The following is a 57,671-nucleotide window of genomic DNA, read 5'->3' on the forward strand; positions in this document are numbered from 1 at the left end:
ACTGCATCGCGCAAATCCACATCTTCAGGCAGGTGCCCTAAATTTCCATCGGCATGGTTGATATGGACTTGTTGGGCAAACACGCCATCCTTGAAATTAGAGAATTTCCAACCCGTGAGCGCGCCGCTCTCATGCATCGCATAACCTCTTTGCGCGCCCAAAGAGCTCCAATCAGGTGTGATGGCTGGGATAATCACCCTATCGCCCTCTTTGAAATCTTTGACCAAATGCCCTACCTGCAAGACCTCCCCTACCCCTTCATGCCCTAGAAACATATTAGAACGCTCTCCAATCCCGCCCTCATAGCAGGTGTGCAAATCAGAAGTACAAGGCGCAACAGCTATGGGCCGTACCAACGCGTCTAGAGGGCCGCATTCTAGCTTTTTGCGCTCTGGCACCACCATTTCTAAAGATTCCTTTTCAATAATGCCTACCTTCCCAATCCCTAGCATCGCAAAACCCTTAACCATTTAACACTCCTTTATTGAGATAAAATTTCACGCCGGTGAAAGCACTTAGGGACTTTCTTGCTCGCACACTTCGCAAGCATATAACCCCAAAAGTAAGAGTAACCAAGATATATAAATGTAAGACATCAAAAACCATAAAATAGAGATCGAACCATAGAGTTCGTGGTAGGTGCGGTTGTAGAGAACATAGTACACAAAACCCCATTTCATCACAGACCAACACACACTAGTGATCAAGCTCCATAACAAGGGATGGCGTTTGCGCTTGAAGACTTTATTCGTGGGTAAGAGAAATAAGATCAGAAAAAAGAGATAGGCACTTAACCAGCGTAATAAAACCAGTGCCCACGTGTTTTCTACCACAAGGCGCATTTTGACATTGATAAAAAGGATGATGGGCAATGCCACCAAAAACACTACTCCCGTCCCAAAACCCCAAAAGACAAAAATTTTTTTCCCTTTGAAGTTAAGATAGTCCCTAGGAGCGGCGTTGAGAATTTGCGAAGCGATGTAGCGGTAGTTCTCACAAAATAAGAAGAAGGCCAGCGCGATAAAGCTAATTTCTACAACCCCCAATGTGCGATCGTTACGCGCAAAAGATTTTAAGAAAAATTGGGTTACCTGAATAAAATCTGGACTATTAGGGAAGAAAAAAGTTCCAAATTCAAAGGCCTTAGAAAAGGGGCTTACAAAGATCAGCGCGATGAAGAGTAAGATGGGCGATAGGGATAGAATGGTGTAAAAACTCAACGAAGACGCGTAGTAGAAAATCCGCGCCATTTCATCCAAGCGTCTCTTGAGCTTAGGAGTGAGCAAATACGTACAGACATAGAAGAACCCTAGCAATGTTGCCCCAACGCGCGCCAATACCGCGCGCCACCTCTTCCACATCAATGGCAGGTTGTGGCGATGCCTAGTCCGTAACTTTTTAACATGTCTAAATCTTTGCTCGGAGTGTGCCCTTTTGTCGTTAGATAATCTCCTAGCACGATCGCATCTACCCCACAATCAAAGATTTCTTTCTGGCAGTCTTTAAACACGACCTCCCTGCCCCCCGCGATCATCAGGCGTGTCTTAGGCAAGAACTCTTTGGCTAAAACCAAACACTCTAGGGCTTCTTGCGGGTCTAAGACCTCTTGCTTGATGGGCAAGGCGGGATTGGGGATGAAGAAATTAATGGGTGTGGTGGCTGGAGTCAACGTTTGCAAGGCGCGCAACATCTCGATGCGCTCCGCATAAGTTTCGCCCAAGCCAAAGATTCCCCCACTGCACAACCCTAAACCTACCTCCAAGACATGTTCGCATGTTTCAAAGCGCTCTTGCCATGGGTGGGTGGAACAGATTTTAGGGAAAAAACTCTGCGCGCTCTCTAAATTATGGTTGTAGCTGTCAATACCATTATCTTTCAGAAACTGCAAAGATTCTTTATCTGCCCTGCCACAACATGCGATCAAATGTAACTCTGGCTCAGCGGCTTTGATGGCGCGCGCAAGCGTGGCAATATAATCGCATTTTTTACTATCTAAGCCCCGCCCAGAAGTAACTAAACAAAAGCCCAACGCTCCAAAGGAACGCCAGTGCCTGGCTTCTAGCACCACTTCTTGTGTTTTCTTGTATTTATAACGTTTGATCTTGCCTTGATGGTGTGCACTTTGCGTGCAATAGGCGCAATCCTCGCTGCAATCTCCACTGCTCACATTAGAAATAGAACACAGAAAAATCTCTTGCATACTGACCTTTCACAAGTGGCAAGAGAGCCAAAGAATCGAACTTTGCGGCACCTAGGACACCTAAGCACCCATTGGGTTTGAAGCCCAAGGCACGCACCAGCCATGCTCGCTCTCCGTCTAAGAGTATAGCAAACTCTTTACAATTTAAACTTTCAAATGCCTTTGACACACCGCCCACAATTTAGTGCTCAACGCGCTAGTGGGTAGGTCATTTAAAGCATGGACATCTACTAGCTCTAACCCCTGGGGTTGCAAATCCTCTAAATTGGCTTGATAGAGCATGGCATGTACGCGGTATTTGGTGTAGCTATGGCGTACACTCCCCAACAAGGGCAGGGTGATTAATTCTTGATTCTTCAAGAGTGGGAATTGGTATAGATGGGCGTATAACCCTTGCGTGGCGTAGCAAAGATAGAGTTTTCTTTTTTGTACACACAAACCGCAATGCAGATCCAAGGCGATGCTCACGCTTTTTTTGTATTGGGTGAATTTTTCTAGCGCGTCTTTACCCTGACAGGCAAAACTCAAGGGGCAGATAGCGCATTGGGGTTGCTTGGTACAGACAAGCGCGCCCAAATCAATGAGGGCTTGGTTGTGATCAAAGGGGTTTAGGGGGTTGACAAACGCATCGGCGCGCTCTTGCAAAATAGAGGCCAATTTAGCCCTTTGGGGCGTGATGGCAAACAAGCGCAACAACACCCTAGCCACATTGGCATCCACCACGCCCACTGCCTGCCTAAATCCAAAACACAGAATCGCCCGCGCGCTATATGCGCCTATGCCCGGTAGCGCGCGCAAGGCCGTGTAATCTTGGGGTAATTGCCCTCCATAGCGTTGGCAACAAATCTGTGCGCTCTGGTGTAGGTGCTTGGCGCGCGCGTAATAGCCAAGCCCCCTCCACAGGCATAGCACGCGCTCCAAAGGCGCGCAGGCTAGGGCGTGCAAAGTGGGAAAGGCCTTCAAAAATGGGGTAAAATACCTCTCCAACACCACGCTAATTTGGGTTTGTTGGGACATGATCTCAGAAATATAGATTTGATAGGGGGCGTTAGGGCCGCTAAGATGGCGGATGGGCATGTCTTTACGCCCATGTTGTGTATACCACTTTAGCAACGCCTCTTGGAGCCTTGCAAGGCTATGTGTGGTTGTGCAATCTGACATAGAGACGGTTCAATTCTCTAAAACACGCTAGGGAGCGCGCGCAATGGCCTTCTTCTCTAGCGATATTGCCCTGCGCGCTCAAAACTTGATCTTCTGCAATGAGAAAGGGCTCGATCACAAGATTAGCCACGCCGTGCAAATAGGGATTCTCCATGACCCAGTCTACGGGCATGACCCATTTGTGCTGGCTTATTTTTAAGAAAATAGCAGCCACTTTAGGGGTGATGCAATAGCCCTGTGTGCCACTCCCGCATGTGTTTTGCTTGATTTGTTGCACTTGAGAGAACGCCGTAGGGGTTTTTGTATAGGTGAACAAATGCATCAAACGCACCCACCCTAATGCCTCTATATGCTCCTGCAAATACGCCAGCCCCTCAAAAAAATGGGGTTGCAAATGGATGTCATCTTCTAGCACACAAATGGGCTCTTGCAAGGCCACGCAGTGTTGCCATAGGGTGTAGTGGCTCGCATAGCAACCCAACTCCCCCAAGCTCATCATCTTCCCCCTGAACTTGATCGCATAATAACATGCTTGCAACCATGTTTGATAGGTTTTAGGAAGCCCTATGAGCGGATTGGTGAAATAACTTTGCGCATGGGCGCGCACTAGGGAGTGTAACCCCTCCTTGCTCTTGGCATAGACCGCCTCAAAAATCTCTATATGGTGTTGATTTGTAGCGCGTAAAGCCTCTAGAAGTGGGGTAATATCGCGCTCGCGCAGGCCATGTTGGCTACAAGTGCTTTGGCATAGATGGATGATGAAAATGCGCACTAGAGCAACTCCTCTACAAGCTTGTCTAAAGTGGCCAAAATACTCAGGGCATAAATGCAAAGCAATAAGATTTTATGGACTCTCTCATTGGCTAACAAGATGAGTTTAATCCCTATGCCCACCCCCATTAGCGCGCCCAATCCCGTGATAGAACCCGCTTGGAGCGCGCGATCATCTAGCACACCGGAGTGATACAGAGCAATGACCCCTGAGAGAGAAGAGAAGATCACAAAGAAAAGCCCCAAGGGGACGATCTTTTGGGTGTCGTATTTTAAAAAGTAGCCCAAGAAGGGCACCATTAAAATCCCCCCGCCCATGCCAAGAGGGATGGAAAAAATGCCCGTGATCAAGCCCGCTAGGGCTAAAATGGCATGGGTCTTGTTCAAATGCCAGCGCATAATGGGGATTTTCAAGGGGGCTCTTTGGGCATGCATCTGAAAGTGGGCGTTCTGATAATGCGCGCTCTTGGGTCCAAAGGCGTATTTGACAAAGGTGTAGCACACCACGATGACAAAAAGCCCCATCAAGAGGCGATCGTCTATGAATTTGAGCAAAAAGCTCCCCAAGATCGCGCCCACCAGCCCCCCGCCCGCTGCAAAAACCCCCTCTTTGAGGTCTAACAAGCCCTTTTTGTAATTGATGAGCGAGCCTATTAGCGAAGAAAAGAGCATTTGGGCAAGCGAAATCCCTACGGCATGGCTATAGCTAAAGCCCGCAAAAATGGCCGCAGGCACCACGATCTCGCCCCCACCAATGCCAAAAAACCCCGCGGTGATCCCGGTGATAAACCCCACCGCGCCTAAAACGAGCGTTTCCGTGTTTTCAAGCATCATAACCACATATTAATACATAACACAATTTTCACAGTACTGGTAACCCCCCCTATCGTATTAACCCCCAAGACAAAGCCCCCCAAAAGAGGGGGATCTAGCTACCTGCGGATTTCCCTGCGATCGCGTCCTTTGGGTTCAACACCCGCTGGAATATCTCTGTATTCTAGACCTTCGCGTGCGTGTGTGCGCCCATCATGTGCAAAACCTTCCACGGAGGGAACACCCATCATAGGAGGCATAAACCCTTGTGGTACACACACCATGCCCGGTTGCCCCCACATCATTGTAGGACAACCTCCCATGAACATGGGTTGTGCCATGTTAGGGTACATATGCCCCATTTGGGGGATGCACATGCCCATCATCATGCTCGGATGCATGCCTCCCATTGGATAACTACCCATCATGGGAAATACAGCCTGCATGCCTGGCATCGCCCCTCTAGCAAACCCATCCATTTCAAAGCGGCGATCGCGCGCTTGTGGGTATTCCCTTTCCCTAGGGCTAATAGAAGTACACAAAGCGATGATAGCACCCCTAATACCCTCTGTGCTCTCCACGCTAATGGGAAAAGCAATGCGCAAAACTTCCTCTCTCCCGTCTAAAATATAGGCGATCTCAATGCCCTCTAAAGTCGCGTTCCTCAAAGAAACATTGCGCGCCCCTTCAATACGCCCATACCTAGCCAGCAGAGCTTCCATATCCCTGACATGGTGTCTATTCATGTGATCTAAAATGACTTGTGTTTCCACTTCTCGTCCTTATGTTAAAGATTTCTGTAACACCGGCGTTACACCCTCTATTATAGCAATAGAAAGACAATAGCAGATTATTCGGGCGCAAAACTTGCCAATATGAGTGCCTTAAAACGCTCCCCAAACCCGTTAGGGTCTACAAGCGCGCGCGCTTTAAAAGCTTCCCTTTGATAAGTTGTAAAGGGCATGTGTTTTTCAAAGAGTTCTAGAAGTTTGGGCAAACCCATGTAAATGAGAGCTTTAGTCTGAGTGCCATAAAAGAGGGATCGCGCCCCTTGTTGGGCAAATAAACTCTCTAGGGATTTAAAATCCACATCATAAGTCAGATCCGTACGTTGGTAGAGGGCGGCTAAATTCTCTACAATATCCGTAAAATCCAAGACTCTATGTTGCCAGTAAGCCCTCAGATCAACGCCATCGCGTTTGCCATATTGCCCATAATCAAAACTTATAACAACCCATTTAGGCGCGCGCGCTAAAACCTGCGCTAAACCTTTGACATAGTCTTGCCATAGGGGCATACAACCTTGTTCTAAGGGGGTATCGCGCCACAGAGGGGTGAAATCCGTATCTACATAGAGCATTTTGCCCCCTTGGACGACCTCGCATGGAAAACTATCCCAAAGCTCATTACAATAAATAAATAAACTCGCGTCTGTGGGGAGTTCTAGAGGGGAAGAAACGCACTGGAGTTTGACCCCCCTTTGGGCTAAGTAGGCTTGTTGCAAGGTACGCAAAGGCACTAAGGGTTCTAGGCTAAAACACTGCACATGTTCTAACACCCCATTAGAGAGGGCGCGTAAAAAAGAAAAGACATCGCCCAAGAGTTGCCCCCCATGCGCGCCGATTTCCACAATATTTAAGGGGAGGGTGAGTTGCCCCTTTTCTAACAAATCCAATAGATAAAAGGCCAAGCTCCCCCCAAAAAATGTACTCGCGCTCACGGCTGTATAAAAATCCCCACCCTTCCCAATGCGCGCGCGCGTGTAATAACCTCCATGCCCATAGAGCCAGCCAAACATCAACGCGCTAAAAGGTTTTGAATTGTCAAAAGATGAGGATTGTTTCATGAATCGATTTGGTTGCGGGAGATGGATTTGAACCACCGACCTTTGGGTTATGAGCCCAACGAGCTACCGGACTGCTCTATCCCGCGTCATGGCTGGGGCACAAGGATTCGAACCTCGGAATGGCAGGACCAAAACCTGCTGCCTTACCACTTGGCTATACCCCAACAAAAGCTTAATTATACTCTAATCTTGAGTCAATGTCAAGGCAGTAGCGATAATAGGCCGCACACGCGCCCTCAGAGCTGACCATGCACGCGCCTATGGGGTGGGTGGGGGTACAAGTTTTATTGAAGAGCGCACAATCCAAAGGTTTGGCCACCCCTCTTAGAATGTCCCCACACAGGCAAGCATGGGCATCTTGATGCGCGCGTTGTGGTAAGTATTTGGCAAAGACCACCTCCGCGTCTAAATCTTGGTATTGCGGGCGTACTTGCATTCCTGAATGCGCGATTTCCCCCAACCCGCGCCACTCAAAGCTAGGGCGCACCTGCATTGTTTCTTCTACCAACGCTTGAGCCTTGACATTGCCCTGCATATCCACCGCGCGGGTGTATTGAATTTCTAAGCGCGCTTCTTGTTGGTACACCTGCTGGAGGATGCGCAAAATACTCTCCAGCATGTCCACTGGTTCGAACCCGGCAACCACAATGGGGATTTTAAAATCGCGCACTAGGGGTTGATAAATGCGCGCCCCGGTGATCACACTCACATGCGCGGGCGCAATGAGGGCGTGGATTGAAGAATCGCGCAACACGGCGCGCACACTGGGAGGCACGAGAACATGGTTAACATGTATAAAAAGATTGTTCAGCTTCTTTTCCCTAGCTTTTAAGATCAGACTCGCGCTCATGGGTGTGGTGGTTTCAAAGCCGATGGCAAAGTAAATCACCTGTTTGTTAGGATTTGCCCCAGCGATTTCAAGGGCTTGTAGGGGGCTGTAGACAAAGCGCACGGCCTTTCCTTGCGCGCGCAAATCTTGTAAACTCCCACTGCTCCCTGGAACACGCAACAGATCCGCTAGAGTGAGCAGGATGGTATCAGGCATGCCAGCTAAAGCTAGGGCGTGATCAATGCGCAATTTAGGCATCACGCACACGGGGCAACCAGGGCCATGCACAAAGCGTAAACGCGCGTCCAGTAAAGAGAGCAAGCCATAACGCATAAGCACATGGGTGTGCCCCCCACACACTTCCATGATGGATAGAGGAAGTCTTGAAGCAGGCAGTTGAGAAATTAGGGTGTTGATCTGCTTGGCAAACCCAAGGATTATTTCTTTTTGTCTAAAGATTTCAAACATCCACGCCTTCAATCATCTGGGCATAGAGTTTCAAGGATTCTAGAGCGTCCTGTTTGTCAATCTTGCCCATCACAAAACCCACATGCAAGAGCACGAAATCCCCGACATGCACCTCTTCGTGCATCAGATCCAAACTCGCCTCTCTTTGTACGCCCATTGTCTCTAGCACCGCCATATTGCCCTTAATTGCGATCACTTTAGAAGGGATGGCTAAACACAAAAGACACCTCTAAAACACATGGGCAGATTGGTAGTTGCGCGCCCTATTTTCTGCCAAGAAATCCTTAAAGGCACGCAGACTATGCGTATCTTTATGGCTAAGGGTAAAAATAGGCGTGTCGGGTTTGAGCCTATCCATGTCCTCTTGCACCTGAGAGAGGCGGAAGTTGAAGACTTCCATCAAATCTGCCTTGCTCACCACCACCGCGTCCGCGCACAAAAACATAGTGGGGTATTTAAGCACCTTATCATCGCCCTCCGGGGTGGAGAGCATGACAATATTCATCGCCGCTCCCAAGTTATAGCTAGAAGGGCAAACCAAATTGCCCACATTTTCAATCACAAGATAATCGCTCTCTTGCAACGCGCCCTTGCTTTGCAAAATGTCATAAGCTCCCTCAATCATGGCCGCTTCTAAGTGGCAGGCTTCACCTGTGGTGATCTGCTGGGCCTGCACCCCTTTTTTGAGCAGTCTATCTGCATCGCGATTAGTTTGCAAGTCCCCCTCAATGACGCAAAACTTAAAATCTTCAAAACCGGCCAGATTTTCCAAGAGCGTGGTTTTACCACTGCCTGGAGAACTCATGAAATTGAGCACATATAGCCCATCGGCTTGGTAGCGTTTTTTCATCTCCAAGGCTTTTAAGTCGTTCTTGCTCAAAATCCTTTCCACGACTCGCACATCCTTTTGACTCAAGTTAGGATTGTTCTGTAGAGATTGGGTTCGTGTAGATACTTTTTCTTGCATGCACTCTCCTTAAGCGTAATATTAAAGGGCTATGCTAACATAAAAGGTTTAACACCATTACATCCACTCTAAGATTTTAGACACTTCTGTAACCGCGTAGCAGATGATGGGCGTGGAGAGGGCGGGCTTTTTAGGCACAATGGCTTTTAAAAAGCCGTAATTTTCCATTTCTTTAATGCGCATGTTGATGTCTGGCACTTCTTGTACAGAACCAGTTAAGCTCACCTCTCCGATGAAGGCGGTTTTATTGCTAATGGGGCGCTCTCGCAAACTAGAGAGAATGCTCGCCACGACCGCCAAGTCCGCACTCGTCTCGCTAATTTTAATCCCTCCTGAAACATTGATAAAGACATCGTAGCGATTCAAAGGGATTTCTAATTTCTTTTCTAATAGAGCTAAAAGCATGTGTAGACGATTGGTATCAAAGCTGGTGGCTAGACGTTTGGGATTGTGCAAATTGCTTTCGCACACCAAAGCTTGAATCTCTAAGATCAAGGCTCTAGACCCCTCCAAGACTACACTTAACGCGCTTCCTGCCAAACTTTCTTTTTGGGAGAAAAAGAGTTTTGAAGCCTCCTTAGCGCTCACCAAACCCTCATGACGCATTTCAAAAATCCCCACCTCGCTAGTGGCCCCAAAGCGATTTTTAAAACTGCGTAAAATGCGCAATTCTTTACTAGGATCGCCCTCAAAGTACAGCACACTATCTACCATGTGCTCTAACACTCTAGGGCCTGCAATAGACCCCTCTTTGGTGATGTGTCCGATGATAAAAATGGCGAGCTGTTTGGCTTTGGCCAAACGCATGAGCTCAAAAGTGCTTTCGCGCACCTGTGAGATAGACCCCGGAGCCGCCCCGATATGATTAGAATAGAGGGTTTGAATCGAGTCAATCACGCATAAACTATAGCTTTGATCGCCCAAATGGGCTTTGATTTGTTCTAAATCGATGCTATTGAGTACAAACAAATGATCTTGCAAACAACCCAAGCGCGCGGCACGCAAATAAATTTGCCCCGCGCTCTCTTCCCCACTCACATACAACACTCGCTTACCCTCTTTAGCCAATCCTCCTGCGACTTTTAAAAGCAAAGTGGACTTTCCCACTCCCGGACTGCCCCCCACTAAATACAAGCCCCCGGGCACAACCCCCCCTCCCAAGACAATATCTAATTCTCTTTGTGTGGAACTAAAATAGTAGATATTTTCATGGGCAACTTGGGTGATGGGCACTAAGGCACTTTGGGACGCGCTAGGAATTTCTTTGGTTTGTACCATCGAGCGCACTTCTATAAAACTTTCCCAACTCTGGCAATTGCTACACCTGCCCAGCCATTTAGGGCTGCTAAACCCGCAATGTTGGCACTCAAAGACGCGCGCGCGTTTAGCCATAGATGGCATCTAGTAAATTTTTCACGTAAGCCTGTTCGTCAAAGGGCACTAAATCTGCAGCCTTCTCCCCCAAACCCAAGTGAATGATGGGCAATTGCAATTCATAGAGAATACTCAGAATACACCCCCCTTTACTTGTACCATCTAATTTAGTTACGATCACACCATCCAATTGCAAGCTCTCATGAAACACTCTGGCTTGCTCTAGGGCTGCGCTGCCCTGCGTGCCATCCAAGATTAAGAACTTATAGTAGGGCGCACCATCGAGGGCCTTACTACAAACCTTGCTGATTTTTATCAATTCGTTTTTGAGATTGGTTTGGTTGTGTAACCGCCCGGCTGTGTCAATGAGGATACGATCCACCCCGCGCGCAAGCCCCGCTTGAATCGTGTTATAGGCCAGCGCGCTAGGGTCGCTACCAGGGGCTGCGCTAATCACTTCTAAGCCTAATTTTTCCCCCCATAATTGCAATTGTTTGGTGGCTGCCGCTCTAAAGGTGTCCCCCGCGCCTAAGATCACACTTTGCTTTTGCTCCAGGTACTGCTGGGCAAGTTTGGCAATGGTGGTGGTTTTGCCTGCGCCATTGACACCCACGATCAACTCCACAAGGGGTTTGCTTTCTATGCTTTTCAAGCTTACTTGATCGTAATAGCTCTCTTTACGTAAAAAACGCACTAAGGCGACTTCTAAATGGTTGCGTTTGACTTGTGCGGGCAAGTGTTCTAGCAAACTCTCCACCAAGTCGTATTGCACATCAAAGGCGATTAAAATCTCTTCTAACTCCTCTTTACCAAAGACAACATGCTTATTTTTCAGTAAAGAAGCGACATTCTCTATAGTCTTTTTGAAAAAATTGAACACCACTTACCTTTGTAGCAAGTCTTGAATATCTTTAGTCAGCATTTCCTCTACAATTGCCCCGCGGTAACTCTGTTGCAACACACCCTCCTTATTGTATAGCAAAAAGTAGGGCATTTTCCACGTGTCAGTTTGTAAGAACACGCTCAAGCTAGAGAGATCCGTGATGGGATTGAGTAGAGTGAACTTAGGGGTATAGGCCTTGACATAGTGCTGGACTTGCTTAGGCGCGTAGGGCCTATCTAACACCCCCACAAAACGCACGGTCTTAAACGAGCTAGCTAGGTGATTAAGTAAGGCGCTGTAGGGCACAAACTTAGGCTCTAAGCCCAAAAACGCCAATAGCACGGGTGCATTGGGCGCGGGCTGGATTTTTAACCCCCCTGGTGTGCGCTCAAAACGCATGCTCTGTGAGTTTTGATCAGAAAACTCCCATGTCTTGGGGAGATTAGGGGCAGGGGCGGTACTCTCTTGAGATACTTGATTCTGCGTGTCTTTATGTTTGCGATCCGAACAGCCTGTTAGAAGCAATAAGCCTATCAAAAGCCAGCCACATCTTAGAGCCACTTGATCGCGCTCTCTTTAGACTTACGGGCCTTGCGCGTGATCTGCATAGCACTTTTGCCCATTGCGATCAAACAGGCAATCTTGGGCGGATTACAATGGGCACGCAACACCTTGCCCACCCCCACTGGGTCAAACCCTCCGATAATGCAAGTGTCCACACCCAACAACGCCGCGCTCAGACACATCTGCCCCACAGCGATATAGCATTGCTCTTTGAGATAAGCATCGATGAGCACCCCATCGCCCTGCAAGCGATCTTTAAACAAAGAAGCCACCCCATTCACCACGCGATCGCGATACTCAGGTTTGCAAAACCCGCTCAAATACCCCGCATTGATCGCGCTAGAGTGCATATAACCCACCACGACCAGCGCGCTAGCGTCATGGATCATTTGGTCGTTATAATAGACATGGGGCAGGAGCTGGTTTTTACGCGCGCCTCTCAAGACTAAAAACTCCCATGGCTGGGTGTTATAAGAACTGGGGGCTAGCCTGCCTGCTTCCAAAATTGTTTCTAATAACTCTTTAGGGAGATGGTATTTAGAATCAAATTTCTTAGCAGAAAAACGGCGGTGCAACAAAGTATGTACCGTATCTAAACTCAAAAACGCGCGATCCATAAAAGCTCCTTCAAATATAAAGGCGCATTATAATACAAAAAGGCAAATTCTAACCCCCACAACTCCCCCATTTGCCATATTCTTCTGCCATGCGCTGCTTGATCTAGGCAAGTCATTTCATGGCTTCTTGATGGAGCTTAGGGCTCTTGCACGAATCGTAACCCCCACACCACCCCCAGCAAGGCTATAGCAAAATGCCCCACCACGACATAACCCACGGGCATTAGGGCTAGTTCAACACTACTCAAGGCTAAAACCCCCACGGAGGCCAATCTAGAAACACTGGATTTTAAAGAGATCAAAGAAGAAATTTTCTCAGCAGAGACACCAAGGGAAAAATGGTAGTCCACATAGTAGCCAACCCATGTGAACACCCCCACCACCACGGCATATAAGAGAATGTATACGAGGGGCAGGGGGCTTAAAAGCCCTATAAGTACAGGCAAGAGCCCCAATAGCCACCATAATTTTTGCCCCTGTGCTGTGTGAACGGGGATGAAATGCACCAAGACTCCCAAAATCTGAAAACCCACATAGAAGTAAAACAAATGCGCTGAATCGATGTTTTGAGCTAAGAAATACGCCTGCCAAAGTTGGAAATGAGTTTGGAAAAACACTTGCAACACTAAGCTGCAGATCATCAGATTTTTTAATTGGGGCTTATGGCGTAACTCCATAAAACCCTCTTGGACATGTCTTTTTAAAAGCGCCAAGCTTTTGCTATGCGCCAAGCCCTCCCTCTCTATAAACCCCAGCCCCACCACTGCGATACACAAGCCCAACAAGAGCAAGGCCACCACATACATAGAAGCCCCATAGCGTACATAAAGAAACGATCCTAACACACTCCCCACAACCATGCCCAAAAAACTCAGCTGTCTCCCCGTGGCGATAAATTTAGAGAGATTGGCCTTTTGTGTTTTGATGGCATTGGTCAGGCTAGCGTCTATCGTGCCCGAATCTAGCGCGCTGGCTAGCCCATAGAGCCCCCAAGCCACAAGCATCCAAAAAAAGCCCTCGCATAGCCACACAAGGCTAAAACTCAAGAGCAACACCAATTTAGAGCCAATGAAGAGGAACTTGCGCCGCATTAAGTCGGCTAAAACCCCGCTGGGGTATTCTGCCAACAACACCGCCATGCTATAGATCGCCTGTACCCACATAATTTGGGCCAAAGAGAGCCCCTTAGCCAAGAGCAAGGGGGTCAAAATCGCATGGGGTAACGCCTGCGCGCTCACAGCCAAGAAATTAGCCACATAGTAGATGAAAATATTGCGTTTTAGGGGCATAAGAGGTCTTTAAAAGGGCATGGTCGGAGTAGCGGGATTCAAACCCACGACCTCACCCACCCCAAGGGTGCGCGCTAATCAGGCTGCGCCATACTCCGTTCCCAAAAAGTCGCATTCTACCCCCATGCCCATTAATTTTAACTTAAAGCCAACACGCAAGTGTTATAATGCCCTTGAGTCAAGTTTGGAGGAAATACCATGTTCACTTCTTTAGCACGCGCGCTGGGGCTGGTTTGCTTGTTGCTAGTCTTTGGGCTTGCGCATGAGTTTAGAGAAATCCATGTCGCTGGAGCGGCCAATCTCACAAAGGCGTTACAAGCCCTGCAAAAAGCCTTTTTGAAACACCACCCAGATGCCAAGGTGCGTTTGAGTTTTGGCTCTTCGGGCAAGTTGTATAACCAAATCCATCAGGCGCGCCCTTTGATCTCTTCGTGAGCGCGGATAAAAAACGCCCCCTACGCTTGCTAGAGGATAGAATCACCCCCTACTCTGTGAAGGTTTATGCCAAGGGGGTATTGGTGTTGTGGAGCAAGACGCGTCCTGTACCTTCTTTGGACGTATTGCAAGGCGCGTTTGAGCATTTGGCCATCGCTAACCCCGCTCTAGCCCCCTATGGCAAAGCCAGTTTGGAAGTGTTAGACAAACTCCACCTTAAGGACAAACTTAAGGGCAAAATAATACTGGGCAATTCCATTGCCCAAGCTAACCAATATGTCGCCAGCGGGGGAGCACAATTGGGCTTTAGCGCGCTCTCTTTGATGGATCGCGCCGATGTGAAGCATTACTACATCATCCCCAAGCAATACTATAGCCCCATAGAACAGGCACTAGTACTCACCAATGAAGGGGGCAAAAAACCCCTAGCTAAGGCCTTTGAAAACTTTATTTTAGGAGCAGAGGGCAAAGCGATTTTGAAAGATTATGGCTATATCGTGGATTAGTGGATTCTAGTTTTTTTACCACCCTCAAGCTCACCTTTGCGCTGGCTTTTTGCACTACTCTCATTTTATTCCCCATTGGCTTAGCTCTAGGTGCTTATTTAGCTCACAAAAAAGGCGCGTTAAAAACTTTACTAGAAACCCTCACATGGATGCCCCTAGTCCTGCCTCCTAGTGTGCTGGGTTTTTATCTCTTATGGACGTTCGCGCCCAGTAGCCCCCTAGGGGAATTTTTGCAAGAACATCTGCATCTGCGTCTAGCCTTTAGCTTTCAAGGGCTGGTACTAGGCAGTGTGATCTTTTCTCTACCCTTTATGGTCAACCCCATCCAGCATGCCCTAGCCAACTTACCCCCCTCTCTCAAGCAAGCTAGCTATACACTGGGCAAGGGTAAACTCTCCACCTTTTTTAAGGTACTCTTACCCAATATCAAACCCAGTCTATATTTAGCCATCACCACCACTTTTACCCATACTATCGGGGAGTTTGGGGTGGTGATCATGTTAGGCGGGGACATTGAAGGGCAAACGCGCGTAGCCAGCGTGGCGATCTTCATCGCCTCTGAAGCCAATGACAACGCGTTAGCCAACCAATACGCCCTAGTGCTCTCAGGGGTGAGCTTCGCCTTGCTCTTTGGCTTGCTTTGGTGGCAAAGACGCGCGCGCATGTTCTAATAGATAAAAATTTCTGTGTTCAAAACTTTGCGCTGTGATCTCTATGCTAATGGGCGCGTCTTTGAGCGTTTCTAAAGTGTCTAACACCACGATGGGCTGGGTACTCTCTACGCCTACAAGCCTTTCGCGTATGTAGAGCTCCTCCTCATAGCGCAGTTTCAAACCCGTTAAGGGTGTGGGCACTCTTGAGAGTAAAGTTGCCACACCCCTTGTGTCTAAAAAGAGTGTGTCGTCCTTGCAAGAAAGCCCCACTTCTAACGCTATCTCTGGAATCTCTAGGTGGTGTTGTTTGGCCAGTAGACTCTGCGCAAAGGTGGGCTTAAGGGTGATAGTATGGATTTGTACATCTTTAAGAGTGGCTTTTTTGCCCATGGAGTGGTTTAAAATATAGCTAGAAAGAGGCACACCTCCCACACGCACCAGCGCGCCCAAGAGTATGTAAGCTTGGGTACTGTGTTGCAATAAGGAATAATCTAGTCCGCGGGTTTCTAGGCGATCGCGCTGTTTAAAGAGCTCTAGACGATGTTGGATACTGGAGGGTTGGACCTGCCCACTCAAGGGGCTAAGGAGTTCTATACAGGGTTTATTTTGGGCTTGCCTTTGGGCATTGAGGGCGAATTGACAGCCACAATAATTTTGGCGATAGAGCTTGTCGCGCTTGGCTAGGGCGTTTTGGCGCTCCACTCCTCCCTGTGCGCGCACATTGTGGTAAATAAAGCGCAGATCATAGCGCGCCCCAATAGCCTCTCCTTGTGCTTTCAAGATCGCCTGTTCTTTCATGGGGCTGGAGAGCAATGTCGTGCTAAAAGCCCCAATGCCCAGCATTAAAGCCATTTTTGCGCACGCCTCCAAGCGTACATCAAAGCAGACATTGCACCGCGCGCCCTTTTCGCGTTCTTGTTCTAAACCTTGAATCGCTTCTAACCATGCTTCTAGCGCATAATCCCCCTCAATGAGCTCCATATGGAGCTTTTGGCAGGAACGGCGCACATCTGCTAAACGCAACAGATATTCTGCATGGGGGTGGATATTGGGGTTGTAAAAAAAGCCACTAAATTGGGTGGCAGGGTAGAGCTTGCGCAGTTCTTGCAAAAAATAATGGCTATCCACAGAGCAACAGATATGTACCAGCATGCGATCACAAGTCATTTTTTAAGCACCATGTACACATAGTAACCCACCCCTCCTAACAACACACCTATCAGAAAGATGAGTAAAAGATCGTCTAAAAGCCCCATCAACACCCCTTTGTATTCCCCCCCATTATAGCCAAACTCTGCCTATTTATCTTTAGTGTATTTGCGCTACAATGTTGACACCATTCTTAAAGAGGGCCTAAAATGATCGCTTTGCAAGAAACCGCTACCTATGTCCCCTACCCCCTAGCCCTGTATAGCCAGCTCCAAGGGCCCCACACCCTATTATTAGAGAGCGCACACACGCAGAGTAAGGCGCACACCAAGTCCATCATTCTAAGCCACGCGTGCGTGCAGTTGCGCGCACAAGACCAACAAGTGTGTTTGAATGCGCTAACTCCTAATGGCCAAGCCCTCCTGCAAAAACTCAGCCCTGTTCTACAAACCCCTCTTAAGGACTCCAGCCTCCAGCTACACTACCCCAAGACCCACGGCCTTCAAGACGAGTTTTCTAAACTCTTTACCCCCAGCCCCCTAGACGCGCTGCGCGCGATCTTACAGAATGTGCGCCCCAATTCTAGCCACCCCCTAGCCCTCTTTTGTGCCGGACTGTTTTCCTTTGAGATGGTACATTATTTTGAAACTCTCCCCACTTTAAGCGCACAGGAAAATAGCGCGCCAGATTATCTCTTTTATCTTGCCCAAACCCTTCTTGTGATCGATCACAAAGCGCGCACCACCCAAATTTTAGGCGCGTGCTTTGATCCAACCTACCGGCAAGATATACAAACAGATATGCAAGTTTTAGCCCAGCTAGCCCAAGAGAGCCAAGAGGACTTCACCCCCCACAAACACGCCCAAGATAGCGCGCTCCACACAGACTGCCCGGATATAGAATTCCAACAACGGGTGTTGCGCCTGCAAAATGCCTTGCAAGCTGGGGATATCTTCCAAGCGGTGATTTCTAGGGGCTTTAGCTTAAAATGTCAAGACCCCTTGAGCGCTTATTATCATCTCAAAGCGCGCAACCCCAGCCCCTATATGTTTTACATGCACACTCCAGATTTTACACTCTTTGGGGCTAGCCCAGAGAGCGCGCTCAAATACGATGCGCCCAGCCGTACCGCCCAAATTTGCCCCATTGCCGGCACGCGTCCGCGCGCACGCACCCCCCAAGGGGCGATCGATGTGGATTTGGACAACCGCATGGAATTGGAGTTATTGAGCGATGCCAAAGAGCGCGCCGAACATCTCATGCTCGTGGATTTAGCCCGCAACGATCTCGCGCGGGTGTGTTTGCCCAATACGCGCTTTGCTAACAAGCTCTTGCGCGTGGAGAAGTATTCCCATGTCATGCATTTGACTTCAGCGGTGCAGGGGGTGCTCAAGCCCAATTTGGACGCATTGCACGCCTTTTTAAGTTTTATGAATGCGGGTACTTTAAGCGGCGCGCCCAAAATCTCTGCCCTCCAGCTCATCGCGCAGCTAGAGGGCAAGCGGCGCGGATCTTATGGAGGGTCTTTGGGGTATCTGTGTGCTAATGGCTCTATGGACACTTGCATTGTGATTCGCGGGGCCTTTGTGCGCGATTCTTGGGCCTTTGTGCAAAGCGGCGCGGGCATTGTGCTAGAGAGCGATCCACTAGCCGAGAGCGCAGAAACAAAGGCCAAAGCCCAAAGCGTGTTAGAGGCCATCCAAAGGACATATGCATGACCATCTTCTTTGTAGATAATTTTGACTCGTTCACCTACAACTTGGTTTACGAGTTGGAGAGCTTAGGACATGATCTCAAGGTGTATCGTAACGACACCCCTGAACAAGAGTTGCACGCATTCATGCGCGCCCAAAAAGATCAGGTGCTTCTGTGCATTTCGCCTGGTCCTGGTACCCCTGAACAATCCGGACGGCTCTTACCCTTAATTGATTGTGTGCGGGGTGAGTTTCCCATTTTGGGGATTTGCTTGGGATTGCAGGCCTTAGCACAGAGTTATGGGGCGCGAGTAGGGCCGTGTGCGCACATCATGCATGGCAAGAGCTCGTGCATTGTACTAGAACCTTTTGAGGCCTTTGAAGGCTTGGGAGAGAGTTTGCAAGTGGCGCGTTACCACTCCTTAAAAGCCTATGATCTGCCCGCTAGCTTGCAGGTGATCGCCCATTATCAAGACATTGTCATGGGGGTTTATCACCCTCAAGACAATGCCCTAGCTTATCAATTCCACCCAGAGAGCATCATGACTCCCAAGGGCACACAGCTTTTAAAACAGAGCGTGGCCTTTTTGCAAAAACGTGCGCTTAAACCTTAGAAATTGTAGACATAGTTGGCAAAAATGGCGATTGTGCGTCTAGAAGTGAGGGCTTTTGCCATGTCTGAATACTGGGTATTCATGGTACTACACTGGTCATTAGAGTATGTCAACAAAACCTTGTGGTCTTTGTGGATTGCACATGTGGGACTCTGCGCAACTGCTACCAGCAATACTTTTGGAATACTTTTAGCTTTTTTGCAATACCCTAGTTGATAACAAGGAGTCTTATGGTTTTTAAAATCAAAACAAAGAGTTTGGTGCTCTCAGCCTTAATGGTAGTTGGTGCCACTCAGGTTGCCCAAGCGGGCGAGAAAAACGGCTTTTTTCTAGGGCTTGGTTACCAACAAGGTAAAGGTGGGGGGGGCGAATACAAGAAAGCCCTATCGAGCGGATTCCCTCTCTATGGTCTAAGCGCGCAGGTGGGGGGTGTGGGCTTTGCCAATAAATGGTTTGGCGGGCAGGTTTATGCTTTCTTTGATTGGGACAATAGTGCTCTCTTTGATGATTGGCGCATTTGGGAGAAGTTTGGGAAGAAACCCACTGGGGGCAAATGGGATGTTTATGCCTATGGTGGGGCTGCAGATATGATTGTCAATATCATCCCTGCAGATTCCTTTTCTCTTGGCCTAGTGGGGGGTATCCAATTAGCGGGCAACACTTGGAGCTACAATAACTTTTCTCATAGCGGTTTCCAGTTTCTTTTCAATGCAGGCGGTCGAATCCGCCTTAAAGAACATGTGGCTGTGCAAGCCGGAATAAAGTTTCCCATGATCCCCCAAAAACTTACAGCAGATATAAAAGATATCAGACGCTATGTGTGGTATGTCAATTTTAACTATATTTTCTAGGACAGGTTAATCGCGTCTAAAACACTAGGCTTGATTTTCAGGCTCTAAATGGATGGACACGATTTCGCTCTTAGTAAAAATGCGCACAGGCGGCCCCCAAAAGCCACAGCCACTACTCACAATCATTTGGCAATCTTTCAAATGATAATGCCCATAGATGTATTTTTGATCCAGCCACACTAAGAGGCTGAAGGGGAATATCTGTCCGGCATGGGTGTGTCCGCATAAGAGCAAATCAGGTTTTTGCTCTAAATGTGTTAAGGATTTGGGTTGGTGGGAGAGTAAAACGCTAGGCAGATTGGGGTTGGCTTGGGTAAAGATAGTCTTAAAGTCGGGTTCAAAACGCTTAAAGCGATACCCTATCAGGTCATTTACCCCCATTAGATTAAGCCCCGCAACTTGGACACTCTCATTTTGCAGGACGCGTAAATGATTCTTTTGAAACACTTTAACAAGCGCATCCACCCCGTGGTAATATTCATGGTTGCCCAGCACACAATACACGCCATATTTAGATTGGATACTTTTAAGCGGGGTTAAATCCTTTTGTACCAACTGAGCCTTCAAATCCGCCAAGTCCCCCACAATCACGACGATATCCGGATCAAGCGCGTTAATACGATCGACAATCTTTTGCAAGTAATCTTTTTTAAGATACGCCCCTATATGCACATCGCTGATCATCACAAGGTGGCACGCTTCTTTTAAATTTTTTAGCTTTACACTGCGCCTTGTGATCACAAGATTGGTTGAATTGTAAAAGCCCTTTGCCATAGAGGTAAAGAAAACCCCTAGTAGACCTATATCCAAGAGTTTTTTAAGGCTTTGGCGTTTGTGTGTGTCTGTGCTTTGACGCAGAGTTGTGAGCGCAATGGGGTGCAATAATAGCAGGCAGAAGAGAATAAAACTTGCGGCCATGCTCATCCCGCCTAGGGCATACAAGAAGGTATGTAACGCCTCCAAATGGGCAAAAACTTTCGTCTGCACGACCCGATAGAGAATGTTTAAACCATACAGACAAATAGGCAGAAAGCGCAAAAAGGGATAGGTAAACTTCCTTAGCCTCAGATAGCTAAAGAGGTTCATGCAAAAGAAGACAAAAAGAAAAATTAGAGTAAAAGTTGTCACGCTCATTAGGGGCGGGTTTTACCATGTTTATTGGCAAAGATCAAGACAGGGTTACAAGAACATGTTTAAATACTTTAAAGAAGTTTAACCTCGGGCAAAAAAGGTCTAGGGAGAAAACTAGAAGTTACTCTTACCCTTGCGCGCGCCGATTGTTAGTTTTAGCATGACGCAACTTTTTGCCAAAATGAAAATGAAAGAATTCTTTAGCAAAAGATTAAGAGGTATGCCAACCTCCTTGTTGAGCAAATATCCCGCTTAACTGTTTTTAAAGTCTTGCACTAAAGCCTCTTTGATGGCGTTACGATTCTTTTCTTTGCCCCCTAGATGGTAGAAATGATCTAATAGCTCTATCTGATGTTCTTGATAGCGGTGAAGATATGGATTGGTTCTGTATGTGTTGCTATGCCAAGTAGAAAGCAAAAAACTAGCTTGTGTGTGTTCAAGCAAGTCATAGAGTGTTTCCTCGTACTTAGGACTCCACAGACTAAAATAGTCAGCATGTCTGCCAATGTAGGGGGGATCGCAGTAAATCAAGTCACCCTTTTGTGCCTGTTTAAAAATTTGCATAAAATTACAGCAGAGAAATGTGTAGTCGTTTTGAGCTATACGCTCACTGACCCATTTAACTTGATTTGTGATTTTTGTAATGTAAGCAGGGGCAAAACGGCGATCTTTCTTGCAATAGGGGACATTGAAATCCCCCCTAGAATTGAAACGCATCAATCCATTAAAACAACTGCGGTTAAGAAATAAAAAATCATGAGAGTCTTGGTTCTTATTAAATCTCTGCCGTATTTTTAAATAATGTGCCTGCCCTTCTTGTTCTAGTTTTTGACCCTCTTGGATTAAAAACGCACGCACCGAATCCTCAGTAAGTGTGCCTTCTTTAATTGCATTGTAAAAATTAATGATATGGGGGTTATTATCACTAAAAACCGCCACTTTGGGCATTAAATTAAGCCCAACTACGCCACTTCCCATAAAGGGTTCATAATAAACACCAACATCTAAAGTCTTAAAAACTTCTTGAATATAGGGGACAATTTTAGTTTTAATCCCTTGAATCTTCAAGGGAGGAATCCTTACTTTTTGGGATTCTAGCATGGCTTAATGCCTCGGTAGCGTAGATATGCATCAAGGTTGCGGATGGGCTTTTGAATCCCCGTAGGGTCTGTAATATTGATATACCCATAGTTCATCCAGTAATCGTCAAAAATCTCTTCGCCTAATTTTGCAAAAACTCCCCTTTCGTGTAAAATATCCGCAATCACTTTAATGCTCCCAATATTAGCGGTGTTCCCACTCCCACTTGTATCGCTGGCTATTTTATATTTTTCGACAAAAAACAATGTGAGATTTTTAATCACTGATGGGATACACTGCAAATCTTGCAAACCATAACGCTCCAATTCATTGACTTTGACGCGGTCATAAATGATCCCTAGACAGAAATGCCCTTTGTAACTCTTGTAAGGGAATTGGATATTTTTACACGATTCTCTGTTTCTAAAATATTCCCCATGCGAACCTAGAGTGAAGCCATTGCATAAATTCGGATTTTTTGCGTTGCGGTAGGTTGTTTTTAAATCAATGGCGTATTTTAGTGCTGGATTTGCCTTAGACACAAACGATAAATCTGGGTAATAGTTTTGATGGCTAGGCAAGACCACATCAAAACCACAATCTTCAGCAAATTCTAGGATATAGAGAAACATGTGAATCTCGAGAATCTTAGAAACCACTTTTGTGTCATTTGATAGAGAAAACAAACGCCTTTCACTATCGATAAACCCCTTGATTTTCCATTGGTGATCGGGCTGGCAAATCTGTTCCTTAAGCTTTTCTAAAAACATTCTAAAAGCCCTCATAAAATCCACTTTACACATAACTTGCCCCTAACCTGTAAATTATGTCCCCTTGCTCGCCAAATACTCCTCATAACTCCCCCTAAAATCGATCACCTTTGCGCCCTTGTTGCTAGGCACAAGTTCAATAATGCGATTCGCATACGCGCTAATGAGTTCGCGATCGTGGCTGACACAAATCAACGCCCCCTCAAATTTATACAACGCCTCGCCTAAAGCGATGATCGCCTCTAGGTCTAGATGGTTAGTGGGCTCGTCCAGCACTAAAAAATTGCCCTTTTCAAGCATCAGCTTGCTTAAAACCATGCGGTGTTTCTCCCCCCCACTCAGCGCATTAATGCTTTTTTCTTGCTCTGCCCCGCTAAAGAGCATGCGCCCTAAAGCGTTGCGCACCTCACCACTCTCAATCTTTTTATTGAAGTTAAAAAGCCATTGATACAGGCTTTCCTCCCCCTGAATGCTCTCGCTCACATCTTGGGGAAAATAGCCCCTTAGCACAGTCGCGCCCCATTTTACACTCCCACTATCTGGAGCCAACTCCTCTACTAGGATTTTACACAGCGTGCTCTTGCCCACGCCATTAGGCCCAATCAAGGCGATCTTATCTTTGGGGGCGATTTTTAGGCTGACATTTTTCAGCACCACCAAATCCCCATAAGACTTAGAAATCTGGCTACATTCTAAAGCTTCGTTGCCAATGGTGCGCTGAGGTTTAAAGACAATGCTAGGATCGCGCCGACTAGAGACCTCAATGCTTTGAATATCCAGTTTATCTAATTGCTTTTGGCGGCTAGTGGCTTGGCGCGCCTTGCTCGCATTGGCTGAAAAGCGCGCGATAAAGCGTTCTAGCTCCTCTTTTTCCTTGAGCTTTTTATTGCGTTCGGCTTCTTTTTGTTTGGCAATTAAAGTAGAGGCGATGTACCAATCATCGTAATTGCCGCTAAACTCTCTGAGCGTGTTAAAATCCAAATCTAAAATATGCGTGCAAACGGCGTTTAAAAAGTGGCGATCGTGGCTGATGATGACCATTGTGCCTTCATGGCGTTTCAAGTTCTCCTCTAGCCAAGCGATCGCGTTTAAATCTAGGTTGTTAGTGGGTTCATCTAGTAGCAAATATCAGGCTTGGGGAAGAGCACTTGAGCGAGCAGAATTTTAAATTTATCGCTGCTAGGTAGGCTTTGCATTAAGTCATTATGTCGCTGTGCGGGGATACCCAAATCCTCTAAGATTTTCTCTACCACCACCTCGCATTCATAAAGTGGGTCTTCTTGCACGCAAATCATCTCTAGTTCGGCCAAACGGGCATTGACCTTGTCATCGCTCAAATCCGCTTGGCTGTAGAGTTTTTCTTTTTCTTTGAGCGCGTCATAGAGGGTTTTATTGCCCATGAGTACCGCGTCTTTGAGACTGAATTCTTCAAAGGCATATTGATCTTGGCCTAAAACCCCTACTTTAAGCCCAGAACCCACGCTAATCTCCCCGCTGCTAGGCTCGATCTCCCCGGCTAAAATCTTTAAAAAGGTGCTCTTGCCCGCGCCATTGGCTCCAATCAGTCCATAGCGTTTGTGTGCGTCCAATGTGAGATTGACATTTTCAAAGAGCTTTTTAGTGGCATAGCGCATGCTAACTTGTGTGGCTTGTAACATGGTGATCCTAGTTTTTGGCTAAGTATAACTATTTTACATGAAAGCGCGCCTTTTTAATGCCAAAACTCAAAAGACTCAAGGCACTCAAAGCAAAAAGCGCGGCACACAGCCCGTTAAAATTGACATTTAAATGCGCCACCAGCCCGCCAACCAGAGAGGCAAAAGTGATCCCCACATTAAAAGAAGCCTCATTGAGCGCGATGGTGCTATCTTTTGTATTTGGGGTGAAGACGCGCCCTAGATGCCCGCTTAACATTTTAAGCGGGGCGATGCAAGCAAAGCCAAAGAAGCCAAAGCCCACCACATTGGCGATTAAAAACGCTTTGGGCAAGTGGTAACTAACACTCATCGCACTTAGGGCTAAAATCTGCATGGCGAGTAAAAAGCCTAAAGAGGCAAAGGAGCCCCTTAAATCCGCCAATTTGCCCCCAAAGAGATTACCCAACATGGCAGCCACGCCGTAGTATAAATAAATGTTGGTGATACTCTCTGGGCTAAAGTGGTGTTTCTCTAATAAAACCCGCAAGTAGATGTACACCACAAACATAGACCCACACGAAAAGGCAGTTACTAAAAAACCCTGCCACACAGGCACAAAGCCAAAGGCCACGCCTAGATTTTTAAAATTGGCTGGCTTGCTGGAGAATTTGGGCATGATGAATAAAGCTAGAATAGCGGCCAAAAAGGCTAAACAAGCCACCAAGGCAAAGGGCGCTAAGAGCCCAAAATGCTTGGCCACTAAAATACCCAAGGGCACGCCGGTTACTAAAGCGATGGTGAGCCCACTAGCCATTAAGCTCAATGCCATGCTGGTCTTTGCCTTAGGCGCAGCTTTTAGGCAAATGATGGTGGCGATGACAAAGAACAAGCCATGCATGAGCCCGCCGATAAAGCGCGCGATGAGCGCGCTTAGAAAACTATGGCTAAAAAACATGAGCGCATTGGAGAGCGCAAAGAGAGAAAGCGTAAAGATCAACTGGTTGCGGTAGTTAAAGCGCGAGATGGGCACGCTCACAAAGGGCGCGCCCACCACCACCCCCAAAGCATAAAGGGTGGCTAAATTGCCCACTTGGCTATCAGACACCCCGTAATACAGGCTTAGACTGGTTAAAATCCCCGAGACCAAAAACTCCGCCACGCCCAAACAAAAGCTAGACAGAGCCAATAAAGACACAATCCGCAAGTAATGCCGCACGCCACGCCTCTAAAAAGATAAATGGCGCATGTTAGCATGCTTTTTGCGCGCATTGGTGTATAATTTGGCTTTTGTAAGGAGTGTTTTTGTCCCTCAACCAACGATGTAAGAGCTTCTTAAAGCGTGCGATTCCTAAAAATTGGTTTCAATCTGCCAAACAAGCCTACAGCTTTGCCCTCTGCCTGCCCTCTCTTTCTTTTTATTGCCACCCCCAAAAATCAAAAGTCTTTGCTAAAATCGCGCCCCTTAAGAATGAGGACTATATCCAAGCTAACCGCTTGTACGGGGGGGGGGGGGGTAACTCTTAAGCCCTATAAACGCCAACTTTTAATCCCCGATAGAGCCTTACACAAGGGCTATTTTGAGCACGACCCCAAAGCTAGCGACCCTAAAAGCCCACTCAACCCTTGGGCATTCATCCGTGTGAAAAACGAGATCGCCACTTTAGAGGCGTGTTTGTACTCTATTTTGCCTGCCATCCAACGGGGCGTGATTGGCTATAACGATTGTGATGACGGAAGCGCAGAATACATCCTAGAGTTTTGCCAAAAGTTCCCCACTTTTATCCCAGTGGCTTACCCGTACGAAATTGTAACCCAAGACCCCCAAGATTTCCACCACCAACTCTATCACTACTATAACTATGTCCTCTCTTTTATCCCCAAAAACGCATGGATGCTTAAAATTGATGCAGATCACATCTATGACGCTAAGAAACTTTATCAGAGTTTTTATCATGTTTGGCATCAAAATCAAGTCCTGAGTTATTCTAGAATCCATCTTCGCGTTGTGGACCAACAGGTGTATGTGCACAATCTTTGTAATTTTGGATGGGTGGAAGCCCATGGCGATCACAACCTCTACTGCAACAAGCTGCATGCGTTTGTAGAATGGGATGCGGGCGGTAGATCCTTAGAACAACAGAGCTTTCAAAATCAAGTTTTCATACACGACCCAGAGCTCACCCAATGGCATTTCCCCTTTGTCAAAAAGCGCGCGCCCACATCGCCCAAAACCTAGAGTGGATTCCCCTAGAGGAGTTCAAAGCCCACCACGCCAAATTATTAGGCAAGCAGATAGACCCCAACATGCTAGACGAAGCGCGTATTTTAGAAATTTACGCCCAGTTCAAAGAAGTTTAAAATTTTTGTTTGCACAACGCGTCTAGGATCGCGTTGATGAGTTTGGGCGCGTTGTCCTCGCCATAGGTTTTAGAGAGTTCGATCGCCTCGTTGATCACCACTGCCGGGTTGGTGGGCGTGTGCAAGATTTCATAAGCCCCTAAGCGCAAAATCGCGCGCTCCATACTCCCCATGCGCGCCAAATCCCAATCTTTGAGCAGGGGGATCAAGGCATTATCTAGGGCGTTTAAATGCTTGAGCGTGCCCTCTAAAAGCTCTAGAGCAAAGCGTTGTTGGGCGTTTTTGATCTTCTTTTGGGCTAAAAAATCGGGGGCTTTGTGCAAGGCGGCTTCATTCCCGCTTTCATAGGCATAGAGCAAGCCCACCACCGCCTCTCTAACCTGACTGCGAGTCGCCATTAAATTTGGGGGTAGAGATTGAGCAATTCAATCAAGGTTTGCATGGCTTCAAAGCCCTTATTGCCTGCTTTAGTGCCCGCGCGCTCTAGGGCTTGTTCAATATTATCGGTGGTGAGCAGCCCAAAGCTCACGGGCAAGCCATATTTTAAGGTGGTGTTGGCAATGCCCTTAGTAGCCTCCGCGCTCACATAGTCAAAATGCGGGGTCGCCCCGCGAATCACCGCCCCCAACACACACACCCCATCGTATTTTTTAGAGGCTAAGAGCCTATCTAGCACAAAGGGCAATTCATAAGCCCCGGGGACTCTGATCACACTCAAAAGGGCTAAATTGCCCCCATGCCGTTTGAAATTATCCAGCGCGCCCTCTACTAAGCGATCGCTCACCAAATGATTAAAGCGCGAAGCCAAAATGCCAACTCTCTCATCTCCCTTGAGGCATAATTTGCCCTCAAGACTCTTAAACTCTGCCATTAATGTCCTTTATTGTGTTGCCATGCCTGCAAGCTGAGCAAATCTTCTACTAGGGGGGCTAATTGCGCGGTGGGGATCATATTAGGTCCATCGCTCAGGGCGTTTTCTGGGGTCAAATGCGTTTCCATAAAAAAGCCATCTACGCCCACAGCTGCACTTGCGCGTGCTAAATAAGGCACAAAGGAGCTATCCCCCCCGCTCTTGCCCTGCGCCCCCCCGGGCATTTGTACGCTATGAGTGGCATCAAAGATCACCGGAGCAAAGGCGCGCATGATGACCAAAGAGCGCATGTCCACAACCAAATTGCCATACCCAAAACTCGCCCCCCGCTCGCATAAATAAATCCCATGTTCTAAACAAGTTTCATAAGTGGGGGTTTTATAGGGGTTTTTAGCGCGGGTGTTGAGGGCTTTGAGCGCGCTGTATTGCATGTCCTTAGGGTGCATAAACTGCCCCTTTTTGATATTTAAAACGCGCTTAGTCTGTGCAGCCGCGATAATCAAATCGGTTTGACGGCACAAAAACGCCGGGATCTGCAAGACATCCACCACCTCAGCCACCGCCCCCGCCTGCGCGCTTTCATGAATATCTGTAAGGAGCTTGTAGCCAAATTTAGATTTAATGCTATCTAGCATTTCTAAGCCCTTTGCAAGCCCGGGACCGCGATAACTCTCTAAACTGGTGCGGTTAGCCTTGTCAAAACTGGCTTTAAAATAAAAATCAATCCTAGGGTCTGTGGCTAGGGGCTGGAGCTCTTTAGCGATGGCTTCTAAGATCGCCATCTCTTCAATGACACAGGGTCCTGCGATCAACACGCACCGCGCGCTAGATTTTGACAAACTCTCATCCTTAAGTTGTATAATGGCGCATTGTAATAGCTTTTTGCTGAAAATACCACAAGGAAGTATGTATGCAACTCTGTCTAGCGCTGGATTTACCCGATAAACAAGCGTGTTTGTGTTTGCTAGAACAACTCAAGGGGCTAAATCTGTGGGTGAAATTGGGCTTAAGGGGCTTTGTGCGCGAAGGTCCTGCTTTTGTGCAAGAAATCCAAAAAATGGGCTTTAAGATTTTCTTAGATTTGAAATTGCATGATATCAGCTATACCATGCAAGAAGCCGCGCTAGAGTGCGCTAAATTGGGTGTGGAGATGATCACCTTGCATGCGAGTGCTGGAGGGCGCGCGCTTGAGAGCGTGGTAGAAAAAATGCGCGCCTTGAGCCGTACGCCCTTGCTCATGGGGGTTACCATTCTGACTAGCTTAGACTCTTTAGAAGTGGAGCAAGTCTACCATGCCCCCTTAACAGAGCAAACCCTCCACCTTGCCAAACTCTGCTTTAGCAGCGGGCTAGATGGGGTGGTCTGCTCGGTGTTAGAGAGTCTAGCCATCAAGCAAGCCACAAAAGCGGATTTTCTCACCCTGACCCCGGGGATTCGCCCCAATGTGCAGGACACCCAAGATCAAAAGCGCGTGGGCACAATCCAAGACGCTTTGCGCGCTAGGGCGGATTTTATCGTGGTGGGTCGCCCCATTTACAACCACCCCAAACCCTCAGAGAGCCTCAAACAGATTTTAACACAAATGGAGGGTTTGCATGCAAGTGTGCACTAAGGCGAGCCAACTTGCCCCCTTTTGGGGGCAAGAAATCGGGTTTGTACCCACGATGGGGGCGTTGCACCCCGGGCATGCTAGCTTGATAGAGCAAGCCAAAGCGCAAAATCAAATCGTGGTGGTCTCTATCTTTGTCAATCCTACCCAATTTGCCCCTAATGAGGATTACCAAGCCTACCCTAGAACTCTGCAGGCAGATACTGCCCTGTGCGAGAGTTTGGGCGTGGATGTGCTCTTTACCCCAGAACCTGCACAGATCTACCCCTTTGGTGTGCTAGAGAGAATCACCCTCCAACCCCCCGCCTCTCTACTGGGCTTTGAGGCGGATATGCGCCCTAAACACTTTGAGGGGATGTTGCAGGTGGTGCTCAAACTCTTTAACTTGGTGCGCCCCAAACGGGCGTATTTTGGGCAAAAAGATGCCCAACAACTCCTCATTATCCAGCGCATGGTCGCTGATCTCTTTTTAGACATAGAGATTATGCCCTGCCCCATTGTGCGCGATGATGACGGCTTGGCGTTGAGTTCGCGCAATGTGTATTTAAACTCTGAGGAGCGTGCAACTGCGCGCAAAATCCCCCAAGCCTTGATGTGTATCCAAAAAGCGATTCAAGAAGGGGAGCGCGATAGTGCTCAACTCATCGCGTTAGGCTTAGAAGTGTTGCAAGGACTCAAGGTGCATTATTTGAGCGTGTGCGATCGCCAGCTAGCCCCCCTAGCCCAAATCCAACCCAACCAAACCTTGATTTTGTGCGCCGTGCAGGTGGGGGCTGTGCGCCTGTTAGATAATTTATGGGTGTGAGGGTGGCTTAACACCCATCAAAAGCCCCACCAGTGCGCCCAGCCATAAGTAAATATCCATAAAGAGCGTATAGGGCGTGGGGAGTGAGAAACACATTCCCCCTATAAGGACTAGCACAAAACACCCCCCCAATACCCGATCCACACAAAAGGCCACCCCCCCCCAAAGACATAAACTAGCCCACGCCAACCCAGGGGAAGCGTAAATAAAACTGATGGGCAAAAACCCAAGGTTATCTAAAAAGATCACCCCCCCAAAGATGCTTAAAAAGAGAAAAGCAGGGGGAGAAAAGCCTTTAAAGCCCACATATCTACCCCCCCACGCCCCCCCCACCACGAGCAAACCAAGCGCGCTCACTTTCCCAAATAGCCCCACGACCACCATGCCCAAGTTCAAAGAATTCCCAAAAGGCAGGGGGCAGATCAAAACCCCTGCCACCAGCAGCGCTTTTAAAAGGGCAAGAGAGCGCGCACGCGCGCCCACCAACCCCCCCGCTCCCAAAGCCAAACACACACTAGGAGCAAGCATTTCCATTAAAGGTTCTTGAGATACGCGCTGTTAAAACTAAGATGCATGATCGCGCGCCGATCTTTGGTGTAGAGAATATGTACACGCTGGCCCCACACCAACACACAGGGGTAGCTCACTTCGCCCTGAAGGCTTTGATCCAAGATGCTTAGGGGAGTGAAGTGGTTGGGCGCGCTGAGTCTTGCCAAACGCAAAGCGCTACGGCTTTTAGAGGAATGAGGCAGGGGCGCGTTATAAATCAAATAGAGAGTATGGTTAGCTTCAAAGAGGGCTAACGCATCGTCATAATTAGCCAAATTACTAGGCCTAGGAGGGTTCCATTGGGTGGGGGTTTGGCAGGTTTGGGTGTAGAATTTTCGATCCTTATGGCTTCTAAAGGCCATGAACGCACAAGTGTTGTAGGGAATCAACGTGGGTTGGAATTGGGCTTGGAGACTGTTGGGCTTGATGATGGCCTGCAGGCGCGCGCGCGCGTCAAATTTTAAGAGCAGGGCAAATTTGGCGGCCAATTCGTGATAAATCGGTAAGATGAAACCCCCATCTGTTGTGGGCACTGCGCTATGGCGCACCAAGTGGGAGATATTCAAAAAGGGGCTTAAGGGTAAGATGGCTTCAAAACGCCACATGGGGGTTTGTGGCGTAGAGATCAGGGGCGCGCTGAGTTGGTAGATCCTAGAAGTCGCCCAACCTCCCAAACTCACCCCCACCACAAAGAGATAGAGACGCTTGGCATGCACGTGTAACACTGGATTGCCCAAGGCTTTGACATAAATGCCTGCAAGTTGGCTGAGTGTGGGCGCGTCCAGCAAACTAAAGGGACCGCTCCAGTTTTGGGTTTTAAGAGTGTAGAGATGGGCATAAATGCGCACATCGCTTTGGGCTTCTGCGCTCCCCCCAAAGTAGGCAGCTAGCAAGTGGGTGGGTGAGAGGGCGATCAAACTGGAAGCGTGCACGCTTTGAACAGGGGGGGGCGTGAGGGTACGGCGTTCAAATAGCGCGGTAGGGCTATCTTGCAAGGGAGTTGGCGGCGCGAATTGATAGGGGGCAGGGGGGCTTTGGCCAAAAACACCAGTCCCAAGCCTAAAAAGACCGCAAGCCCCCATTTACGCATCAATGCGCCACTCTACAGCAAAGGGGGGGATGATGAGGTCTGGGATTGTGGGGATAGTGGGGGGGTGTTTGGATAGTGTGAGAGATTTTTTAGGGAGTTGGACACGCCGATCCAATTGGTAAATGCGTCTGGCGTTGTCGCTCACAAAGGCTTGCAGACGATCTAGGGCGTGGTGGATATCAAAAAGAGTTGTGAGTGCTTCTAAAAGGAGGGGCGCGCTAAAGATGCCAGCCGCGCAGGCGCAGGCATGCTTGTGCGCCAAAGAGTGGGGCGCACTGTCTGATCCAAAACACACCTTTGGGTGCGCGCTCAGGGCCAGTTGCAAAAGGGCTTCTTGGTCTTTGGGGGTTTTTAAAAGGGGTTTGCAAAAGAGATGGGGGTTTAAGCGCGCGCCTAATAGGGCATCTAAATGCCATGTGATGTGGTGCAAAGTGAGAGTGGCATAGAGATTGGGGTATTTTTCTAAAAGTGGGATGCTGCGCGCATCGCTCATATGCTCTAAGATAATGGGCAATTGGGGGAAGCGCGCACACAGGCTTTCTAAAATGGGGTGAAAGCCCACTTCACGATCCAGAACAAAATCCTGTGTTTCGGCATGCACGCACAGGATAAAATCTAAATCTTGGGCTGCGCGCAAAATCTCTAGAATCTTGGGGCTTAAAATATCAGCGACTCCTTGTGTAGAGTTGGTGGTAACATTTTGGGGGTAGAGCTTGATCAAGAAGAGCCCGTTGCGGCGCGCGTTTTCCAATTCTTGAGGCGACAAACTCTCTTGCAAATACAGCGCGACAAGGGGCATAAACTCTGTGCTCTGGGCTTGGATTTGGCGGGCGTAATCTAGGGCGCGCGCGGTGGTGTTGATGGGTTCTTGCAGGTTGGGCATCACCACTGCTGCGCTAAAGGCGCGCGCGCTAAAGGGGAGCACTTTGGCCAGCATTTCCCCTTCGCGCAGGTGCAAATGCATGTCTAGGGGGTTGTGTAACGTGAACATTAGCGGTAAATGAAGTAACGCACGCGGATACGAATAAGCGTGGTGGTGGTGGGGCGTGGGTAGTCCTTATAAGCGATGGTGATGGTCTTTAAAGTGTTGTCATCTAGGAGTTTATAGCCAGAAGCCATGATGATCTTTAAGCCCGTGATGTCCCCATTGGGGTGGAGGTAGAATTCCACCGCGTCCACGCCATCCTGCCCCAAATACCCGGCTGCGCTAGGGTATTCCAAATAGCGTTGGGTGATACGCCCAATCTCGCTCAAATTGCTCCTGATAAAGTCTTTTTCTGCCGTACCCAGGTCGCCAAATTCTTCGCCATACAGATCGTCAATATCCTTGCGGGTTTGGGTGTCTAAGCCTTTGTCTGCCTCATAGCTCTTATCTCTGGTGGGTTGTGTGGGGGCTTGTTCTGAGGGGAGGAAGGAGAGATTATTAGGGTTGAAACTCTCTTGAGCGTTCTGCTCTTTGGGCTGTTTTTTGACGCGTTCTTCTTGGGCTTGGTGCAGGGCCTTGTGTTGGCTTTGCATGGTGGTGCGTTCGCTCTTGCGGTGTGGGCTGTGGTGTTCACGGCGCACGTGGTGCTCGGCTTTGGGCTTGGGTTTTTCTACGGGCTTTTGGGCGGTGTGTTCTATAAGAGGCTTGGTGGGCGGAGTGGGCAGAGGGGCTGGGGGTAGAGGGGTGGTTTTTGGGGCGGCCCTAGAAGGCTTTTGTGCGCCTTGGGTGTGCTTGGTGGGGTCTAAGGAGCGTCCACGCTTGAGCACCAAGAGATTACTAGGATTGATTTTGACCAGCTTGGGCTGGTTGGGGCGGTAGTGGTGCAGAAACCACCACACGAGCCAGTATAAAAGCAGATGTAAGAGACAGGAGAGAGTCAGGGCAAGATAGAAATTGCGCGTGGAACGCCGGTCGTATAATTCTTTGTCTAGGGCTAGGGGTCGCTTAGACATACGAGCCTTTTAGCTTGGAGTGCCGTAGGCGTTCCTTGGTTTCTTCCATGAGATCTTCCTTAAGGCGCCCGGAGTCTTTATTCTTCAGCGAGAAATCTAGGGTAATCTTATCTAGCACCACGCTTTGGTTGGCGTTGAGTAAGATCAAATACAACTGGTTGCGTACCTCAACAGTAACGAGTTTGTGCGTGGCATCTAAGGGTTTGATAAAGGTAACGCTGGGCTCTAAACCCACTTTAGGAAAGAGAAACTGCTGGGTATTCTTGCGCTTGAGCCACCAAAGCACTAAGAGTAAAAAACCCAACACCAAGCAGATTTTCCACGCATAGTCCCATAGCATCCCATCGTCTCTTTTAGAGGGCAAGGGGGTGCTGTTGGGTTGGGGAGTGGTGTTTAAGGGGGTGAGTGTGAGGGGGAGGAACTCGAGGCGCAGGTAAGTCCTGTCCGCTGAGAGCTTGGCGCGCACACTAAATAAAGAAGCGCTCTTAGGCACGATGAACAACGCGCCATCTTTAGCGTAGATGTCTAAAGATCGCAAGGGGCCTTGATCGAAACGCTGCGTCTTGGGCGCAAAGGGAGTCATGTGCTGCAAGGTGATGGTTTGATCAGAGGCGATTTTAGGGGTTTGATTCAAGGGATTTTTAAAGAGTAAATTGAGCGCAACGCCGGCATGCTCGAGTGAAGAGACTTGGATCTGTTGCAAAACATTTTGGGCGCAACACCATGAGGAGAACGCCAACATGCACACCAACCACCCAACAAGCCGCGCCATAGATGAGATTACATGTCCTTGGCAATGTAGTAGACGATCGCATTGGAATCGAGTACCTCATTGAGCCGAATCGCGAGATTCTTTTCATACACCATCACTTCCCCCTTGCCAATCACGCGTCCATTCACAAAGACATCCACACTTTCCCCAGCAGGCTTTTGCAAGTCAATCACCGAGCCGCGCTCAAAGCGCAACACCTCGCCTAGGGGGATGGAAGTCGCGCCCAAATCGGCCATGAAAGTTACCTCCATATCCAAGAGCCCCTTATAGTCCTCGATCAACTCTTCTAAGTAGGTGGTGAGCTCGAGTTCCCTAGGGTTGAGAGTGGCTTGTTTTTTGATCTTGGGGTTGACGGGGGTCAACGCGCTCAAGGCGGGGTTGGTTTGGATATTGACACCTTGTGTATCTTTACCGGTTTGTGGATCCATCTCTTTTCTCTCTTAAGGATTGTCTATATTATACTAGATTTTATTGCATTTCGCTTTAGTGTCAGAGGTTTTTTTATTTTCACATAAATCTGCCAAAAAACACACACTGCATTGGGGGGCGCGCGCGCGGCACAAAGTACGCCCCATGGCGATCAAGGCGTGGTGCCAAAAGCCCAGATCGTCCTCAAATAGCGCACTGAGTTCTCTCTCAGTCTGTAGGGGGGTTTTGGCATGACTCAAGCCCAGCCGATGGCTCACTCTAAAGACATGGGTGTCCACAGCTAGATAATTTTGTTGGAAATACACAGAAAGTAACACATTGGCGCTTTTTTGCCCCACCCCAGGCAAACTTTTTAGATCGGCCTGCGTGTTGGGAATCTGCCCTGCAAAACGCGCGCCCACTTCCTTAGCCATGCCAATTAAATGTTTGGCCTTGTTATTAGGGTAAGAAACGCTCTTGATGCATGCTTTGAGGGTGTCTAGAGAGGCTTGGGCTAAATGAGACAAGGTCGGGTAGAGCGCAAAGAGGGCTGGGGTTATGGTATTGACGCGCGCATCTGTACACTGGGCTGAAAGGATCACAGCCACCAAGAGCTCATAGGCGTTGTTGTGGTGCAGTGCCGTATGAGGGTTAGGGAAGCGCTCTAGCAAGCGCGCCTTGATGATGGGGATTTTTGCCTTCATATTCATAAGGGTGCGACCACCAATAACGCCGCCTCATGAGCGCGCAGGGCCACTTGGGCGTTGTGGATGGCGATGCTGAAAGTGGCGCGCCTGAAGGAACAATGCAAGAGGGTAAACTCCACCCCCGCGCGGATTCCAAAGGAGAGAAAGCGATCTTTGAGCGCGCCATCAGCGCTTTTGATCTCTAGGATGGTGTAGCGTTGGTTCTTCTGGCAATCTAGTAAGGTCATGGGGAGCTAGCCCTTTCTTAATTTCTTGAATAATAATGTCTATAGGTGTGAAAATACGCCTTAGTATCTTAAAAGGAGCTTGGGCGATGTCTTTAGCCAAGGTTACCTTCACAGAAGGGTCGTTTAGCGTGTTGCCCACCTGTACGTGTGTGGAAATCTTACCCTTATTGCCCAAGATGAGGTAATTGAGAATCGGGATTTTATTGATCACATTGCTAAAGGCCTTGATTGTGGAGATGTCTAGGGACATGTCTATTTTCTTTCTTCCGGACATCTCAATGATGCCATCGCCATCCACATCTAAGGTAGTGCCCGTCAGCTGGATATGTTCCAAGCCCAAGTACTCAGAACTCAGGCCAAAAACCACACGCCCCTTAGCGATCTCATAGCCATGCGCGCCCAAACGCGGGTTTCTAAAGACAATCAAGGAGGGGATGGTATTGATGATATTGACAATATTTTGCAACACCTTGAAATTCTTAATGCTGGTGTTTTGCATGCGCAATTCCCCATTAAAGACCTGATCTCTATAAACCCCCGTCAAGCTATAAAGCCCCCCCCCGATTACATTTTGCGTGAGCACGCTTTGCAAGGCCAAGTTCAGATAATCCCCCCCAAAATTATCCGCCTTGACCACCACATCCCCATGGATGATGTCTGCGCGTAACATGGCGTTGTGGTAAGCCCCATCGATGAGTACACGCCCATCGCGCACCACCAAGCGGGCTGTATCTAAGACCAATGGGAAGGACTTAAACACAATGGCCGTGTTCTTTGCGCTTAAAATCGTGGCGCTGGGGAGGATATGGTGGCGTTTCTCATAATCCTGTTTAGCGCGGATAAACGCGCTTTCATCGCGAATCTGGGCTTTGGTGGGCTTGTTTTTGCTAGGGGCTAAGAGTTCCTTGACAAAGGGGATTTTAGAATTGAGAAACGCGTCCAAATTGAAATTCATGTCATTGAAGAACAACGCGCGTTGCCCTCCCTTAATTTGCCCCATGATTGCTCCATCAGGAGTGAAGAATTCTACACTCTGTGGCTTGAATATGCCCAAGAAAGAAAGGGTTTTTAAGGGCGTGCCATCGCGCCGATACAGCGGGAAGCGGTTTTCCAATGTACCCATAAATTCCACATTCTTAAAATCCTTCGTGTTGAGCTGGAGCGCGCCTTTTCTGATCCCAAAATAACGCAATAGTGGAGAAATGGGGGATAGTTTTCTCAAATCCTTGATTTTCAAGGCATACGCCCCCTTTTGCATTTCCCCTTCAATATCCAAATTGGAAATTCGAAAACGCACAGTCTGGGCTTGTGAAAAATCTACATCAAAATCTATACTGGACAGAATATTAGGGTTAGCATAGAAAATATCATGGGTGAAGGTTTCTTGATTTTGGGCGCGGATCACCGCTTGGATACGCTGTTCTAAAACCTGTTTGTTTTGCGCCATGAGATTGGGCAGATGCGCGATGTTGAGCGCAGGGGAGGGCTTTTTAAGCGTGCTCCTCATGGGGCTAAAGGGCTGGATGTTGATCAAATTATTCGTGTTGAGCTGGATCTTATAGACATTAGCGTCCCCAAAAATATGCCCTTGGGCGAAGTCTAGGCTGAGATTGACATCTAGGTCTGCCACATTATAAAAGCGTGTGTGCAGCGCGTTAATCCACATCTGGTTGCGTTTGGGGGTGATGTCTAAAGTGAGATTGGCTTGTTGGGTGGAGAGAGGATAGCCATAGAGCAAAAAGTGCCCCTGGCGCACCAGTACATTGCCCTGAATGGAGAGCAAGGCTTTAGCATGGGGGATGAATTGTACGCCCAAGAACAAATCCGCGCTAAGAGGCGCGTTGAGCTCGGTGATGGGCAGGGCGATGTGGTAGGCCTGCAGAATCTTTTGGGCGCTCAAAAAGGAGGGGCTGGGGGCGATTTTGATGTCCGCGCTCAGATAAGACCCCCTGCCCAAATTGCTAATTTGTACGCTAGAACCCCCCAAGGGCATGCTCTCATAGTGGATGTGTTTGGGGGCGATGCTCAAAGTGCGATCCTGTAGATTTAAGGTAACTTGCTTGGCCACTATGGGGGATAGGTCTGGGTGGAAACGCACCCGCGCGTCTTGAACAACCGCCTGCGCGCTGATTTGATCGAGCAAATTTTTTGCTAATTGCTTGTCTTGGAGATGTAAAATGGCTTTGGCTTCTAGCACGCGCACACTGGAAAATTCGATATTCTCAAACAGCCATTTTTGCACCACTGGGTGGCTACCTTCAGGAAAATAGGGTTTGAGAAAATCTAGATGGGCGATGGTATTGGTGTGTAAGGTGAGCGCTAGGGTCTTAAAATCGCTCAAACCCTGTAGCTGTACTTTCAAATGCGAGGGGCGCAAATAGCTTAGGTCATTGAGCGGCGCGGCCTGCAGATCAAAGCCAAGTTGCCTCATATCACTAGAGTAACGCACAAGCCCCTGCAGGCGCACGTGGTAGGGTTTTAGGCTACAATGCAAGATATCTAGACGCAATTCCCTATCATTTTTTAAACTAAATTGGGCTTCTAGCATGCCCGGCCAGCGCACGCGGTACGTCTTGCCATCAAAACGCGCATGGATTTTAGCATGGGGGTTGATCACAATCTCTTGAACCTGCAATTCTTGAAAGTAAGAGAGGGCCAACAGGGCGTAGCGCACCCCTTGTACAATATTATCTACATTGGGGGGTTTTTTGTGGGTACGCTGCGTTAGTAGAGCGGAGATGTCCAGCTGGCTAACCTGCAACACAAATTTGTTATCGAGTTTTAGATACAATCCCTGTATTTGGAGTTTCCCTAAGTGTAAAGAAGAGATGCGGACACCACTTTTTAAGACTAAAAACACGCCCAACAATAGCGCGCCCATTGCGCCACACAGAAAAACAAGGCGGAGCATTCTTTTAGAGATCGCTTTGATCATGGGGCTTTGCTTGTTGTTTTATCTGAGTATACCCATAAAATCCTATGGCGTGGTTTATATCCCCAGTGGCTCCTTGCACAATATGGCGCGCCACATCCCTAATCTCAACGCGCTAGATTTGTGGATTTTACGCCTGATGGGCGTTTTAGGGCTGTGGAAAACCCCCAAGAGTGGTTATATCGCCATCCCCACCAACACCCAGCAAGAGATCAGCAAGGGGGATTTTTTACACGCCTTGAGCCTCTCTAAGAGGATTTACAGAGATGTTACCTTGATCCCCGGGGAAACCTTGTACTTTTTTATTCAAGATTTGGCCACAACTTTTAATCTCCAAGAGGACGCGCTTTATCAAGCCTACCGCGCCAAAGCCCTGTATGCAGAAGCGGGCATTGTGCCAGACACCTACCGCTTTGCCCTAGGGATTAGTGCTATGAGCCTTATGGACTATCTGATCGCGCATGCTAATCAACACTATGAAAAACTCAGTCTCAAACTCTTAGGACATTATCATCCCAAGGAATGGGAAAGAACTCTCATCATCGCTTCCATCGTACAGAAGGAAGCGGCCAACGCGCAGGAAATGCCCCTGATTGCTGGGGTGATCTTCAACCGCCTGCGCAAAGACATGCCCTTGCAAATGGATGGGAGTTTGAATTATGGCAAGTATTCGCACAGCAAGATCACCAAGGAGCGCATCGCTCAAGACACCAGCGCGTTCAACACCTACAAGCACAAGGGCTTGCCTAGCATGCCTGTGGGCAGTGTCAGCACGGCGGCGATCAAGGCCACCCTCTTTCCGGCCAAAACGCCCTTTTTGTACTTTGTCAAACACAAACAAGGCGGGCATGTCTTTAGCCGCTACTACGCCGAGCATGTCCGCAATATCCGCGCCCAGCAAAGAGGCGCAAAATAAAACATGGTATACTAGGCCCATGATTTTAATCCCGGCTAGGCTCCAATCCACACGCTTCCCCCAAAAGCTCTTAGCAGACATCCATGGCCTGCCCATGGTCGTGCGCACGGCGCGCAACGCCTCAAAGGTCGACGCGGTCGTGGTGGCCTGCGATGATGTAAAAATTTTGAACCTGTGTGAGGATTTTGGGATCAAGGCGATTCTCACCAGCCCCACGCACTCCAGCGGGACGGATCGTTGCGCACAGGCCTGCCAAATCTTGGGCTTAAGCCCTCATAGTGTGGTGCTCAACTTACAAGCCGATGAACCCTTTTTAGAAACCCAAGTGATCGCCACTTTGCTAGAACACACCCAAAACACCCCCTTCATGCACACCTGCGCCAAGCCCATTAGCCTGCAGGAAGCGCGCGATCCCAATGTGGTGAAGGTTGTCTTGGGCGCGCAGCGCGCGCTGTATTTCTCCCGCGCGCCCATCCCCTTTAGCCGCGAGGGGGGGGAGTGCCCCCTACTGGGGCATATTGGAATCTATGGCTTTTTAGCCCACAGCCTGCTAGAGTTTTGCGCGCTGGAGAAAAGCCCCCTAGAGGAGATCGAAAAATTAGAACAACTGCGCGCGCTCTACCACCATAAGCCCATCGGGGTGAGTGTGGTAGAAAGCCAAAGCGTGGGCATCGACACCCCCCAAGACCTCCAAAACGCTTTAGCGCGCCAGCTTTAAGGGGCTTTCAATACCCCCTTAAGCCACAAATCGCAGAAGTGTTGCAGAACCCCCCCCTTCTTAAAGGCTTAACAAGCCCTAGAAGTTGTAGACATAGTTGAAGAAGACGGAGACATTGCGCTTATAAGCCACAGTCTGTTCCATCCCATCCAAGCTACCCTTGAAGTAGTAGTTCACCGCCAAGGGGATTCTAAGCCCGATTTCAAAGCCGTTGTGCTTGTTCACATTGGTCCTAAAGCCGATGTTGAGCGGGATTTGAAAATAGCTCGTGTTCATCTGCGCACTGCCTCCCGCCGCTTTGATCGCATTCATCCTGCTGATCCACGCGCTGGCTCCCTTGACATTCCATGTAGAGCCAGCCAGCATGAGCCCAGCAAAGAGCCCGCTGGTGTACTTGGCGTCCTTGCTTTCATAGAAGTTATACAAAGCGTCCACACCCGCGCCATAGACGAAGTTGTCTAGCTCGCTCGTATCCCCGTCCATGAAGGTCCCATGTTGGTAACTAAAGCTAGCGTAATAGCGCAAGCCCCAGCGTTTCTTCTTGCCAAAGAATTGCTTATACCCAAACTGCACATCGATCCCATACATGTTGCCATTGGAGTTCATGGTCTGCATGGGGCGTGCCGCGCTGGCGGTATAGCCTTGCGTTTGCATCCAGTTTTCAAACTTCATCTTAGCCGCTTGGGCATAGACCAGGGCCTTTTGAATTTGAGGCAGGAGCGCGGCGATCTGTGTGGGGGTTAGCTGTTGATCCAACACTGAGCCCATCTTGCCATTCCCGGGGAGTAGTATTGCCATAACAGTCCCAGTTGGCGCTGGGGGCGTGATGCTTGTGCCCTGCGCTTGAGAGCTCACGCCCTGATACCCCGCACTGCTAGCCAACTGGTTGACCAAACTCACCTGCAAGTTTTGCAGATCGCTAATCAAGGTGTCCAAATTGTTTAGGGCCGCATTGGGATTGATAGTGCCACTGCCAATGATTTGGGTGAAGACACTATTGATGGTGTTATTGGTCGCCACCAGCTGCGCATTCCCTGAGGTTGAAAGATTATTGCTAGTGGCCAGGGTTTTCAACGCGTTGAGGAGTTGCCCCACATTGGGAGAATTGGCCTGATTGATCAATAAAAAGACCTCTGCGGCGATAGCGTTGCGAGAGTTGGTTACATAGGTGCTCGCCGTGGTGTTGCTAATGGGCCCATTGATGCCTTGAAGAGTTCTAAGCGTAGCGCTGGCCACACTAGAGGCCGTGCTGAGATTGTTGATCATCGCGGCATCTTGATTTTTGTCAATGGCCTGATTTAAGCCATTGAGTGAAGTTTGCAACACGCCCATGCTTTTAAGCAGGCTTTGGATTGTGGCGATGTTGGCATTGCTCAAAGTACCCTTAGAGATGGAGATGCCTTGGGCATTAGAGGGGTTGAGCAGGCTGTTGAAATTTTTCACGCTGGTGGCGTTGTTCACCGCAGCCTTGAGAATATCTGCCACGCTGGTGCTAGAGTTGAGCAGAGGTTTTAGGGCATCTGATGCCGTAGTGTAGGTGCTCGCGTCCTTAAGCACCGAAGCGATGGTTTGGTTAACCACCTGTTGTTGCATTTGGCTCGCGCTTGAACCCCCGGCTAAACCATTGGTTTGAAACGCGCCATTTTGCACAATGGCGCTAGCGGCCGCACTTTTTTGGGCTGCAGTCGCGCTGCTCAAAAGCGCGCCTAGAGTTGACCCGGTAGCCCCAGCGTTTTTAAGCTCTTGGGCTACCAAGCCCTGTAGATTGGTAGGAGAGGTGGGAGCGGTAGCGGCGTTGTAGTCAGAAACACTGGTGATATTGTCAATGTAGTTGAGTACCGCCTCTTGGGGGTTGACAATGCCCTGCCCGCTGCCCGCCGTTGTGCCATTGAAAGACTTCACGCTAAAGATCGCATCCGCATTGTCCACCAACTGAGAGATCGCCCCGTAGCTAGCCGCTGTGATGGCATTTGTGGTCCCATTGAGCTGGGTATTAGCCATGACCGCAGTCGCGGTTTTGTTGGCGTTGTACAAATTCAAGGCATTGGTGAGCAAGTCCTGAAGATTGGTGGTGAAATTGCTTTGGAGCGCGACTGGGTTGGCCAAATTCTTATTGATGGTTTGGAGCGCCCCAGAGGTGTTGATGAGGGTGTTGATACTGGCAAGCCAAGTGTTCACATCAACCGTAGTGGTGCCATTCCCCCCAGTAGCCACAATAGTGTCCGCATTGGTGGTGGCCGCTGCCGTGCTGCCCATTACCTTTTCTAAGAGAGGTTTGACAGCTGCCACCACCTCAGCGGCTGTAGCATTGCTACCAACGCCAATCTGGGCAGAATTAGCGATGTAATAGGAGAGCGTTTTGCCGCTGCTGCCGATGGTAGCGCTATTGTTCTCGAGCGTGCTGATCAAGGTGTTCAAAAAGGTTACATCTCCAGTAGAGCTGACATCACTCACACCGCTAGGCGCGCTCCCACTAGCCACCCCATTGGCGTTGCTGGTGAGATTCGTGCTAAACCATTTGGTGATAGCGGCCACCTGGGTGCCCAAATTGCTCAAGCCCCCAGCAGTAACGGCGTTGGTGTAGTTGGTGGTGTTCAAATTCCCCGCATTGGTACCTAGCATGCTACCCAAGTCTACAATGCCCTTAAAGCCCTCTAACACGGTGGTGTTGCTCCCGGTTTTGGCTGTGCCCACTAATTGGCTATTGGTCAAAGCAGCGCCAAGAGCAGAGCCAGAGGAGGCGTTGACGATCAAGGTTACCCCCTTGAGATTGCTCTGTTGGGTGTTCACCCCGGCGTAATTGTTGAGCATATCGCTCACGCTGGTTTGGTTGGTGCTGGTGTTGATGGTGTTGGTGCTGGTGTTGACGCTTGCAGGGCTGAGCAAATCCACTAGATTGTAGATTGAATTGGCAACTTTGCCCAAATTGAGCGCGGGTTGGCTGCTGGTGGTGATCCCGGTGGGGTTGGCCAAGATACTGTTAGAAGTGCCAATGTTGTTGATCAGCGCATTCCATGTACTCGCGTTGCTCAAATCCGCGCTCACCTGTGTGTTCAAGTTCCCAAAGGTGCTAGAGAGCTTGATGGTGGTGGGGTCGCCTGGGTTGTAGAGCGTGCTCGTGGCGGTGTTGAAGAGCCCGTTGTTGGTGCTGGTGGTGATCAACGCCTTGGCTGCGTTTTGATAGGAGTTGCTGCTCACTAAAGTGTTGGCCTGCATGATCATCGCATAGGGGTTGTTGTTGATCGCATCTTGCACTTGGGTTTGCAAGCCCTCTAGATAGCTCAAGCGATTGAGCAGGTTTTGGAGCGTGTTGATCGCGCTCGCGCTTGCGCTCTTGGTGGTGAGGTTTTGATAGCTGCTATTGCCCTGTAAATAACCCAGCACCTCGCCTGCGATCGCGCTCCCTTTATTGTCTGTGAGGCTATTGAGCAAGGCGACATTGTGGTTATAGCTATTGAGAGCGTTGATCACAGTGGCGATATTTTGCATGGCCTCTGTGGTCAAGTCGCCATTGGCTTGGGTGGAGAGATTCGCGCTCTTGAAATACCCTAGCAAGGCGCTGAGCGCGCTGGCCGCACTTTGGGCGTTGAGCAACGCGCTAGGGGTGTTAGAAGCCCCTGAAGTGGTGCTCACAGAGAGGGTGTTGGTATTAGTAACCCCATTGATCGCCCCCCCTGTAAGCCCTTTATTGGCGTTGTAAAGGGTGTTGGCATCGGTGAGTACCTGCACCACCCCAGAAACCGTGCTCAAGTTTTGCGAAGAGGTGAGCAACGCATTGAGGTTTTTGACTTGATTGACGGTATTGGGGGTACCAGAGATAGTCCCAAAGCCCATCGCTTTTTCATAGGCTTGCCAAACGCTAGAGGCGTTCCCTGTAGTTACAATGCCAGAGAGCGCGCTAGCCGCCTGCGTATCCGCTTGACTCTGGGTGATCTGCCCGGCCACTAGGGCTTGTTGGATGGGCATGAGCGCAGCCACCACGCTAGTGAGCTGCGTGCTAGCAGGCAAGTTCGTGTTCACCGCATTGGCCACCAGCGCGGTGTAATTGGTTTGTAAAGAACCTGCGCTAGAAGCCCCCCCCACTAGCCCGGCCATCGCGGTGTAATTGGTGGTGATGGCAGAAGTGCTAGGGTCGATCACATTGCCCACTAGACTCGTCACCGTGTTGAGATTTCTCAAAGAGGAGAGCTCTAGGATGGCCAAGTTATTTTGCGGGACACCTCCAATGCCCCCAACCCCTAAGATATTGCCCACTCCACTCACCGGATCAGAGGTGTTCATCCCGGAGGTGGTGTTGAGATTGGTTAGGGTAAAGAAATTGTTCGAGCTATTGTAGAGCTTGTCTAACGCGCTGTTGAGACTGCCCAACGCGGCGCTCGCATTGCCCAATAAGGTTTGAGAAACAGGGGCCCCGGAGTTGGTCGCCAAGAGGGGCAAAGCCCCTTTGAGATTGGTGGCTAGAGTGTTCACGCTCGCGTTGGCAAAGCCTAGATTTTGGGCTGCGTTCACGCCGCTCCCCAAAGAGGAGGCAAGCCCAGCGTTTAAGGCGATAGTCCCGGTGTTGGTAACCCCCATGCTATTGTAGTCCGCGATTTGGGTTTTGATATTTTGGATTTGGGTGCTGAGTTCTTGGGGCGTGAGCGTGCCATTTTCAAACGCCTGCGCCACACTAGAAGAGAGATAGCCCAAATTGTCCGCAATGGTGGAGGTGTTTTTAAAGAGATCCAACCACGCGCTAGAATAACTGCTGGGGGTAGAGGTCAACGCAGAGCTGAGTACCCCAAAGGCGTTGGTGTAATTTTCACTGAAGGTTTGGGCGGCTGTATAGGCTGCCTTGATATTGGCTTCGGTGGCGGTGGTTTTTGCCACCCCGCTTGTACCCGGGGCCGCGCTTTGGTTGAGCGCGGCGCTGAATTTTTGCAACAAACCAGTGGCATCATCGGGGACCCCAGTCGCGCTCGCGGCTCCCACTAAGGACTCTAGAGCGGCCTTAGTGGTGGAGTCTAGAGCAGCCCAGTTAGGGATCGCGCTCCCTCCATCAATAGCGGTTTTCAGCACGGTAACTAGGGAGTCTAGGTTATTGGCGGTTACCCCAGTGGGCAAAACGCTAGCGGTGAGCACAGTTTCTACATCCTTGCCAATTTGGATCGCATCGGTGTTTTGATCAACTAGAGTGGTGGCGTTGGTGGCAGCAGCAACAGCGCTAGAGGGGGTACTCTTTGTGGCGGTGAGCATGTTAGTCAGAGTGTCAAAACTCCCTAGCGCATCGGCGATCTGGGTGGGCGTGGCGCTCGTGCTAAAGGTGTTGGTGGGCAAATCTTGAATGACTTTCACCACGCTAGCAGAAAGGGTACTGGCCATGCTGGGCAGAAAAGTGCCATAGTCGCTATTGAGCGCAGACACAATGGCCGCCTTCGTCTGGGCGATCAAACCATTTTGCGCCGCGCTGGCGTTGAGCGCGCCTGAAAGATAGGTGAGCGCGCTGGCTTGGTTGATTTGGTCTGCCTGTGTGGTGTAGGTACGGGTAATGGTGTCCACATAGGTGTTGAGCAGATTCTGAGAATTGAACACGGCTTGCATGTTGTTGATATATTGGGCTTGGGCGTTGATCGCATCGGCCTTGCTAGCGGCCTCTGCAACTCCCCCATTAGCCAACGCATTCGCCGCGACATTGTTGATCCCCACGGTTAGGATATTGGAGAGCGCGCTTTTGCCTGAGCTATTGAGCAAGCCCTCTAAACTGCTAACGCTGCCATTATAGGTCATCGCCGCACCCAAGAGCTTGCCTAGCTGGGAGTTGTAGCTAGAGTTGTAACTCTTGAGATTGGCCGCACTTTGGCTCACCCAAGAAGTAACATACTTGCTTGTACCGCTCACGCCCGCTTGAGGGTAGGCGCTCACCTTGTTGGCACTAGGGCTCCCTCCGCTATCATTGCTAGAAACCGTGTTGCTCACATTGACAGAAGAGGTGTTCACCAAACCGGCTAATTTACTAAGCTCGGTGTTAAACACATTGTACGCGCTGCTTGAGGTGGTGTTGAAGGCGTTATAAAGAGTGGCAAGCTGGGCAGAGGTCAAAGAGCTGGTATTGGCCCCTAATTTAAAGACCACATTGCTATAGGTGGTGTTGCCTGCCACGGCGGTGTTGGCCGTATTGAGCGCGTTTTGCAACTGCAGAGCGTATTCAATGGTTTGGGTGAGAGTGGGCGTACTCCCGTTCACACTGAGCGCGCTTTGCAAGGTTTTAAGGCTGTCGCTTTGCATGAGCGCGGTGTAGGCGTAGTATGTGGCTTCATACCCATTGGTGATGGTTTTGCCCTCCACAGTGGTAACCGTGGTGTTGGGGTTGACAAGCCCATTGAGCGCGCTTTGTACCACGCTTTGGTTAATGCTCCCTGAGGGCAGGCTAGCTAGAGCGTTGAGTACATTGGTGAGATTGTTGGAGGGGTTGCTAGTGGCCGTGGTGTTGGCGTACTGGTTTGGGGTGTTGGCAAGCACGCTAGCTAGAGGGGTGTTTAAGACCTGATTGGCAAAGGTGTCCAAATTGGCCTGAATGGTGTTGAGCGCTTTGAGCATGTTGGTGTAATTGCTGCTCAAGGCGTAGGTGGTGCTCCCACCGGTTGTGGTGGCGCTGACCATCCCGCCCACTAGGTTATCAATGGTGTTCATCGCCTGCAAGCCATCGAGCATGTTGGCCGTAACGCTGTAGGTACCCCCGGTTTGTGTGATGAGATTGCTAGTGGCGTTGGGAGTGGAGTAGAGTACGCTATTCAAGCTAGAGAGCGCGCTCCCCAATGAGCCGGCCGCAGGGGCGCTAGAGGTGTTTAAAGAGGCGCTCAACGCGCTGGCAAAATCAGCCCCCACAGCATTGGCTGTACCCACCATGCTATTCAAAGAGGTCATGTAATTAGGGGTGGTGGCTGAACCGGGCAAATACCCCGCTAAAGTCATCAAATTGCTATAGACCGTGCCTAGTGCGGTGTCTGCCGCGCTGGTACTGCCCGCATTCACCAAAGAGGCGCTCAAGGCCCCCGTAACGCTGGCGGTATTGCCATTGCCTTGGTTGCTAATCTTGTAGTAGCCCGTAACCGCCTGCCCGGGGTTTAAGATATTGTCCGCCCCAGCTACCCCGTTAAACGCGGTGCGGGCGTTGTAATAAGCGCTATAGGCGGCCATGTCTTGGCGGATCACCGAATCCAGGAGCGAGAAATTATAGACATTGTTCGCGCTGGCGATGTAGTTGGGCAAGCCAATATTGCTCTGCCCCCCCAAGAGGCTATTGAGGCCATAGAGGTTGTTAGTGGGCGTGGGGGGCGCACTCACCACACCCGGGGTGGCGGTGGTGGGGTTGATGACATTGTAAGGATTGGTGTAGCTATTATTCGCCCCCAAAAGAGGAGCGTTGCCCGCGGGATTGGAGATAGCAGTAGGGGTAGCAGAGCCAAAGGCGGTATCGGCGGTACCATTAAACATACCCGTACGAGTAGAGAGGCTATAATTCCCCCCCAAGATGCCAGAGATGGAGTTGACCAAGCTGATGGAGGTAACGTCATCGGCATCGAGCAAGGGGGTAAAGCCAAAGCAGGTGCTCAAGGCTAGACTCAAGGTAGAAAAACGCTTAGAAACTTTCATACAGTTGTCCTTGTAGTGTTTAGATCAGGTGAGGAGACTAGTTACAATTCAAGCCGTTGCAGTTGAGGTTGAAACCCGAGCTTACATCGGGCTTTTGCAACTGCGTACCCGGATTTGTGGGCATGGCCACCGCCCCGTTTTGGTTTAAAAAGGGGTTAGCCACCGCCCCCATCAGGGGGCTAAACCCGGTGTTATTACTCCCAGTTGCCTTTGTCATATTAGAATACTGAAACCCCACAGCTCCATAAAATCCAGAGTTTTCTGCTTGCAGATTCAACATCCACACGCAAGCAAGATTGCTTAGAATTTAAGAAAAGATTTAAGTCTTCTAAGTTACAATGAGCGACAAAAATTTAAAATCTTGTTGTTGCAAAACTTGGGTTTTAAGTTTTTGATTTTACTTGAAAGGATGAACATGCGTACTTTTGCGTCTCGTTTTATTAAATTTGCAGGCATGGCAGGCATTCTAGCTCTCTCTGTCTCCACCCTGCAAGCAGAAAACTCTGGATTTTATGGAGCTGTGGGGTTTCAGTATTCTAATATGACAAAGGCAACTGGGAGTAATGGCGCGCCCATCGCCACCCAAATGGCCAACCCGTTTCTCAACCTAGGTGCGAACTCCACAGCGGTTGTGCCCGTACCCAACATGGGGACGCTGACGACCCCCAATAACGCCGCTACGATGAATGTCCCTAGCATTTCTCAACCCACTAACCCCTAATTGGGCCAACACAATATTCAAGCTAAATTCAAAAGGATCTTCATGAACTTATTTACCAAGGGGGGCCCTAAACGCGTCCTCAAAACCCTAGGAATCTCGGTGGCCACTTGTTTGAGCCTCTCGCCCGTGGATGCCACAGAGATCACTGCCGAACAAATGGTCGACTCCATCTCTGGCATCTTGGGGGGGAACTACTCTGTGGGGGGTGCTGCGACCAACGTCGCCTATGGGAGCGCGTTAAGCCCTAGTATCTATGTCCCAGCTCCAAGCGGGACTGCAGCCATCAACACCATCGGGAGTGGCACCACCTACACCAACCCCACCAACCCCGCCGTCCCCTATAACCTCTATGGCAATGGCGGGTTGCTCACCAACTACAATGGCACCACCTACACCAACACGCTATTGCAAAACAATAACGGGGCGTGGACCAACCCCTACGACCTCAATGCCGTAGGGGATCTCATCAACCCCCTTTATGCCCTCTACTCCCAGTATTACAGCTACAGAAACGCCTTAGCCGGAGTAACAGCCAGTAAGAACATTTTTGGCAAAGACATCTCCAACCCCTACTACACCCTAACTCCAGGGACCCTCAATGGCACCAGCACCGCTTACACCAGCGCAGCCACAGTAACGGGGAACTTGAGTGCAAGCATGCTGGCTAGCGCCAATGATGTCAGTACGGCCAATGGGCTTTTGAGCACCATTTACACCAATATCACCCAATTGACCAGCGATTTGGGCTACTTGGTCACGCCCGGGCAAAACTTTGCCCCCACTTTGGACTCCAATATCAGCACCATCGCCAGCGTGGGGAGCACTCTTTTAGACGCGTTGAGCGCGACCAGCTCTAGCCCTAGCAGTGTGCAAACCTTGGGCACCAGTCTGACCAATCTAAACCAAGTACTCTATGGCTCCACGACCGGCACGCTCATCACCTCCACTAGCGCGGCCACAGGGGGGAACACCTACAGCGTGCAAGCCCAAAGCCTAGACACGCTAGCAAGCATCAACAACGCCAACTCCTTAGTGAGCGGGGGGCTTGTGAGCGCTTCTTCTAGCACTTCTACGCCCACTTACGCCTTGAGTACCAACTACGCCACTGTCTTAAAAGCGTTCAATAGCAACGCGAACTTTTTAGCAGACGCGAACGCCATCACCAACAATGTCTTAAACGGCGCGGATCTCTCAGAGGTGTTGAGCAAGCTCTCTTCACTAGACACGGTGGTGTATGACAGCGCGGTCGCCTCCGCGCTCAAAGGGCTTGTCAACCCCAATTCTTACCAGGTGGTCTTTAAAGCCTATGGCGCGCTGTTCAACAATAGCGGCACAGGCAGCACAGGCACGATCGCCCAAATGGCTAGCGCGCTTAACACCAGCTCTTCTAGCTCCATGAGTACCAGCGCCCAACAGCTTGTAAACGCGATCCAGCTCTATAACGATTTGAAAAGCATCAACACCAATCTCAAGCTGGGTAACACTGTCGCCAATAACAGCGCGCTAGCGGACGCGTTTACCAGCTCTGCTGACCCCTCGCTCGCCTCTAACTTGGCCAAGGTCCTCTATGATGCCTTCAACAATGGGAGCGCTAGCTCCTATGCCAACTTGCAAAGCACGCTCAGCGCGTTGGACTCTCTAGTGGCACAAAACACCAACTATGTCAGCTCCAACACCACCACCACGCCCAACAACACCAGCTCTCTTACTCCGAGCACCACGGCTGGGACCAAAGCGACCAACACCTCCACCCAATACCCCTGGCAAAGTTATGACGGGTCTCAAACCGCCCAATACCCCCTAACCACCTCTTACACCACACAAAGAGGGCTCAATCAAGGCGCCTACAACACGCAGTTCAACAAAAATTTGGCCACTCTCCTCTCCAATGTGTTGAGCTATAGCGCTAATAGCAACGCCCTCTCTAAATTGCTCAGCTCCAACACCAGCCTTAGCAATATCCTAACCCAGGGTATCTACAACGCTGCGGCCAACCAAGCGCTCAATGCTGGCGCGACACAGGGCACCACCTCCGGGGACAATCTCAACAACCAAGCGCTCTACTTGAATCAAATGCGCGCCATTTTCACCTCTGAGAACCTGCTTAACACCTATGTGAACGCCATCACCTCCACGCAGAACACTCAGACCAACCAAACCGGGCAGGCCAGCGCGCTAAACGCTCTCTCTCAGGCTCTAAACGCAAGCGCGGCCAATAACGGGCTCATCGCCCAGACTAAGGCCGCCATTGCCGCCCAGCTCAATAGCCAAGCCACGCTCAATAGCACGGCTTTAAACGGTACTGAAATCGCCAAGATGGAGGGCCTCTCTGATCCGGAGGATGTTTTTAGCGCCAGCGCAACCCCAAGCAGCGTTGTGCAAGGCTTGCAGGCGATGAATGGCCTAGCTAATGCCTTTACCGGAGGCACCACTGCTAGCACTCTGACTGATGGCGTGAAAGCGGCCAACCCTGTTGTCCAAGCGCTTGCAACCATCGCTAGCTCTAGCGTAGCGCCCACTTACTCTGCTGCGGCCGCCAATCTAGCCGGTGCGCTCTCCACAGCCACAAGCACCAATGACACCGTCTTAAACACCGTGGTTACCAACTGGGATAGCTTGAGCAAGCCCGTTCAAGAAGCGTTTGCCACGCTCACAGGCGCGACATGGAGCGCCACCGCTGTAGATGTCAAGAGCAACTCTACCACCAACGCCCTTGACACTCTGGCCAAATTGCTCACCACTAACCCCATCGCCACCAATAACTCCGCCAACATGCAGGACTTAATCAGCACCGCAAACACCATCGGGGCTAATGTCGCTAGTTTTGATAAAATCCTCAACGCCTCTGTAACCAATGGCGTGGCCGGGGCTGCCTTTGCCACCTCCCAAGTGGCCACCCAGCTTTTAGGCAAGAGTTCTACGGTTACCTCCATCATCAACAGCTTGAGCTCGGGGCGTTTGTTTAGCCCCAGTGTGAGCAGCGCGTTTGCCAACGGTACCCTCTCTTTAAGCGATTTGAGCCAAACCTTGAGCGGCATCGCCGCCCAGATCCAGCAGTACGACGCTCTAGGGGCGACCACCCCCTCTAGTGCTGTCCCTGCCACTGCCCCCACGCTTAACAATAGCCAGATTCAGGGCATGCTCAAAGCCGCCGGGGTGAGCGCGGTACAAAACCTAGGCTTTGCAGACGCCAGCGTGCAGAGCTTGAACACCAGCTTAGGGACTTTGCTAGGCTTGGTCTCCACAGGCTATAACACCAGCGCGAAAAATGTTAGCGATCTCACCAGCGCGCTTAGTACGCTCAATAGCGCGGTGCAAGGCTTGTATAGCGCGGGCAGCACTTTCTTTAACAACGGCAATCTCAGCGATGTGAGCAATGTCTACGCGGCCAGCCAAAGCACTTCTTGGGGGCTTGGGAACACTTCAGTAGGCATGGCCGCTAACCCTAACGCAGTCAATTATCTGACCAACCTAAATGACCTGGGCACCATCAATAATTTGGTAGGCGTGCTCAATAGCGCAGGCACAGGGGTGAGCACGCAGTATAGTAGCGCTTTTGCCAGCGGGGGGCCTGTGAGCACCATCGCCGCGCAGTACTCTGCCCTAACGACTAACCTCGTGGAGGGCGCTACCCTCACCCAAGTAGTCCAAGCCCTCCAAGGCTTGAGCGCGAGCGCGAGCGCTACAGCCGTGCAAAATGCCTTGACCAATATCATCACCTCTCCTACCACCAACGCTAGCGGGGTGTGGGATGCCTATAAAGCCGTGATGGGGGTTGGCACCAACACTAACCCAGTTAACAATCTGAACAACCTCTTGGCGAACAAATTGAGCTTAACGGGCACTGATAGCGCGGCCAATATCGCCCAGGTGATCACAGATGCCAATTCTCTTAATAGCGCTAACACCGCTTTGGCCAAGACTGTAACAGGAGTGAGCAATGGCTTACTCTCTGTGGATAGCAATAACGCCGCGGCATTTCAAGCGGCGATCAAAGCGGCCAGCGCGCTCACGCCCTTGTGGAATAGCTTGGGCACTGGCGCTAACGCCAGCGCGGCTAATGCCTTGAAATTGCTGCAGAATTTGAACATCTACGCCAACAATGTCAACTTGCTCAACTCTCTTACGGGGGGTAGCAGTGGCAAGGGGAGCGACATCGCCTCTTTGGTCTTGGGCAATCTGCAGGCAACTAATAGTCTTACAACAACCGCTAAGAGCGGGTTGAGCGGGGCTAGTGGTATCCAAACTCTCCAACGCCTTGTGGATCGCTTGCAATACCTAGAGGGTTTGAACCAAAAAGTGCAGAGCGCCATTGACACCAACCCCTATGCCATGGTCATGCAAAAAGACAATATCACCTCCAGTGCGGCCTATCAGAGCGCAGCGCAGGCCCTCGTGGGCGCGGGGGGCTTGTTCAATAGCAATGCGGGCATTGGGAGTGTGAGCAATGCGGTCGCTAGCATCAACTCCAACTATAGCACTTTTGCTAGCGGTGTGAGCGCGGACTTGGGCTATTTGAGCACATGGAACTCCATGGTCGCTGGACTCACCAGCTCCAATGGCATTTTAAACACCCCAGATAGCACGGTCAATGGCGCCGCCAACACACAAATGGGCAATATCTTGACCAATGTGAGCACCATTGCCAACTACCTCCCCACTGGTACCATCACCAATGGGCAAAACTCCAATAGCACCACCTTGAGCGGCATCGCCAACGCTTGGAATAGCATCAGCGGCCAATTGGCCAACTTGGGCAATGCAGATGCCTACCACATCGCCTCCGCCACGGCCACGCCCCTAACAGTCAATCAGTTGCTAGGCAATTTGGATTCTTCTGACACCTCCGTCTTGCAGGGCTTGGGGGCGATCGTGGCTTTGAACAACAGCTTGACCGGAGGGCTTTTGAGCGGCACAACGGGTAGCTACACCACCAGCACCTCTGCGACTACTCTTGGAACGGCCAGTGCGCTCTTTGTAGACGCGACAAACACCACTGCGGGTACTGTGGCCAGCATTACAGACACCTTCACCAATGCGGTTACTACTAGTGGTGGCAATGCGGGGAGCCTCTCAGGGTTGACTCCAAATGCCTTGCAAGCTCTCTTTAGCGATGGCACTAATGCAAGCCAAATTGCAAGCGGGGGTTACACTTCTGCCACTGTGATTGGGGACATCATCTCCGCGCTGGCTAAAAACTCCACAGTAGCCCCCTATTTACAGGGCTTGGGTACAGCCACCCCCACTGCTTTGCCCACCGCCCCGGACGCTGCTAGTGCTGCTTTGACTACCGCGGTGCAAGCCGCACTCACCCCCCTCATTGGCGCGACCAACGCAGCCACGATCACCGACACCGCCAAGGGCACCAAAGGGAGCGTGGTAGGCTGGATGGAGGCGGTCAACGCCCTCATCACCCAGCTTAAAGATGTCAATAACTCCATTGTGAATCGCGTGGACTCTTCAGTGGGCATTGGCCCAGCGGCTAGCACCATCATCGCCAACGCCCAAAAAGTGGACGCGCTCTACCAAAACGCCGCCCAGACTGTGGCGCCCACCAAGGGTGCGCCAACAACGCCTGATTTTGCCGGCATAGGGGACAATCTCACCGCCATTAAGACCGTGGTGGCGCAGGCCTCAAATATCTTTGATGTCTCTGCCTCTAGTACTAGCGGCTTTGGGGGCCCTGTGAGCGCGAGCGCTGCGCTCAGTGCGCTAGCCGCCTCAGACTGGACTGGCAATGTAACAGCGGCCCCTGCAACAGCCAGCGCGGCCACCACTTTGCCCGGGCTCTTGGCTGTGCAGTTAAAAGCAGATGGGGTGAGCGGGAGCACCATCGGCGATCTCATCTCTAATGCCACCAGCGCGCAACTCTCCCAAGCGGCCACTCAGGTGGTGGGCAGCTCTAATTTCAACGCCACCATGAAGAGCGACCTAGTCTATAGCGCGCTCCAAAACATCTTGAAGGCGACCAATAACTATCAGGATGCTAGCAGCACCCTTACCCCCTTGTTGAATGGCAAACAGAGCGTGAGCGGGATCACCAACGCCGCCTTGAACAACGCAACCGCCCTAAACGCGCTCTTAAAAGTGCTCAATGCCAGCAACAGCTACGGCATCAATGTAACACAGGCCAAAGCTAACTTAGGGTTGAGCCCCACACAAATTGCCAAGATCACCCAATTGCTCACCGGCATGAACACCATGCAAGGGCGTGTTAACGCGGTGGAGCAAGCTATTGCTAGCAACCCAACGGCTACAGCCCTCTTGCAAGCCCAGACAGATTCAGCGCAAGCCTCTAGTTTGCTAACCTCTTTAACCACTGTGGGCGGGACTTATAGCAACACGATGGTGAGTAGCTATCTGAGCGCAGAAAACGCCGTGATCACAGCGCAGGCTAATTATTTGGCCGATGGCACCACCTCTTTGGGCACCTTGATGGCCAGCTTGAAAAACTTTATGACCACCAATAACCCCACAGGCAACGCCAGCCTAGAACAAGCGGTGCAAAATGTCTATCACGAGATCATCGCTAGCCCCACCCTTGACCCTATGAGCGCGCGCGCCAACTTGAGCGCGCTCATCAACCAGCTTCAGGCGTTTCAGCAATCGCTCGCTCAAGATTTGGGCGCGCTGATCCAAGCTAACGCCCCGGCTACAGCCACTGCCCCGTCTACGGCCGTTGCGCGCGTGGATGGGCTTCAGGCCATTGTGTTACCCACTACGGGCGGCACTACGGGTACGGGCAGCACTACAACGAGCAACCCCATGCAACAAGTACAGAGCTTGAAAAATGCGCTGGTGGCGACCAATCAGGCGCTTGTCTATGCTAAGGCCAGCTTGAGCAAGTTAGAAACCCAGCTCAAGAGCTACTACACCGCTGTAGCGACTCCACGCCCCATGCAGACCATGAACTCCAATGGCAACATGTACGGGATCGATGTGCAGTTTGGGTATAAGCAATTCTTTGGCAAGAAGAAACGCTGGGGCTTGCGCTATTACGCCAGCTTTAGCTACCAACATGGGACCTTCATGGACGGGGATGCGAGCGAGCTAGACAACTTCGTCTATGGGGCGGGCATTGATGGGCTCTATAACTTCTATGAAAGCAAGGATGGCAAGTACACTAGCGGGCTCTTTGCTGGGCTCATGCTGGCTGGCTCTACATGGAATGTCAAGGGGGCGAGCGCGTGGATCAGCAGGATGAATGCGATCAAAGCGGCGGGAGGCAGTGCGCAGATGAACACGAGCTATTTTCAAATCCCGCTCAACATCGGCTTTAGGACCAATGTGAACAAGCACAACGGCTTTGAAATCGGGCTTAGAATCCCCTTGGCGGTGAACTACTACTTCAAGGGTAGCTTGGATGGGATGGAACAGACTGTGGCTTATAAGCGCAATGTCTCCGTCTTCTTCAACTATGTCTACAACTTCTAGGGCTTGTTAAGCCTTTAAGAAGGGGGGGGTTCTGCAACACTTCTGCGATTTACAGTTTAGCCCCGGCCATCCAAACCAACACGATTTTGGCATGCGCTGGGGACTATTGGCCAAGTTTAGATATAATGAGAGTTTTTAAATTGATGCAGACAAAGGAAATGACATGCGATTACTGGGCGTGAGTGTGGTCTTAGCAATGAGTTTGGGGGCGATGGGAGGGGGGCATATCCAAATTCAAGACATGCCAGAAGTACAAAAGCGCATGGGGCCTGATAACAGCCCTAGCACCATTTACTCCTATAGCAATTCGGTCAAGGAAGCGACTAAGGCGGTGGTGAATATTTCCACCCAAAAGAAGATCAAGAGCAATTTTATGGGTGGGGGGCTTTTTAACGATCCCTTTTTCCAGCAATTCTTTGGCGACCTTTATAACTCCGTGCCTAAAGATCGTGTGGAACGGGCTTTGGGGAGCGGGGTGATCATCTCTGCAGATGGCTATATTGTAACCAATAACCATGTGATCGACAAGGCCGACAAGATCACAGTCACCCTGCCCGGGAGCAATAAAGAATATGTCGCCACTTTGGTGGGTACAGATGTAGAGGGCGACCTGGCTGTGATCAAGATCAATAAGACCAATTTACCCTGTATCAAATTTGCCAATAGCAGCGATATTTTAGTGGGGGATTTGGTCTTTGCCATTGGCAACCCCTTTGGGGTGGGAGAGACGGTTACCCAAGGCATCGTTTCGGCACTCAATAAAAGTGGCATTGGGATCAACAGTTATGAAAATTTCATCCAAACGGACGCGTCTATTAACCCGGGCAACTCCGGGGGCGCGCTCATTGATAGCCGTGGGGGGTTGGTGGGGATCAACACAGCCATTCTTTCCAACACCGGAGGCAACCATGGCGTGGGCTTTGCCATCCCCTCCAACACGGTGAAAAACACCGTGATCCAGCTCATCAAAACCGGCACCATCCATCGGGGATATTTGGGCGTGAGGATTCAGGATGTGAGCAACGAATTAGCCGCAAGCTATAATGGCAAGGAGGGGGCAGTGGTGATCAGCATTGAAAAGGATTCCCCAGCCAAAAAGGCGGGCTTGATGATTTGGGACTTGATCACAGAGGTCAATGGCAAGAAGATCAAAAACTCCGCCCAATTGCGCAATCTCATCGGCTCTCTAGCCCCTAACCAACGCATCACGCTCAAATACATGCGCGACAAGAGAGAATACACCACGACCCTAGTTTTAGCCGAGCGCAAAAACCCCAATAAGAAAGAAACCAGCACCGCACATGAGGGGGCCAATGGCCAGCTCAGCGGCCTCAAAGTGCAAACCCTCACCCCCAATATGCGCAAACAAATGCGCCTTCCAGAGAGTATTCACGGGGTGTTTGTTCAAGAGGTGAAATCCAATTCCAAAGCCGAGGAATTGGGCTTCAAGCATGGCGACATCATCATGCAAATTGAAAACATCGCGGTACACAATATCGAAGACTTCAACCACGCCTTGATCAAGTACAGAAACATCCCCAAACGCTTTTTAGTCTTTGACCCTAGTTTGGGCAATTATAAACAGATTGTCGCCAAGTAGGGGGCTTGGGGGGTACTTGTGCGCTTAGAGTTAAGCGAACAAGCCCTACAGGAACGCTTTGCGCGCAATTTGGCTTTCTTTC

The 57,671-nt window shown here is 50.0% G+C and carries 48 protein-coding genes, 4 tRNA genes and 3 pseudogenes (2 of these 55 only partly in view); 15 read left to right on the forward strand and 40 right to left on the reverse strand.

The annotated features are described in order from the left end of the window. The 20 genes from EAO38_RS00365 to EAO38_RS00455 form a co-directional block, all read right to left on the reverse strand. A protein-coding gene (locus tag EAO38_RS00365) for an NAD(P)-dependent alcohol dehydrogenase (RefSeq protein WP_121020276.1) crosses the window boundary here: on the reverse strand, positions 1-470 show its 5' end (the start). Its footprint begins 631 nt before the window's first position; only the first 470 of its 1,101 coding nucleotides appear in the window; the start codon lies at positions 468-470; its stop codon lies off the left edge, out of view. Between the two features lie 45 nt (positions 471-515). Beyond that, entirely contained in the window at positions 516-1,361 is an 846-nt protein-coding gene (locus EAO38_RS00370) for a YihY family inner membrane protein (RefSeq protein WP_121020277.1), read from the reverse strand. Then, the gene (locus tag EAO38_RS00375; protein ID WP_121020278.1) at positions 1,361-2,200 is read right to left on the reverse strand and encodes a biotin synthase; all 840 of its coding nucleotides are present in this window, start codon (positions 2,198-2,200) and stop codon (positions 1,361-1,363) included. Before EAO38_RS00375 ends, EAO38_RS00370 begins: the two co-directional genes overlap by 1 nt. A gap of 16 nt (positions 2,201-2,216) precedes the next feature. After that, positions 2,217-2,314 (reverse strand) — tRNA-Sec (locus EAO38_RS08825). A gap of 30 nt (positions 2,315-2,344) precedes the next feature. After that, positions 2,345-3,361, reverse strand: coding sequence for an A/G-specific adenine glycosylase (locus EAO38_RS00380; protein ID WP_205588308.1), 1,017 nt, complete (start codon positions 3,359-3,361; stop codon positions 2,345-2,347). After that, a complete protein-coding gene (locus tag EAO38_RS00385; RefSeq protein WP_162982639.1) occupies positions 3,336-4,133 on the reverse strand; it encodes a glycosyltransferase family 25 protein in 798 nt (265 codons plus the stop codon). Before EAO38_RS00385 ends, EAO38_RS00380 begins: the two co-directional genes overlap by 26 nt. Next, positions 4,133-4,963: a sulfite exporter TauE/SafE family protein gene (locus tag EAO38_RS00390; RefSeq protein ID WP_121020280.1), complete on the reverse strand. Its 831-nt coding sequence runs from the start codon at positions 4,961-4,963 to the stop codon at positions 4,133-4,135. Before EAO38_RS00390 ends, EAO38_RS00385 begins: the two co-directional genes overlap by 1 nt. A 101-nt stretch (positions 4,964-5,064) precedes the next feature. Further along, entirely contained in the window at positions 5,065-5,718 is a 654-nt protein-coding gene (locus EAO38_RS00395; RefSeq protein ID WP_121020281.1) for a DUF2470 domain-containing protein, read from the reverse strand. 77 nt (positions 5,719-5,795) lie between these two features. Beyond that, a complete protein-coding gene (locus EAO38_RS00400; RefSeq protein ID WP_205588309.1) occupies positions 5,796-6,791 on the reverse strand; it encodes an SAM-dependent methyltransferase in 996 nt (331 codons plus the stop codon). Positions 6,792-6,800: 9 nt separating this feature from the next. Beyond that, positions 6,801-6,877: transfer RNA gene (locus EAO38_RS00405), tRNA-Met, on the reverse strand. A 3-nt stretch (positions 6,878-6,880) separates the two neighbouring features. Beyond that, a tRNA-Gln gene (locus EAO38_RS00410) sits at positions 6,881-6,955 on the reverse strand. An 8-nt stretch (positions 6,956-6,963) separates the two neighbouring features. Next, positions 6,964-8,088: a hydrogenase formation protein HypD gene (gene hypD, locus EAO38_RS00415; protein WP_121020283.1), complete on the reverse strand. Its 1,125-nt coding sequence runs from the start codon at positions 8,086-8,088 to the stop codon at positions 6,964-6,966. Then, entirely contained in the window at positions 8,081-8,308 is a 228-nt protein-coding gene (locus EAO38_RS00420) for a HypC/HybG/HupF family hydrogenase formation chaperone (RefSeq protein ID WP_121020284.1), read from the reverse strand. The genes hypD and EAO38_RS00420 overlap by 8 nt, the downstream gene beginning before the upstream one ends. A 9-nt stretch (positions 8,309-8,317) precedes the next feature. Next, on the reverse strand, positions 8,318-9,055 hold the full coding sequence (gene hypB / locus EAO38_RS00425; protein ID WP_121020285.1) for a hydrogenase nickel incorporation protein HypB: 738 nt from the start codon (positions 9,053-9,055) through the stop codon (positions 8,318-8,320). Between the two features lie 57 nt (positions 9,056-9,112). Next, the gene (gene radA / locus EAO38_RS00430) at positions 9,113-10,447 is read right to left on the reverse strand and encodes a DNA repair protein RadA (protein ID WP_121020286.1); all 1,335 of its coding nucleotides are present in this window, start codon (positions 10,445-10,447) and stop codon (positions 9,113-9,115) included. Continuing rightward, on the reverse strand, positions 10,440-11,309 hold the full coding sequence (ftsY, locus tag EAO38_RS00435; protein WP_205588310.1) for a signal recognition particle-docking protein FtsY: 870 nt from the start codon (positions 11,307-11,309) through the stop codon (positions 10,440-10,442). Before ftsY ends, radA begins: the two co-directional genes overlap by 8 nt. A gap of 3 nt (positions 11,310-11,312) precedes the next feature. Beyond that, positions 11,313-11,873 (reverse strand): hypothetical protein, encoded by a 561-nt coding sequence (locus EAO38_RS00440; protein WP_121020288.1) that lies wholly within the window; start codon positions 11,871-11,873, stop codon positions 11,313-11,315. Next, on the reverse strand, positions 11,864-12,493 hold the full coding sequence (locus EAO38_RS00445) for an NAD(P)H-dependent oxidoreductase (protein ID WP_121020289.1): 630 nt from the start codon (positions 12,491-12,493) through the stop codon (positions 11,864-11,866). The genes EAO38_RS00440 and EAO38_RS00445 overlap by 10 nt, the downstream gene beginning before the upstream one ends. Positions 12,494-12,630: 137 nt before the next feature. Then, the gene (locus tag EAO38_RS00450; protein ID WP_121020290.1) at positions 12,631-13,782 is read right to left on the reverse strand and encodes an MFS transporter; all 1,152 of its coding nucleotides are present in this window, start codon (positions 13,780-13,782) and stop codon (positions 12,631-12,633) included. 20 nt (positions 13,783-13,802) lie between these two features. Further along, positions 13,803-13,880 (reverse strand) — tRNA-Pro (locus EAO38_RS00455). Positions 13,881-13,980: 100 nt separating this feature from the next. Between EAO38_RS00455 and modA the strand changes: the two are divergent. Together modA and modB are read left to right on the forward strand one after the other, a co-directional pair. Next, positions 13,981-14,723, forward strand: a pseudogene (gene modA / locus EAO38_RS00460) (molybdate ABC transporter substrate-binding protein). Further along, entirely contained in the window at positions 14,723-15,394 is a 672-nt protein-coding gene (modB, locus tag EAO38_RS00465; protein ID WP_121020291.1) for a molybdate ABC transporter permease subunit, read from the forward strand. The pseudogene modA and the gene modB overlap by 1 nt, the downstream one beginning before the upstream one ends. Here modB and EAO38_RS00470 read toward each other — a convergent pair. Continuing rightward, positions 15,329-16,543 (reverse strand): epoxyqueuosine reductase QueH, encoded by a 1,215-nt coding sequence (locus EAO38_RS00470; protein ID WP_235852436.1) that lies wholly within the window; start codon positions 16,541-16,543, stop codon positions 15,329-15,331. The two genes, modB and EAO38_RS00470, sit on opposite strands and share 66 nt — an antisense overlap. Positions 16,544-16,734: 191 nt before the next feature. On the opposite strand from EAO38_RS00470, the gene trpE reads away from it, so the two are divergent. The 3 genes from trpE (at position 16,735) to EAO38_RS00485 (ending at position 19,684) form a co-directional block, all read left to right on the forward strand. Next, complete coding sequence (trpE, locus tag EAO38_RS00475) at positions 16,735-18,243, forward strand: anthranilate synthase component I (RefSeq protein ID WP_121020292.1); 1,509 nt, start codon at positions 16,735-16,737, stop codon at positions 18,241-18,243. After that, the gene (locus EAO38_RS00480; RefSeq protein WP_121020293.1) at positions 18,240-18,833 is read left to right on the forward strand and encodes an aminodeoxychorismate/anthranilate synthase component II; all 594 of its coding nucleotides are present in this window, start codon (positions 18,240-18,242) and stop codon (positions 18,831-18,833) included. Before trpE ends, EAO38_RS00480 begins: the two co-directional genes overlap by 4 nt. Positions 18,834-19,063: 230 nt before the next feature. Next, the gene (locus EAO38_RS00485; RefSeq protein WP_121020294.1) at positions 19,064-19,684 is read left to right on the forward strand and encodes an outer membrane beta-barrel protein; all 621 of its coding nucleotides are present in this window, start codon (positions 19,064-19,066) and stop codon (positions 19,682-19,684) included. A 24-nt stretch (positions 19,685-19,708) separates the two neighbouring features. Here the strand turns inward: EAO38_RS00485 and EAO38_RS00490 are convergent, their stop codons facing one another. The 5 genes and pseudogenes from EAO38_RS00490 to EAO38_RS00510 form a co-directional block, all read right to left on the reverse strand. Further along, a complete protein-coding gene (locus tag EAO38_RS00490) occupies positions 19,709-20,671 on the reverse strand; it encodes a metallophosphoesterase (protein WP_235852437.1) in 963 nt (320 codons plus the stop codon). 396 nt (positions 20,672-21,067) lie between these two features. Beyond that, positions 21,068-21,883 carry a DNA adenine methylase gene (locus EAO38_RS00495; RefSeq protein ID WP_235852380.1) on the reverse strand — a complete coding sequence of 272 codons (816 nt, stop codon included), beginning with the start codon at positions 21,881-21,883 and terminating at the stop codon, positions 21,068-21,070. A gap of 26 nt (positions 21,884-21,909) precedes the next feature. After that, the gene (locus tag EAO38_RS00500) at positions 21,910-22,680 is read right to left on the reverse strand and encodes an EcoRV family type II restriction endonuclease (protein WP_235852438.1); all 771 of its coding nucleotides are present in this window, start codon (positions 22,678-22,680) and stop codon (positions 21,910-21,912) included. A gap of 39 nt (positions 22,681-22,719) precedes the next feature. Continuing rightward, positions 22,720-24,323, reverse strand: a pseudogene (locus EAO38_RS00505) (ABC-F family ATP-binding cassette domain-containing protein). 28 nt (positions 24,324-24,351) lie between these two features. After that, a complete protein-coding gene (locus tag EAO38_RS00510; RefSeq protein WP_121020297.1) occupies positions 24,352-25,518 on the reverse strand; it encodes an MFS transporter in 1,167 nt (388 codons plus the stop codon). 86 nt (positions 25,519-25,604) lie between these two features. Between EAO38_RS00510 and EAO38_RS08830 the strand changes: the two genes are divergently transcribed. Together EAO38_RS08830 and EAO38_RS00515 are read left to right on the forward strand one after the other, a co-directional pair. Beyond that, on the forward strand, positions 25,605-25,826 hold the full coding sequence (locus EAO38_RS08830; protein WP_162982640.1) for a hypothetical protein: 222 nt from the start codon (positions 25,605-25,607) through the stop codon (positions 25,824-25,826). Continuing rightward, a pseudogene (locus EAO38_RS00515) lies at positions 25,771-26,660 on the forward strand (beta-1,4-N-acetylgalactosamyltransferase). The gene EAO38_RS08830 and the pseudogene EAO38_RS00515 overlap by 56 nt, the downstream one beginning before the upstream one ends. Here EAO38_RS00515 and nusB read toward each other — a convergent pair. From nusB to kdsA, 3 genes are read right to left on the reverse strand one after another with little or no spacing between them, the layout of a single operon-like run. Continuing rightward, positions 26,657-27,058, reverse strand: a complete 402-nt coding sequence (nusB, locus tag EAO38_RS00520) for a transcription antitermination factor NusB (protein ID WP_104752735.1) — start codon at positions 27,056-27,058, stop codon at positions 26,657-26,659. The pseudogene EAO38_RS00515 and the gene nusB overlap by 4 nt on opposite strands. Next, on the reverse strand, positions 27,058-27,531 hold the full coding sequence (gene ribH, locus EAO38_RS00525; RefSeq protein ID WP_121020298.1) for a 6,7-dimethyl-8-ribityllumazine synthase: 474 nt from the start codon (positions 27,529-27,531) through the stop codon (positions 27,058-27,060). Before ribH ends, nusB begins: the two co-directional genes overlap by 1 nt. Further along, positions 27,531-28,313 carry a 3-deoxy-8-phosphooctulonate synthase gene (kdsA, locus tag EAO38_RS00530; RefSeq protein WP_235852444.1) on the reverse strand — a complete coding sequence of 261 codons (783 nt, stop codon included), beginning with the start codon at positions 28,311-28,313 and terminating at the stop codon, positions 27,531-27,533. The genes ribH and kdsA overlap by 1 nt, the downstream gene beginning before the upstream one ends. A 128-nt stretch (positions 28,314-28,441) precedes the next feature. Between kdsA and pyrF the strand changes: the two genes are divergently transcribed. Both pyrF and panC read left to right on the forward strand, forming a co-directional pair. Beyond that, positions 28,442-29,143, forward strand: coding sequence for an orotidine-5'-phosphate decarboxylase (pyrF, locus tag EAO38_RS00535; RefSeq protein ID WP_121020300.1), 702 nt, complete (start codon positions 28,442-28,444; stop codon positions 29,141-29,143). Further along, entirely contained in the window at positions 29,127-29,945 is an 819-nt protein-coding gene (gene panC, locus EAO38_RS00540; protein ID WP_121020301.1) for a pantoate--beta-alanine ligase, read from the forward strand. The genes pyrF and panC overlap by 17 nt, the downstream gene beginning before the upstream one ends. Here the strand turns inward: panC and EAO38_RS00545 are convergent. The 9 genes from EAO38_RS00545 to EAO38_RS00585 are packed head-to-tail and all read right to left on the reverse strand — an operon-like array spanning position 29,934 to position 38,571. After that, a complete protein-coding gene (locus EAO38_RS00545) occupies positions 29,934-30,479 on the reverse strand; it encodes a hypothetical protein (protein ID WP_121020302.1) in 546 nt (181 codons plus the stop codon). The two genes, panC and EAO38_RS00545, sit on opposite strands and share 12 nt — an antisense overlap. Continuing rightward, positions 30,479-31,576, reverse strand: a complete 1,098-nt coding sequence (locus EAO38_RS00550; RefSeq protein ID WP_121020303.1) for an exo-alpha-sialidase — start codon at positions 31,574-31,576, stop codon at positions 30,479-30,481. Before EAO38_RS00550 ends, EAO38_RS00545 begins: the two co-directional genes overlap by 1 nt. Further along, a complete protein-coding gene (gene pyrC, locus EAO38_RS00555; RefSeq protein ID WP_121020304.1) occupies positions 31,577-32,575 on the reverse strand; it encodes a dihydroorotase in 999 nt (332 codons plus the stop codon). Next, the gene (locus tag EAO38_RS00560; RefSeq protein WP_121020305.1) at positions 32,575-33,522 is read right to left on the reverse strand and encodes an energy transducer TonB; all 948 of its coding nucleotides are present in this window, start codon (positions 33,520-33,522) and stop codon (positions 32,575-32,577) included. Before EAO38_RS00560 ends, pyrC begins: the two co-directional genes overlap by 1 nt. Continuing rightward, entirely contained in the window at positions 33,515-34,294 is a 780-nt protein-coding gene (locus tag EAO38_RS00565; protein ID WP_235852440.1) for a hypothetical protein, read from the reverse strand. Before EAO38_RS00565 ends, EAO38_RS00560 begins: the two co-directional genes overlap by 8 nt. A gap of 8 nt (positions 34,295-34,302) precedes the next feature. Next, a complete protein-coding gene (fliN, locus tag EAO38_RS00570) occupies positions 34,303-34,722 on the reverse strand; it encodes a flagellar motor switch protein FliN (RefSeq protein ID WP_235852441.1) in 420 nt (139 codons plus the stop codon). A 33-nt stretch (positions 34,723-34,755) separates the two neighbouring features. Next, positions 34,756-35,406, reverse strand: coding sequence for an endonuclease III (gene nth, locus EAO38_RS00575; protein WP_121020306.1), 651 nt, complete (start codon positions 35,404-35,406; stop codon positions 34,756-34,758). 2 nt (positions 35,407-35,408) lie between these two features. Then, the gene (locus tag EAO38_RS00580; protein WP_121020307.1) at positions 35,409-35,636 is read right to left on the reverse strand and encodes a FeoA family protein; all 228 of its coding nucleotides are present in this window, start codon (positions 35,634-35,636) and stop codon (positions 35,409-35,411) included. Further along, the gene (locus EAO38_RS00585; protein ID WP_121020308.1) at positions 35,575-38,571 is read right to left on the reverse strand and encodes a YhdP family protein; all 2,997 of its coding nucleotides are present in this window, start codon (positions 38,569-38,571) and stop codon (positions 35,575-35,577) included. The genes EAO38_RS00580 and EAO38_RS00585 overlap by 62 nt, the downstream gene beginning before the upstream one ends. Between EAO38_RS00585 and mltG the strand changes: the two genes are divergently transcribed. Together mltG and kdsB are read left to right on the forward strand one after the other, a co-directional pair. Then, a complete protein-coding gene (mltG, locus tag EAO38_RS00590) occupies positions 38,570-39,484 on the forward strand; it encodes an endolytic transglycosylase MltG (RefSeq protein ID WP_235852445.1) in 915 nt (304 codons plus the stop codon). The two genes, EAO38_RS00585 and mltG, sit on opposite strands and share 2 nt — an antisense overlap. A gap of 19 nt (positions 39,485-39,503) precedes the next feature. Then, positions 39,504-40,202 carry a 3-deoxy-manno-octulosonate cytidylyltransferase gene (gene kdsB, locus EAO38_RS00595; RefSeq protein WP_121020309.1) on the forward strand — a complete coding sequence of 233 codons (699 nt, stop codon included), beginning with the start codon at positions 39,504-39,506 and terminating at the stop codon, positions 40,200-40,202. 78 nt (positions 40,203-40,280) lie between these two features. On the opposite strand, the gene EAO38_RS00600 is transcribed toward kdsB, so the two are convergent. After that, entirely contained in the window at positions 40,281-47,834 is a 7,554-nt protein-coding gene (locus EAO38_RS00600; protein ID WP_121020310.1) for an outer membrane protein, read from the reverse strand. A 37-nt stretch (positions 47,835-47,871) separates the two neighbouring features. Continuing rightward, a complete protein-coding gene (locus EAO38_RS00605; protein ID WP_162982641.1) occupies positions 47,872-48,120 on the reverse strand; it encodes a hypothetical protein in 249 nt (82 codons plus the stop codon). Between the two features lie 129 nt (positions 48,121-48,249). On the opposite strand from EAO38_RS00605, the gene EAO38_RS00610 reads away from it, so the two are divergent. The 4 genes from EAO38_RS00610 to EAO38_RS00625 all read left to right on the forward strand — a co-directional run. After that, positions 48,250-48,555, forward strand: coding sequence for a hypothetical protein (locus EAO38_RS00610; protein ID WP_205588311.1), 306 nt, complete (start codon positions 48,250-48,252; stop codon positions 48,553-48,555). Positions 48,556-48,597: 42 nt separating this feature from the next. Next, a complete protein-coding gene (locus tag EAO38_RS00615) occupies positions 48,598-55,989 on the forward strand; it encodes an outer membrane protein (protein WP_121020312.1) in 7,392 nt (2,463 codons plus the stop codon). A 163-nt stretch (positions 55,990-56,152) separates the two neighbouring features. Continuing rightward, positions 56,153-57,589, forward strand: coding sequence for a Do family serine endopeptidase (locus tag EAO38_RS00620; RefSeq protein WP_121020313.1), 1,437 nt, complete (start codon positions 56,153-56,155; stop codon positions 57,587-57,589). Positions 57,590-57,607: 18 nt separating this feature from the next. Continuing rightward, positions 57,608-57,671, forward strand: the 5' end (the start) of a protein-coding gene (locus tag EAO38_RS00625; RefSeq protein ID WP_121020314.1) for a motility associated factor glycosyltransferase family protein. Its footprint extends 1,799 nt past the window's final position; 64 of the gene's 1,863 nt are visible here — the first part of the coding sequence; it begins with the start codon at positions 57,608-57,610; its stop codon lies off the right edge, out of view.

This window comes from Helicobacter vulpis, from assembly GCF_003660395.1.
In the GTDB taxonomy this organism is placed as follows: Bacteria; Campylobacterota; Campylobacteria; order Campylobacterales; family Helicobacteraceae; genus Helicobacter; species Helicobacter vulpis.

What these genes read in the sequence shown, in the direction of transcription:
- EAO38_RS00480 (WP_121020293.1), top strand. Translation starts at nt 18,240, where the DNA reads ATGACCATCTTCTTTGTAGATAATTTTGACTCGTTCACCTACAACTTG.
- EAO38_RS00485 (WP_121020294.1), top strand. Translation starts at nt 19,064, where the DNA reads ATGGTTTTTAAAATCAAAACAAAGAGTTTGGTGCTCTCAGCCTTAATG.
- radA (WP_121020286.1), bottom strand. Translation starts at nt 10,447, where the DNA reads ATGGCTAAACGCGCGCGCGTCTTTGAGTGCCAACATTGCGGGTTTAGC.
- fliN (WP_235852441.1), bottom strand. Translation starts at nt 34,722, where the DNA reads ATGGATCCACAAACCGGTAAAGATACACAAGGTGTCAATATCCAAACC.
- trpE (WP_121020292.1), top strand. Translation starts at nt 16,735, where the DNA reads ATGATCGCTTTGCAAGAAACCGCTACCTATGTCCCCTACCCCCTAGCC.
- panC (WP_121020301.1), top strand. Translation starts at nt 29,127, where the DNA reads ATGCAAGTGTGCACTAAGGCGAGCCAACTTGCCCCCTTTTGGGGGCAA.
- EAO38_RS00445 (WP_121020289.1), bottom strand. Translation starts at nt 12,493, where the DNA reads ATGGATCGCGCGTTTTTGAGTTTAGATACGGTACATACTTTGTTGCAC.
- nusB (WP_104752735.1), bottom strand. Translation starts at nt 27,058, where the DNA reads ATGGCGACTCGCAGTCAGGTTAGAGAGGCGGTGGTGGGCTTGCTCTAT.
- EAO38_RS00370 (WP_121020277.1), bottom strand. Translation starts at nt 1,361, where the DNA reads ATGTGGAAGAGGTGGCGCGCGGTATTGGCGCGCGTTGGGGCAACATTG.
- kdsA (WP_235852444.1), bottom strand. Translation starts at nt 28,313, where the DNA reads ATGGCGATCTTAGAAGCCATCGCTAAAGAGCTCCAGCCCCTAGCCACA.
- EAO38_RS00600 (WP_121020310.1), bottom strand. Translation starts at nt 47,834, where the DNA reads ATGAAAGTTTCTAAGCGTTTTTCTACCTTGAGTCTAGCCTTGAGCACC.
- EAO38_RS00620 (WP_121020313.1), top strand. Translation starts at nt 56,153, where the DNA reads ATGCGATTACTGGGCGTGAGTGTGGTCTTAGCAATGAGTTTGGGGGCG.
- ribH (WP_121020298.1), bottom strand. Translation starts at nt 27,531, where the DNA reads ATGGCAGAGTTTAAGAGTCTTGAGGGCAAATTATGCCTCAAGGGAGAT.
- EAO38_RS00580 (WP_121020307.1), bottom strand. Translation starts at nt 35,636, where the DNA reads ATGACCTTACTAGATTGCCAGAAGAACCAACGCTACACCATCCTAGAG.
- hypD (WP_121020283.1), bottom strand. Translation starts at nt 8,088, where the DNA reads ATGTTTGAAATCTTTAGACAAAAAGAAATAATCCTTGGGTTTGCCAAG.
- EAO38_RS00400 (WP_205588309.1), bottom strand. Translation starts at nt 6,791, where the DNA reads ATGAAACAATCCTCATCTTTTGACAATTCAAAACCTTTTAGCGCGTTG.
- EAO38_RS00560 (WP_121020305.1), bottom strand. Translation starts at nt 33,522, where the DNA reads ATGTCTAAGCGACCCCTAGCCCTAGACAAAGAATTATACGACCGGCGT.
- EAO38_RS00450 (WP_121020290.1), bottom strand. Translation starts at nt 13,782, where the DNA reads ATGCCCCTAAAACGCAATATTTTCATCTACTATGTGGCTAATTTCTTG.
- EAO38_RS00500 (WP_235852438.1), bottom strand. Translation starts at nt 22,680, where the DNA reads ATGAGGGCTTTTAGAATGTTTTTAGAAAAGCTTAAGGAACAGATTTGC.
- EAO38_RS00545 (WP_121020302.1), bottom strand. Translation starts at nt 30,479, where the DNA reads ATGGAAATGCTTGCTCCTAGTGTGTGTTTGGCTTTGGGAGCGGGGGGG.
- mltG (WP_235852445.1), top strand. Translation starts at nt 38,570, where the DNA reads ATGGGGCTTTGCTTGTTGTTTTATCTGAGTATACCCATAAAATCCTAT.
- pyrC (WP_121020304.1), bottom strand. Translation starts at nt 32,575, where the DNA reads ATGTTCACGTTACACAACCCCCTAGACATGCATTTGCACCTGCGCGAA.
- EAO38_RS00550 (WP_121020303.1), bottom strand. Translation starts at nt 31,576, where the DNA reads ATGGGGGCTTGCGGTCTTTTTAGGCTTGGGACTGGTGTTTTTGGCCAA.
- pyrF (WP_121020300.1), top strand. Translation starts at nt 28,442, where the DNA reads ATGCAACTCTGTCTAGCGCTGGATTTACCCGATAAACAAGCGTGTTTG.
- EAO38_RS00470 (WP_235852436.1), bottom strand. Translation starts at nt 16,543, where the DNA reads ATGACTTGTGATCGCATGCTGGTACATATCTGTTGCTCTGTGGATAGC.
- kdsB (WP_121020309.1), top strand. Translation starts at nt 39,504, where the DNA reads ATGATTTTAATCCCGGCTAGGCTCCAATCCACACGCTTCCCCCAAAAG.
- EAO38_RS00615 (WP_121020312.1), top strand. Translation starts at nt 48,598, where the DNA reads ATGAACTTATTTACCAAGGGGGGCCCTAAACGCGTCCTCAAAACCCTA.
- EAO38_RS00380 (WP_205588308.1), bottom strand. Translation starts at nt 3,361, where the DNA reads ATGTCAGATTGCACAACCACACATAGCCTTGCAAGGCTCCAAGAGGCG.
- EAO38_RS00375 (WP_121020278.1), bottom strand. Translation starts at nt 2,200, where the DNA reads ATGCAAGAGATTTTTCTGTGTTCTATTTCTAATGTGAGCAGTGGAGAT.
- EAO38_RS00610 (WP_205588311.1), top strand. Translation starts at nt 48,250, where the DNA reads ATGCGTACTTTTGCGTCTCGTTTTATTAAATTTGCAGGCATGGCAGGC.
- EAO38_RS00390 (WP_121020280.1), bottom strand. Translation starts at nt 4,963, where the DNA reads ATGCTTGAAAACACGGAAACGCTCGTTTTAGGCGCGGTGGGGTTTATC.
- EAO38_RS00585 (WP_121020308.1), bottom strand. Translation starts at nt 38,571, where the DNA reads ATGATCAAAGCGATCTCTAAAAGAATGCTCCGCCTTGTTTTTCTGTGT.
- nth (WP_121020306.1), bottom strand. Translation starts at nt 35,406, where the DNA reads ATGAAGGCAAAAATCCCCATCATCAAGGCGCGCTTGCTAGAGCGCTTC.
- EAO38_RS00565 (WP_235852440.1), bottom strand. Translation starts at nt 34,294, where the DNA reads ATGGCGCGGCTTGTTGGGTGGTTGGTGTGCATGTTGGCGTTCTCCTCA.
- hypB (WP_121020285.1), bottom strand. Translation starts at nt 9,055, where the DNA reads ATGCAAGAAAAAGTATCTACACGAACCCAATCTCTACAGAACAATCCT.